Below are 57,268 nucleotides of genomic sequence, written 5' to 3'. Positions count from 1 at the left end.
CAAGCGCCTTCAGCGTCTGAAGGAGCTCGAGCTCATCGACTTCGAGGACGTGGCCGCCTCCGGCCTCACCAAGAAGGAGCTCCTGGTCCTCTCCCGCGAGAAGGCCAAGCTGGAGAAGACCCTCGGTGGTATCCGCGAGATGCAGAAGGTGCCGAGCGCCGTCTGGATCGTCGACACCAAGAAGGAGCACATCGCCGTCGGTGAGGCGCGCAAGCTCCACATCCCGGTCGTCGCGATCCTCGACACCAACTGCGACCCCGACGAGGTCGACTACAAGATTCCGGGCAACGACGACGCGATCCGCTCCGTCACCCTGCTCACCCGCGTGATCGCCGACGCCGTCGCCGAGGGCCTCATCGCCCGTTCCGGTGCCGCGACCGGTGACTCGAAGCCGGGCGAGAAGGCCGCCGGCGAGCCCCTCGCCGAGTGGGAGCGTGACCTGCTCGGGGGCGAGAAGAAGGACGACGCCGAGGTTCAGTCCTCCGCCGAGACCGAGAAGGCCGCCGACGCCGAGCCGGCCGCCGCCGCCGACGAGCAGGCTGCCGAGCAGGCCGAGACCCCCGCCGCCGAGGCCCCCGCCGCCGAGGAGGCCGCCGTCGAGGAGGCCACCCCGGCCGCCGAGGCCCCGGCCACGGACGAGCAGGCCTGACACCCGTCAGTCACGGCTGAATGACGGCGGGGGCCGGTGCACCGGCCCCCGCCGTTCACCCGTAGATCTTTCAGACTTCGAGAGAGAAACAGACTCATGGCGAACTACACCGCCGCTGACGTCAAGAAGCTCCGCGAGCTCACCGGCGCCGGCATGATGGACTGCAAGAAGGCGCTCGACGAGGCCGACGGCAACGTCGACGGTGCCGTCGAGGCGCTCCGCATCAGGGGCCAGAAGGGCGTCGCCAAGCGCGAGGGCCGTTCTGCCGAGAACGGTGCCGTCGTCTCCCTCGTCTCCGAGGACAAGACGTCCGGCGTCCTGCTCGAGCTGAAGTGCGAGACGGACTTCGTCGCCAAGGGCGACAAGTTCCAGGCCGTCGCCAACACGCTCGCCGCCCACGTCGCCGCTAGCTCCCCGGCCGACATCGAGGCGCTCCTCGCCTCCGAGATCGAGCCCGGCAAGACCGTCCAGGCGTACGTGGACGAGGCCAACGCCAACCTCGGCGAGAAGATCGTCCTGGACCGCTTCGCGCAGTTCACCGGCGACTACGTCTCCGTCTACATGCACCGCACCATGCCCGACCTGCCGCCGCAGATCGGTGTCCTGGTCGAGCTGGACAAGGCCGACGCCGAGCTGGCGAAGGGCCTCGCCCAGCACATCGCCGCCTTCGCGCCGAAGTACCTCTCCCGCGAGGACGTCCCGGCCGAGGTCGTCGAAGGCGAGCGCCGCGTCGCCGAGGAGACCACGCGCGCCGAGGGCAAGCCCGAGGCCGCGCTCCCGAAGATCGTCGAGGGTCGTGTCAACGGCTTCTTCAAGGAGGCCACCCTCCTCGGCCAGCCCTACGCGCTGGACAACAAGAAGTCGGTCCAGAAGGTCCTGGACGAGGCCGGTGTCACCCTGAAGCGCTTCACGCGTATCAAGGTCGGCATCTGAGTCCGTCCGCGAACAACGGTGGACCCCGATAGGGTCTGGTGCAGTCGACGGCCGCACTCAGCCGGACGACCGCAGATCTGACGAGGAGGCCATTGCCGCTGAGGGACAACAGACCCACCGGCAATGGCCTTCTTCGTATGTGCACGAGGAGAATCTCCATGAACAAGGGCGCGGACGCCACCCAGGGCGACCACAAACGTGACGACGGCAAGATTTCCGGCCGCTTCATGCTGAAGCTGTCCGGTGAGGCGTTCGCCGGCGGCGGCGGTCTGGGCGTCGACCCGGATGTCGTGCACGCCATCGCGCGTGAGATCGCGGCCGTCGTGCGCGACGGTGCCGAGATCGCGATCGTCATCGGCGGCGGCAACTTCTTCCGTGGCGCCGAGCTCCAGCAGCGCGGCATGGACCGGGCGCGGTCCGACTACATGGGCATGCTCGGTACGGTCATGAACTGCCTGGCCCTGCAGGACTTCCTGGAGAAGGAAGGCATCGACTCACGCGTCCAGACCGCCATCACCATGGGCCAGGTCGCGGAGCCGTACATCCCGCTGCGCGCCGTGCGGCACCTGGAGAAGGGACGCGTCGTGATCTTCGGCGCCGGCATGGGAATGCCGTACTTCTCCACCGACACGACCGCTGCCCAGCGCGCCCTGGAGATCGACGCCGAAGCGCTGCTGATGGGGAAGAACGGCGTGGACGGGGTCTACGACTCCGACCCGAAGGCCAACCCCGACGCGGTGAAGTTCGACGCCTTGGAGTACGGCGAGGTGATCGCCCGGGACCTCAGGGTCGCCGACGCCACCGCCATCACGCTCTGCCGTGACAACCAGCTCCCCATCCTCGTCTTCGAGCTGACCGCGGAGGGCAATATCGCCCGTGCGGTCAAGGGTGAGAAGATCGGCACCCTGGTGAGCGACCGGAGCACCCGGGCCTGACGGCCCGGACGATGGACAACGGCCTGCCGGTCGGACACCGTGCAGGTGAGGACGCGACGCAGGATCCGCAGGACCCGACGATGCCGGGTCCGCTCAAGACACGCAGGAGCACGTGGTGATCGAAGAAATCCTCCTCGAGGCCGAGGAGAAGATGGAGAAGGCCGTCGTGGTCGCGAAAGAGGACTTCGCCGCGATCCGTACCGGCCGCGCGCACCCGGCGATGTTCAACAAGATCGTCGCCGACTACTACGGCGCGCTGACCCCGATCAACCAGCTCGCCTCGTTCTCGGTCCCCGAGCCGCGGATGGCCGTGGTGACCCCGTTCGACAAGTCCGCGCTGCGCAACATCGAGCAGGCGATCCGTGACTCCGACCTCGGCGTCAACCCGAGCAACGACGGCAACATCATCCGTGTGACGTTCCCCGAGCTCACGCAGGACCGCCGCAAGGAGTACATCAAGGTCGCCAAGACCAAGGCCGAGGACTCCAAGATCTCGATCCGCTCCATCCGCCGCAAGGCCAAGGAGTCCCTCGACAAGCTCGTCAAGGACAAGGAGTCCGGCGAGGACGAGGTCCGCCGCGCCGAGAAGGAGCTCGACGACACCACCGCGAAGTACGTCGCGCAGGTGGACGAGCTGCTCAAGCACAAGGAAGCCGAGCTGCTCGAAGTCTGATGAACGACTCTTCCTGGGGCGCCCCGCAGGGAGCCGGCTACCGGGGCGCGCCCGAGATGGGGGGCGCCCCGGCGGGTCCTGCATACGATGTGCACGGCGCCCAGCAGACTCGGCCCATGCCCATCGTGCCGGACGTTCCCGACGCAGGTAGAGACGCTGACGACCGCGATGACCGGAACGGGGACGTCGCGCGCGTCAGCGGCCCCCTGTTCCGTGACGAGAAGCCGCAGGAGCCCATGTCCACCCCGCTGCCGTCCTCCCCGCCGCCCAAGAAGCGTGCGGGGCGTGACCTGCGCGCCGCCATAGGGGTCGGCGTCGGTCTCGGTGTACTCGTCGTCGGCTCGCTGTTCATCGTCAAGGCCGTCTTCGTCGGCGTGGTCGTGCTGGCGGTGGTGGTCGGCCTCTGGGAGCTCACGTCCCGGCTCAAGGAGCGCAAGGGCATCAACGCCCCGCTCGTGCCGCTCGCCGTCGGCGGCGCCGCGATGGTGGTCGCCGGCTATGTGCGGGAGGCGGAGGGCGCCTGGGTCGCGATGGCGCTCACGGCCCTCGCGGTGCTGGTGTGGCGGATGACGGAGCCCCCTGAGGGCTATCTCAAGGACGTCACGGCGGGTGTCTTCGCCGTGTTCTACGTACCGTTCCTGGCGACGTTCGTCGCGATGATGCTCACCGCGGACGACGGCGCCTGGCGTGTGCTGACCTTCCTTCTTCTGACCGTGGTCAGCGACACCGGTGCGTACGCCGTCGGCTGGCGCTTCGGCACGCACAAGCTGGCACCCCGCATCAGCCCCGGGAAGACCCGCGAGGGCCTGTTCGGCGCGGTCGCCTTCGCGATGGTGGCCGGCGCGCTGTGCATGGAGTTCCTGATCGACGGCGGCAGCTGGTGGCAGGGTCTGCTGATGGGCCTGGCCGTCGCCGCGAGCGCCACGCTGGGCGACCTCGGCGAGTCCATGATCAAGCGGGACCTGGGGATCAAGGACATGGGCACGCTGCTGCCGGGCCACGGGGGCATCATGGACCGGCTCGACTCACTGCTGCCGAGCGCCCCGGTCGTATGGCTGCTGCTGGTCCTGTTCGTGGGATCCGGCTGAGCCGGCAGGCGACTCTCCGCGCCGCGTTCCACAGGGGCCCGCCGTCCGCCGGACGGCGGGCCCCTGCGCGCGCCGGACGGGCTGCCGTACTGGCTGGCCTGCATGGGCCTGATCGCGGCCGGGATGCTCGCGCTCGGAATCATCACCGGCTCTCTGACCGTTCCGCTGATCTTCGTCGCCGGCGTGGCCGTGTTCTGCTCCTGGGGCTACTGGATGCGCCGCCGGGCCCTGGAGCACCACCGCCACATGAGCTCCGCCCTGCAGAACCACGGCTGACAGGGGTACGCCGCGGAGGCGGCCCACCGTGCGATCGGTCACGGTCCCCGCGCGGACCGGCCTTCCACGGGCCGTGGGAGGCCCGCCGGCCACGGCCGACGCCGGCCGCCCGCGCCCCCGGCGTCCCGCCCGGTCCTTCGGCGGACCGGGTACCACGGTGTGTCTGCGACACTGGAAGAACCATGCCTAAGCCCGGAGAACTCCAGTTTGTCGCGCCCCGTGGAGCCAAGCGGCCGCCGCGGCACCTCGCCGACCTCACACCCGACGAGCGCAAGGAAGCAGTCGCCGCGACCGGCGAGAAGCCCTTCCGTGCCAAGCAGCTGTCGCAGCACTACTTCACGCGGTACGCGCACGACCCGGCGGAGTGGACCAACATCCCTGCCGCGTCGCGGGACAAGCTCGCCGAGGCGATGTTCCCCGACCTCATGTCGGTGATGCGCCACATCAGCTGCGACGAAGACACCACCCGTAAGACGCTCTGGAAGCTGCACGACGGCACGCTCGTCGAGTCCGTCCTCATGCGGTACCCGGACCGGGTGACGATGTGCATCTCGTCGCAGGCGGGCTGTGGGATGAACTGCCCCTTCTGCGCCACGGGACAGGCGGGACTCGACCGCAACCTGTCGACCGCCGAGATCGTTCACCAGATCGTGGACGGCATGCGTGCCCTGCGCGACGGCGAGGTCCCGGGCGGACCTGCCCGGCTGTCCAACATCGTCTTCATGGGCATGGGCGAGCCGCTGGCCAACTACAAGCGTGTGGTCGGGGCGATCCGTCGGCTGACGGACCCGGAGCCGGACGGCCTGGGGCTCTCGCAGCGCGGGATCACCGTGTCCACGGTGGGTCTGGTGCCGGCGATGCTCCGCTTCGCCGACGAGGGCTTCAAGTGCCGCCTCGCGGTCTCGCTGCACGCTCCGGACGACGAGCTGCGCGACACCCTCGTTCCCGTGAACACCCGCTGGAAGGTCCGTGAGGTCCTAGACGCCGCATGGGAGTACGCGGAGAAGTCCGGCCGCCGTATCTCCATCGAGTACGCGCTCATCCGCGACATCAACGACCAGGCCTGGCGGGGCGACCGGCTGGGCCGGCTCCTCAAGGGCAAGCGGGTGCACGTCAACCTCATCCCGCTGAACCCGACTCCGGGCTCCAAGTGGACCGCCTCGCGGCCCGAGGACGAGAAGGCGTTCGTCGAGGCGATCGCCGCCCACGGTGTGCCTGTCACCGTCCGCGACACCCGCGGCCAGGAGATCGACGGTGCCTGCGGGCAGCTGGCGGCGTCCGAGCGCTGACGCGGTACGGCGGACGGGCGTGGATCCGGCCGGTCCGGCGTGATCCGGCCGGTGTAGCCTGGCGGCGTAAATCAACTTCATATTCCGACAGGGGAGCGCCACAGCGCTGAGAGTGCGGCACCGAGGACAGGTCGGCCGCAGACCCTCTGAACCTCGCCCGGGTCATTCCGGGTAGGAAGTTCGGACCTTACTCAAGCTGTTGCGCCCTGCCCGCTCGACGAGCGGGCAGGGCCGCGTCTCTTCCTGGTCACCCCCAGGAGGAAATCACCATGAACACCACGACGAAGTACGCCGCGACGGCGCTCGCCGCCGCGCTCGGGGTCACCGCGCTCGCGGGCTGCGGCGACTCCGACGGCAAGGCTTCCGATGAAACGGGAGCCGGCTCCAAGACCGTCACCCTCGTCAGCCACGACTCGTTCAACGCCTCGGACGCCGTCCTGAAGGCGTTCACCGAGCAGACCGGCTACAAGGTCAAGGTCCTGAAGAGCGGTGACGCCGGAGCAGCGCTCAACCAGGAGATCCTCACCAAGGGCTCCCCGCGCGGCGACGTGTTCTTCGGCGCCGACAACACACTGCTGTCCCGCGCTCTGGACAACGGCCTCTTCACGCCGTACGAGGCGAAGGGCCTGGACCGGGTCGCGGCCGACACGCAGCTCGACGCCGACAAGCACCGGGTCACGCCCGTCGACACCGGCGACATCTGCGTCAACTACGACAAGAAGTACTTCGCCGACAAGAAACTCGACCCGCCGAAGTCCTTCGACGACCTGTTGAAGCCCGCGTACAAGAACCTCCTCGTCACCGAGAACGCCGCGACCTCGTCGCCCGGCCTCGGCTTCCTCCTGGGCACGGTCGCCAGCCAGGGTGAGAGCGGCTACCAGGACTACTGGAAGAAGCTGAAGAGCAACGGCGTCAAGGTCGTCGACGGCTGGGAGCAGGCCTACAACGAGGAGTTCTCCGGCTCCGCCGGCGGCAGGAAGGCCAACGCCGACCGGCCGCTCGTCGTCTCGTACGCCTCCAGCCCGCCCGTCGAGGTGCTGTACGCCGATCCGAAGCCCGCCGAGGCGCCCACCGGCGTCGCCACCGGCACCTGCTTCCGTCAGATCGAGTTCGCCGGCCTGCTGGACGGCGCGAAGAACGAGGCCGGAGGCAAGGCTCTGCTGGACTTCCTCATCAGCAAGCGGTTCCAGGAGGACATGCCGCTGAACATGTTCGTGAACCCGGTGGTGAAGGACGCGAAGCTCCCGGAGCTCTTCACGAAGTTCGGTGCGACCGTCGACAAGCCCGCGACCGTCGCCCCGGACAAGATCGCCAAGAACCGTGAGCAGTGGGTCCAGTCATGGTCCTCGCTCGTCGTGAAGTAGGCGTCGCGCGGCCCCCGCGCCGGGGGAACGCGGTGCGGCTCGGCCTCATGGCCGCGCCCGTCGCGTTCTTCGCGCTGTTCTTCGCCTACCCGGTCGCCGCGATCGTCGGCCGGGGGCTGAAGGCGGACGGGGACTGGCAATTCGGCCGGGTCGGCACGGTGCTGAGCCGGCCGGACATCCTCGACGTCCTCTGGTTCACCACCTGGCAGGCCCTCGCCTCGACCGCGCTCACCCTGCTGATCGCGCTGCCCGGCGCGTATGTCTTCGCCCGCTTCGACTTCCCCTGCAAGCAGCTGCTGCGGGCGGTCGTGACCGTGCCGTTCGTCCTGCCCACCGTCGTCGTGGGCACGGCGTTCCTGGCGCTGCTGGGACGCGGCGGCTTCCTCGACGAGCTCTGGGGGGTCCGGCTCGACACGACCGTGTGGGCGATCCTGCTCGCCCATGTGTTCTTCAACTACGCGGTCGTCGTACGGACCGTCGGCGGCCTCTGGTCCCAGCTGGACCCCCGTCAGGAGGAGGCCGCCCGGGTGCTCGGGGCCGGCCGCCTCGCCGCCTGGCGGCGCGTGACACTGCCCGCGCTCGCCCCGGCCGTGGCCGCAGCGGCTCTGATGGTCTTCCTCTTCACCTTCACGTCCTTCGGAGTCGTGCAGATCCTCGGCGGTCCGGCCTACTCCACGCTGGAGGTGGAGATCTACCGGCAGACCGCTCAGCTGCTCGATCTGCCGACGGCCGCCGTGCTGACCCTGGTGCAGTTCGCGGCGGTCGGCGGCATCCTCGCCGTCCACGCGTGGACCGTACGGCGCCGGGAGACGGCCCTGAGGCTCGTCGACCCGGCGCAGACCTCCCGGCCGCCCCGAGGAGCCGGACAGCGGGCGCTGCTCGGCGGCGTGCTGCTGACCGTGCTCCTCCTCGTCCTGCTGCCGCTCGGCGTGCTCGTGGAACGTTCCCTGGACACCTCCGGCGGTTACGGCTTCGGCTTCTACCGCGCGCTCCGGTCCGCCGACGCCAACGGCTCCACCTTCCTGGTGCCGCCGCTCGACGCCATCGGGAACTCCCTGCGCTACGCACTGGTGGCGACCCTCATCGCCCTTGTGATCGGAGGGCTCGCGGCCGCGGCGCTGACCAGGCGGGCAGGCCCGTTGGTGCGCGGTTTCGACGCCCTGCTGATGCTGCCGCTCGGAGTGTCCGCGGTCACCGTCGGCTTCGGCTTCCTCATCACGCTCGACAAGCCGCCGCTCGACCTGCGTACGTCCTGGATCCTTGTGCCGCTCGCGCAGGCGCTGGTCGGCGTCCCCTTCATCGTACGGACCATGCTGCCCGTCCTGCGCGCGGTCGACGAGCGGCTCCGGGAAGCAGCCGCGGTGCTCGGCGCGTCGCCACTCCGGGCCTGGCGGGAGGTCGATCTCCCGCTGGTGCGACGGGCGGTGCTGGTGGCCGCCGGGTTCGCCTTCGCCGTGTCGCTCGGTGAGTTCGGGGCGACCGTCTTCATCGCACGTCCCGACACCCCCACTCTGCCCGTCGCCGTCGCCAGGTTGCTGGGGCGTTCCGGAGAGCTCAACTACGGGCAGGCGATGGCCCTCAGCACGATTCTGATGCTCGTCTGCGCGGTGTCGCTGCTCCTGCTCGAACGTATCCGTACCGACCGATCCGGGGAGTTCTAGAGATGCTGGCAGTGGAGTCGGCCACGGTCCGGTTCGGGAAGCGGACCGCGCTGGACGCCGTCGACCTGGAGGTCGCGGACCACGAGATCGTCTGTGTCCTGGGTCCGAGCGGCAGCGGCAAGTCGACGCTGCTGCGGGCCGTGGCCGGGTTGCAGCCTCTGGACGGCGGGCGGGTGTTCCTGAACGGCGAGGACCAGGCGCGGCTTCCGGTGCACCGGCGCGGGCTCGGCCTGATGTTCCAGGACCACCAGCTCTTCCCACACCGGGACGTCGGTGCCAACGTGGCCTTCGGACTGAGGATGCACGGCGTCCCCCGCGCCGAGCGCGACCGCAGGGCCGGTGAACTCCTCGACATGGTCGGCCTGCCCGGGGCCGGCCGACGGGCCGTCGCCGCCCTGTCCGGCGGTGAACAGCAGCGGGTGGCGCTCGCACGGGCCCTGGCGCCCCGTCCGAAGCTGCTGATGCTGGACGAACCACTGGGGCAGCTGGACCGGAGCCTGCGCGAACGGCTCGTCGTCGAACTGCGCACCCTCTTCGGGCAGCTGGGCACCACCGTGCTCGCCGTCACCCACGACCAGGGCGAGGCCTTCGCGCTCGCCGACCGGGTGGTGGTCATGCGGGACGGCCGGATCGCGCAGGCGGGCACCCCGCTGGAGGTCTGGCAGCGCCCCGCGTCGGCCTTCGTCGCCCGTTTCCTCGGCTTCGACAACCTGGTGGACGCCACGGTCACGGGTACGGCCGCAGACACCGCCTGGGGCAAGGTCCCGGTGCCCGAGGACTCGCCCCAGGGCGAGTGCGAGCTGCTCGTGCGGCCGGGCGGCGTCCGGATCGGCGGCCCGAAGGACGGCCTGCGCTGCACGGTGGGCGTACGCACCTTCCGCGGTCACCACGTCACCGTCACCCTGCGCCCCGACGACGGGCCGCGCCTGGAGGCGGAGTGCGGCCTGCGGGACACCCCGGAGGAGGGGGCCGTCGTGGGCGTGACCTTCGACCCGGCGGAGACGGTGGTCCTTCCCCAGGCCGACCTCCCATCAGCCGATCTCCCATCAGCCGACTTCCCATCAGCCGGCCCCCGACCTGCCGGGTGAACGGCCCCGCGGGTCAATGGAGTCACCGCCGGTGGTTCTCCCGGCCCGCGACCACCAGGCCCAGCTCGTACGCCAGGATCACCGCCTGCGCCCTGTCCCGGAGCCCCATCTTCGCGAAGAGCCGGTTGATGTGTGTCTTGACCGTGTGATCAGTGATGGCGAGACGATCCGCGATGCCGGTGTTGGACAGGCCGCGAGCGATCAGGACGAGCACCTCGGCCTCGCGTGCGGTGAGGCCCTCCACGCCGGGGTGCGGCCCCGTGCCGGGCCTCTGCCGCACGAACTCCGCGATCAGCCGTTGGGTGACCTCGGGAGCCAGCAACGCGCGCCCGTCGGCCACCACCCGCACGGCGTGCAGCAGCTCGGGAAACGTCGCGTCCTTGAGGAGGAAGCCGCCTGCCCCCGCGGCGAGGGCGTCGTAGACGTATTCGTCGAGGCCGAACGTCGTCAGCATCAGTGCCTTGGTGGCACCGCCGGACGCCGCGACGATCTCGCGCGCCGCCTCGATGCCGTTCACCCCGGGCATCCTGATGTCCAGCAGCACCAGGTCGGGTATGAGCTCGGCCGCTCTGCGGATGGCCTCGGCCCCGTCCTCCGCCTCGGCGACCACCTCGATGTCGGGCTGGGTGTTGAGCAGTCCGACGAACCCGGTCCGAACGACCGCCTGGTCGTCGGCGACAAGCACTCTGATCACCAAGGGAGTTCCGCCTCCACGAGAAAGCCGCCGGCCGGGCCGCGCCCCGCCGTGAGTCTGCCGCCCAGGAGCGCGGCCCGTTCGCCCATGCCCACGAGTCCGTGGCTGCGGCCGTCCGGCTCGGTCTCGGGCGGCCCGGGGCCGTCATCACTGACACGCACGGACAGGACGCCGGGCCGGTAGCCGATCTCGACCACCACGTGCGCGCCGGGGGCGTGGCGGCGGGCGTTCGTCAGTGCTTCCTGAACGATCCGGTACGCCGACAGCTCCCAGGAGGCAGGGAGCACCGTCCGCTCGCCGAGGACGCGCAGATCGGCCGACCCTCCCACCGCGCGGTGCTGTTCCATGAGCTCCTCCAGCCCCGCGAGCGACGGCTGCGGCGTCCGCAGCGCCTCGGCCCCGGTGCCCGCCCGCAGCACGCCGAGCAGCCGGCGCAGTTCCGCCATGGAGGCACGGGCGGTCCCGGCTATCTGCTGGAAGGCGTCACGGGCGGGTCCTGGGAGCTCCTGCGTCGTGTACGTGGCGCTCTCGGCCTGCACGGCGATCATGGAGACGGAGTGGGCGATCATGTCGTGCAACTCCCGGGCGATGGTCGCTCTTTCCGCCTCCGCCGCCTGGCGTCGTTCCATCGTCAGGAGCCTGGACTGCGCGGCTGCCCGCTCATGGCGGGTCTCCTCCCGGGCCCGTATCGCGTCCCCCATGCTCACCGCGCCCAGAATCACCACGGTCAGCACCAGCGTCTCCGCGTAGAGCCCGAGCGTGAACCGGTCACTGCCCTGGAGCACGGGCAGGCCGGGTGACCCGTCGCGTGTCCAGCGGTCGATGTGCACCAGATTCACGGTGAGCGACGCGAGCGCCCCGCAGATCACCAACAGGGCCGGGTGCTGCACCCGGTGGCGACCCAAGGTGTAACTGCCCATCAGCGTGCCCGCGATCGTCGCGTACGCCATGTTGCCGTCGGTCCCGAAGCTGAGCAGCGCCGCGCCGACCGTCAGGAAGCCGACGGCCGGGTGGGCACGGCGCCACATCAGGGAGAGGGCGCAGACCAGCACTCCGAAGGCCGTGACCGCCGAACTCGGCACGACCGCCAGCTCCACGACCGCGAGCACGGTGAGGGCGCCACCCGTCAGCCGGGGATACGCGGGCGCCGTCGTCCAGCGGCGCAGTCGCCGCCGCACGCGTGCGGTCAGGGTGGGCCCGGTGTCCGGGGTCGTGCTGCTCATGGGGTGAATTCTTCGGCATGGGAGTCCGGGACACATCGGAGCGGGGGTGGATATCCCGGCGCTGTGTCATGCCACGGGTTGATGGAGAGAACCACATCCTGGTGTGACGCCCTGTGAGCAGGGCTTTCCTAGCCTCGGTTCCATGGGCAGACCAGCAGTTCGCAGTGGGCCCGTCCGGGAGCGCACCCGGACGGAAGAGGGCACCGGCCGTGGGAGCGCGGCCGGCGGTCCGGCCTGGCTCCGGCGGTGGGCGGCGGCCGTGGACGGTGCGCGGTGGTGGGCGGTCTGCGCGGTCGCGGCCCTCGCTCTCGCGAGTTTCTCCACCCTCGCTCCGCACCGCGTATGGGGTGTCGCCGCTGCATCGGGATACGCGGTGGCGGCCTTGCTGTCAGCGTGTGGCGGTGCCACGAAGCCCGCGGCGCGTGCGGTGGCGGCGGGCGGAGCCGTGGCGCTGCCCCTGCTGGTCCTCGTCGGCACGGGCCGGGCGCAGCTGGAGGTCGACGTGATCGCACACTCCGCGGTCCTGCTGCTGACCACCGGCAGTCCGTACCTTCCGGATCCCGTCGGGCCGGCGGACTTCAACCCGTATCTGCCGGGCATGTCGGCCTTCGGCATACCTGACGCCCTGTCAGGCAACAGCCCCTTCACCGACCCGCGGCTGTGGACGGGAGCGGCCTTCCTCGGTGCGCTGGCACTCTCCGCGCGCGGGGTGCCGCTCCTGTGGATCGCGACCTGCCCCCTTGTCGCGCTGCCGCTCGCCGTCGGCGGTGTCGACCTGCCCGTCGTCGGTCTGATGTGCCTGGGACTGGCATCGGCCGGGCGCGGGGAGGCGGGCCGCTCGGGGCTCGTCCTCGGCCTCGCGGCCGCCCTCAAATGGACGGCATGGCCCGCGCTGCCAGTGGCCCTGGCGCTCCTGGTGGTCCTTGACCGCCGGAGAGGAAAGGGAGAGCTTCCCGCTGCCGGCGCACGCGCGGCGCTGCGGTGCGGCGCGACGGCCCTGGTGACAGCGACGGCGCTCGTCCTGCCGGCAGCCCTGCGCGAGCCCGGGGCGTTCGTCACCCATGTCATCGCCTTCCCCCTCCGCCTGACCGACACCGTGTCCGCCGCGGCGAGCCCCTTCCCCGGACACCTCCTCGCCGCGCACCTGCCCGGCGGCCGCGTGGCCGCGCTCGTCCTGCTCGCCGTGAGCGCGCTGGCGATGGCCGTGTCCCTGTTCGCGCGCCCGCCGACGAACGCGTCCGCTGCCGCACTGCGACTCGCGCTGGGGCTGCTCATGGCCATCGCGTTCATGCCCGCCAGCCGGTTCGGCTACCTCGTGTATCCGCTGGTCCTCACGGTGTGGGCGGCCCACGGGATGCACACCCGGGTACGAAAGGTCTCCCCATGACCCGCACCCTTGTCATCACCAACGACTTCCCACCGCGCAGGGGCGGGATCGAGACCTTCGTCCATGCGATGACCAGCCGCTTCCCCGCCGGGTCCGTCGTCGTCTACACCTCCGCGGAGCCGGGAGCCGCCGCCCATGACGCGGCCCTGCCGTATCCCGTGGTCCGCGACCCCGCCCGGACTCTGCTGCCGACCTCGCGCGTCGCCGCACGTGCGGTGGCGCTCGCCCGGCACCACCGCTGCGACAGCGTGTGGTTCGGGGCCGCCGCACCACTCGGCCTGATGGCGGACCGGCTGCGCGGCGAAGCGGGTGTGCGCCGGATCGTGGCCACCACGCACGGCCATGAGGTGTGGTGGGCCAGGACACCGGGCACGCGCGCGCTCCTTCGCCGGATAGGGGACCGTACCGACACCGTCACCTACCTCGGCGAGGCCACGCACGCACCGATCGCCGCAGCCCTCGGGCAGGCCGCCGCACGCCGCATGGTGCGTCTGGTGCCGGGCGTCGACAGCGACGCCTTCCGTGCCGCGCCCGGGCACGGCGATGACCCCGGAGGCGTCCGGGCACGGTACGGACTGGGCGAGGGGCCCGTGATCCTCTGCGCAGCCCGGCTCGTCCCCCGAAAGGGCCAGGACATGCTGATCCGCGCGCTGCCCGCGGTGCGCCGCGCCGTGCCCGGCGCCGCCCTCCTGCTGGTGGGCGACGGCCCCTACGAACGCTCCCTGCGACGGCTGGCCGAGGCCACCGGGGCAGGGGACGCGGTCATCCTGGCGGGCGGGCAGCCGCATGCCGCCATGCCCGGATTCTTCGCGGCGGCCGACGTCTTCGCGATGCCCTGCCGCACCAGACGTGCCGGTCTGGAGGTGGAGGGGCTGGGCATCGTCTTCCTGGAGGCGGCAGCGGCCGGACTGCCCGTCCTGGCCGGGGACTCGGGCGGGGCGTCCGACGCCGTACGCGACGGGGACACCGGACGCCTCGTGGACGGCAGGGACGTGTCCGCGATCGCCGCCCTGCTCGCCGGACTCCTGAGGGACGGCGGGAGCGCCCGGGCCATGGGCGGACGGGGACGGGAGTGGGTCCGTACGGAGTGGGGGTGGGAGCGGACGTACGACCGGCTGGCGGCGCTTCTCGGGGCGTGATCCCCTGGACACGGAAAACGTCCGGAAGGGGTGGAGACCATGAACGGGCAGGCCCGCGAGGGCATCGACATCACCCGCGTCGTCGCGGCACCACGGGACCGGGTCTTCGAGGCCTGGACGGAGCCCGAGGACTTCGCCGCCTGGTACGGGGGCGACGCGGACGTGCCGCTCGACCGGGTGTCGATGGATGTCACGCCGGGCGGTGAGTGGAGCCTGGTCATCGTGGTGCCCGGCGCGGAAATGCCCTTCCACGGCGTCTACCAGGAGGTGTCCGCCCCCGAGCGGCTCGTCTTCACGCTGAAGGACAGGAGCGCGCCCGCGGACAGCGACGGGGAGACCGTCACGGTCACCCTCACCGAGAAGAGCCGGAAGTCCACCGAGATGGTCTTCCGGCAACGGGGCGGCAATCTCACGCCCGAGCAGTACGCGGCGGCCGAGGACGGCTGGGAGGCGTTCTTCGACGCCCTCGACGCGCGGCTCGCCGCCCGCTGAACCCGCCCGGCCGGGTCAGCCCGTCAGCCGGGCGAGCGCCCCGGCAGCCTCCTCCACCGTGTCGACGAGCGCGATACGGGACTCCATCGTCCGGCCCGCCGCGAGCGCGCTCAGCAGCGGCCAGGCGGGCAGCTTCTCCGTCCAGTGCGCTCGGTTCACCAGCACCATGGGAGTGGGCGCCGAACGCGACTCGTAGTAGTTCGGCGTCGCGTTGTCGAAGATCTCCTGCACGGTCCCGGCGGCACCCGGCAGGAAGATCACACCGGCGGTCGAGCGGGCCAGCAGCCCGTCCTCGCGCACGGCGTTCGCGAAGTACTTGGCGATGTGGTCCGCCAAGGCGTTCGGCGGCTCGTGGCCGTAGAACCAGGTGGGGATCGCGACCGAGGACCCCCCGTCGGGCCAGCGCTCCCGCACGGCGAAGGCGGCCCTCACCCAAGCGGTGATCGAGGGACTGAACGACGGTTCCGCGGCCAGGAGTTCGCAGGCCTTGACCAGCATCGCGTCGGAGTGCGGAGCCGCGTACGCGCCGAGGTTGGCCGCCTCCATGGCGCCCGGGCCACCGCCCGTCGCCACGGTCAGACCACTGCGGGCCAGCTCCCTGCCCAGCACGGCCGCGCCGTGGTACTCCACGGAGCCGCGGGCCATCGCGTGGCCGCCCATCACGCCTACTACGCGGGCCCCGACGAGGTGTTCGTCCAGGGCGTCGGAGACCGCGTCGTCGTGGAGCGCCCGCAGCATCGAGGCGAAGACGTCGCCGTTCGCCTTGGTCAGCTGGAACCAGTCGTACGCCCGCGCGTCCGGCGTGGATTCGTAACCGCCCTCCGCCAGGCCCTCGTACAGGGCGTCGGGGGTGTACAGCAGCCCGCGGTACGGGTCGAAGGGGAGACCTGGGACCGGCGGGAAGACGAAGGCCCCGTCCGCGCGTATCTTCGCGTCCGGGCGGGGCTCCATCCGGCAGCCGAGGAAGACGGCGCCCCGGGTGTCGGTCGTGAGCAGGGCGTCCTCCCGGTCCGTCAGGTCGACGGCCTGGACGCGGTGGCCGGCGAGGGATCCGGCCGCCACCGCCTGGTCGAATGCGGTGAGCGTCTCGATCTCGACGCCCGGTGCGTACGTGTACTCGTCCGTTTTCTCCACGCCGCCATGCTACGTACCGCCCTGGCGGCGGGGATCACCCCGTCAGGGGCAGTGCCGCCAGCTCCGCGATCGCCCAGGTCAGCGGGGCGAAGACGGCCAGCAGCACCAGCGCCCGCAGGGCGGCGGCCGTGCGGAGCGCGGAGGCCGGGGCGCCGAGCCGCAGCAGGGTCCTGGCCGTACGGGCACGGGCCTGCCTGGCCTCCAGCGCGGTGGTCAGCAGGGTCGCCGTGGTGCAGCCGAGGACGAGTACGGCGCCGAGCGCGGTGAGCGGGCCGAAGGGGCGGGGCCCGCCGGTGTAGAGCACGGACGCCGCGATCACCCCGGACAGCACGGCGCAGACGATTCCCAGCGGGCGGCCGATCCGGCACGCCTCGTCCATCAGGACCCGGCCCGCCAGCAGCCGTACGGCTCCCGGGCGCACCGCCTGGAGCAGCCGTCCGCACAGATGGGTGAGGCCGGGGCCCGCCATGGCCAGGCCGATCGCGGTGAGCGTCCAGCCCACGAGCACGGCCGCCGGGGTGGAGTCGAGCCGGCCCGGCAGCGGGAAGGGGCTGCCCGCCGAGCCCCGGCTCGCGTAGGCCTCGACGGCGAGTCCGGCCGCGGTGAGCGCGACGCCCCAGGGCAGTCCCTTCGGCACCGGGGCCGGCGCGAGGTCGTCCTCGGCCTCCTGCGCCTCGGACGGCGCGACCGGCCTTGAGCGGAGCGCGAGCCCGCCGGCGGCGGACGCCGCCAGGGGCACCAGGGCCAGCAGCGTGAGAGCCGCGGCGAGGGGCAGCGGGGTGCCCGCGCCCAGGAACTCGGCCGCGCCGCCGTCGAACGGCAGGCCCGTCAGATCGCCGCGCAGATGGAGGAAGAAGAGCAGCGCCACCACCGATCCCAGCGTGGTGGAGACCGCCGTCGAGATCGCCGCGAGCGCGGCGAGGCGGGCGGGCCCGAGGCCGGCGGCGAAGAGTCCGGGCCGTGGGCGGGTGCTCGGATCCGTACGCGCGACCGCCACCGCGAACTGCACGGTCGCGGCGAGCGGGACGGCGCACCACAGCAGCCGCAGCACGGAGTTCGACGCGTGCGCCGGGTGCCCGGAGGCGTAACCCAGGGTGCACAGGAGCAGGAAGCCCACCCCCGCCGACGCGGCGGCCAGGAGCAGACGCCGCATCAGGACCAGGGGATGCGAGCCACGGGTCAGACGGAGAGCGAGCACGCCGAGCGGCCTTCCGTATCGGACACGGCGGGCAGGGAGACGTTGGTGACGCGGCGGCCGTCCAGCAGGCCGACCACACGGTCGGCGAGTTGGGCGACCTCCGCGTCGTGGGTGGCGAGCACGACGGTGATCCCGTGGGACCGGGCCGCCGTGGTGAGGGTGCGCAGGAGCTGTGTGCGCTCGGCGTGGTGCAGCGTCGCGGTCGGCTCGTCAGCGAAGATCACGGACGGCGACGCGGCCAGCGCGCGGGCCACGGAGATCCGCTGGCGCTGTGCCTGGAGCAGGGTGTGCGGGCGCGTCTTGGCGAGCGGGCCGATGTCCAGGCGCTCCAGCCACTCGGTGGCGGCCTTCTTCGCCGCCCGGTGCGAGACGCCCCGCAGCAGCAGCGGCAGGGCGGCGTTCTCCCAGGTGCTGAGCTCGGGCACGAGCTGCGGCTCGGCCGCGATCCAGCCGAATCTGTCCCGGCGGAGCTGTTCGCGCAGCCGGGGGCCCATGGTGTGCACGGGCACGCTGTTGAACCAGACCTCGCCCTGCTGGGGCACCAGCTGGCCGGAGAGGCAGTGCAGCAGTGTCGTCTTCCCGCACCCGCGGGGCCCGGTCACGGCGAGGATCTCGCCGTCGCGGACACCGAGGGAGACACCCCCGAGCCCCGGCGATCCGTTGTGGGAGTGGTGCAGGGAACGTGCCCAGATCACGTCGTTGTCGGGCGGGGCCACCATGGCGTACACCTCGGTTCGGATCAGATTTCCCGTTCCCCCGTACGGGGGAACGAAGATGAGGCCGATCGGTCACTCGGCACGCTAGGCAGCCTGAGCGGGGTGTCGGGACAGTACGCGGCCCGGATGCCCCCCTTCTCACTCGAACGGGTGTATCCGGGCCGCGTGGTCCGTATGAGACGACTGCCTGGAGTCCTGCCGGCGGCAGCCGGTGGCGTCGGTCAGAGCTTCGCCCAGGCCTCCGTCAGGACACCGCGCAGAATGCCCTCGATCTCGTCGAAGGTCGACTGGTCGGAGATCAGCGGCGGCGCGAGCTGGACGACCGGGTCGCCACGGTCGTCGGCCCGGCAGTAGAGGCCGTTCTCGTACAGCGCCTTGGAGAGGAAGCCGTACAGGACGCGCTCGGTCTCCTCGTCGTTGAACGTCTCCTTGGTGACCTTGTCCTTCACCAGCTCGATGCCGTAGAAGAAGCCGTTGCCGCGGACGTCGCCGACGATCGGCAGGTCGTGCAGCTTCTGCAGCGTCGTCAGGAACGCGTTCTCGTTGTCCAGGACGTGCTGGTTGAGGCCCTCGCGCTCGAAGATGTCGAGGTTGGCGAGGCCCACCGCGGCGGAGACCGGGTGGCCGCCGAAGGTGTAGCCGTGCAGGAAGGTGTTGCCGCCCTCGTAGAACGGCTCGGCCAGCCGGTCGGAGATGACGCAGGCGCCGATGGGGGAGTAGCCCGAGGTCATGCCCTTGGCGCAGGTGATCATGTCCGGTACGTAGCCGAACTTGTCGCAGGCGAACATCGTGCCGAGGCGGCCGAACGCACAGATGACCTCGTCGGAGACGAGCAGTACGTCGTGCCGGTCGCAGATCTCGCGCACGCGCTGGAAGTAGCCGGGCGGGGGCGGGAAGCAGCCGCCGGCGTTCTGCACGGGCTCGAGGAAGACGGCCGCGACGGTGTCCGCGCCCTCGAAGAGGATCTCCTGCTCGATCTGGTCGGCGGCCCAGCGGCCGAAGGCCTCCGGGTCGTCGCCGAAGAGCGGGGCGCGGTAGATGTTGGTGTTCGGCACCTTGCGCGCGCCGGGGACCAGCGGCTCGAACGGGGCCTTGAGGGCGGGCAGGCCCGTGATCGACAGGGCGCCCTGCGGGGTCCCGTGATAGGCGACGGCACGCGAGATGACCTTGTACTTGGTCGGCTTGCCCTTGAGCTTGAAGTACTGCTTGGCCAGCTTCCAGGCGGTCTCCACAGCCTCGCCGCCGCCGGTGGTGAAGAAGACCTTGTTGAGGTCGCCCGGAGCGTAGTCGGCGAGCCGCTCGGCGAGCTCGACGGCCTTGGGGTGGGCGTAGGACCACACCGGGAAGAAGGCCAGCTCCTGCGCCTGCTTGTACGCCGTCTCGGCGAGCTCGTGACGGCCGTGTCCGGCGTTGACGACGAACAGGCCGGAGAGACCGTCGAGGTAGCGCTTGCCCTTGTCGTCGTAGATGTAGGTGCCCTCGCCACGCACGATGGTGGGTACGGGCGCGTTCTCGTAGTCCGACATGCGGGTGAAGTGCATCCACAGGTGGTCGTACGCGGTCCGGCTGAGGTCCTTGCTCACGGCTATCGGGTTCCCCACATATAGGTCTGCTTCTTGAGCTTGAGGTAGACGAAGCTCTCGGTGGAGCGCACCCCGGGAATGGCCCGGATGCGTTTGTTGATCGTCTCCAGCAGGTGGTCGTCGTCCTCGCAGACGATCTCCACCATGAGGTCGAAGGAGCCCGCGGTCATCACCACGTACTCGCACTCGGCCATGGCCGACAGGGCCTCGGCCACGGGGTCGAGGTCGCCCTCGACGTTGATGCCGACCATCGCCTGGCGCCGCAGTCCCACGGTGAGCGGGTCCGTGACGGCGACGATCTGCATCACGCCCTGATCGAGCAGCTTCTGGACGCGCTGTCGCACGGCGGCTTCGGAAAGGCCGACGGCCTTGCCGATCGCGGCGTACGGCCTGCGTCCGTCCTCCTGGAGCTGCTCGATGATTGCGAGGGAGACGGCATCGACCGCTGGTGCCGATCCGTTCCCGGTCCTGGAGTCTGCGCTGCGACTGGCCACGTCCCCACTCTGCACCGCGCCTCGTCCGTCTGGCAAGCCCGAACCGATGAAATTCGTTGTCTGGAGGTCAAGATCTCACTGAATCCGAAGTTCGCGGCGGTTGGGTATGTCGAAAGCGTCACCCGACGGTCTAGTGTTGGGGTCTCACCCATCGGACAGCTGACAGGAGGGGTGGTTGTGACCACCGAGGTGCGCCGTCTGCGCAACTACATCAACGGAGAGTTCCGGGACGCCGCGGACGGGCGGACCATCGATGTGGTCAACCCGGTGACGGAAGAGGTCTACGCGACCTCGCCGCTGTCCGGACAGGCCGACGTCGATGCCGCCATGGCCGCCGCGGCCGCCGCGTTCCCCGCCTGGCGCGACGTGACGCCCGCCGAGCGCCAGAAGGCACTGCTGAAGATCGCGGACGCCTTCGAGGAGCGGGCCGAGGACCTCATCGCGGCCGAGTCGGAGAACACCGGCAAGCCGCTGGGGCTCACCCGTACCGAAGAGATCCCGCCCGCGGTGGACCAGATCCGCTTCTTCGCGGGCGCCGCCCGGCTGCTCGAAGGCCGGTCGGCCGGCGAGTACATGGAGGGCCTCACCTCCATCGTGCGCCGCGAACCGGTGGGCGTCTGCGCCCAGGTCGCGCCGTGGAACTACCCGCTGATGATGGCCGTGTGGAAGTTCGCCCCGGCACTCGCCGCGGGCAACACCGTCGTCATCAAGCCGTCCGACACCACCCCGGCGTCGACCGTGCTGATCGCCGAGATCATCGGGCAGATCCTGCCCAAGGGCGTCTTCAACGTCATCTGCGGCGACCGTGAGACCGGCCGCGCGATGGTCGAGCACCCGACCCCCGCGATGGCCTCCATCACCGGCTCGGTACGCGCCGGTATGCAGGTCGCGGAGTCCGCCGCCAAGGACGTCAAGCGGGTCCACCTGGAGCTCGGCGGCAAGGCTCCCGTCGTCGTGTTCGAGGACACCGACCTCGCCAAGGCCGTCGCGGGAATCGCCGAGGCCGGGTACTTCAACGCCGGCCAGGACTGCACGGCCGCGACCCGCGTCATGGTCCATGAGTCCATCCACGACGAGTTCGTCACCGCGCTCGCCAAGACGGCGGCCGACACGAAGACCGGCCTGCCGGACGACGAGGACGTGCTGTACGGCCCGCTCAACAACGCCAACCAGCTGGCGCAGGTCAGCGGCTTCATCGAGCGGCTCCCCGCGCACGCCAAGGTGGAGGCGGGCGGTCACCGGGTCGGCGACAAGGGCTACTTCTACGCCCCGACCGTCGTCTCGGGCGTCAAGCAGGACGACGAGATCGTCCAGCACGAGGTCTTCGGGCCCGTCATCACCGTCCAGTCCTTCACGGACGAGGCCCAGGCCGTCGAGTACGCCAACGGCGTCGAATACGCCCTGGCCTCCTCGGTGTGGACCCAGAACCACTCCCGTGCGATGCGGATGTCCAAGAAGCTCGACTTCGGCTGTGTGTGGATCAACACCCACATCCCGCTCGTCGCCGAGATGCCGCACGGCGGGTTCAAGAAGTCCGGCTACGGCAAGGACCTCTCCGCGTACGGCTTCGAGGACTACACCCGGATCAAGCACGTCATGACCTCGCTCGACGACTGACCCGCGTACGGCGGTGACCACGGCCCCGGGCCCGAGCCGGCCCGGGGCTGTTCGCGTGCCCGGGCGGTCCTGTGCCGCCCGCCATGGACAGGGTGTGCGAACAGGGTCGCCCACGCTGGACAGTCGGTCCATTGCCCACCGTGGCGACGGACCGACATGCTGCGCGGGGAGCTCGTCGACCACTACTACGAGCCGGAGGTGGCCGCCGAACTCGCCACCTGGGTCAACTACGTCTGCCCGGTGCCGGCCGCACGCGACATCCTCGCCTCCTCCAAGGACGAGGAGACCGCCGCGCTCGCCGAGGACCCCCTGATCTTCCCCGACGACGCGATGCGCGAACGGCTGGCCATCGCCCGTGACATCACCTCCGAGGAGCGGGCCGGGTTCGCGAAGAGGTGGAACTCCGCCGTGGGGCTCTGAGCGCCCACCGGGCGGGCCGGACCCGGTTTTTGAACGTGTTCATGATGGGCGTACGCTGCGGCCATGAGCGAGCGAGCCCTCTTGCGGCGCATACGCGTGTGGTTGGTCGTCTTCATCGTCTGTCTGGTGCTCAGCGGGCTGACCGCCTTCCCGCTGGTCACCGAACTCCACTGGGCCGAGGACCTGTTGGCGTCGTCCGCCTCCCCTGTCCCCGAGCACTTCCCGGCCCTGATGGAGTGGATCACCCGGGTCAGGACCGGTCTCGACGAGGCGGACGCCAACTATCCCTTCGTGCTGTACGGCACCGACTGGCTGGCCTTCGCCCACCTCGTCATCGCGGTCGCCTTCTACGGGCCCTACCGTGACCCCGTCCGCAACATCTGGGTCATCCAGTTCGGCATGATCGCCTGCGCCGGGATCATCCCGCTCGCCCTGATCTGCGGGCCGATCCGGGACATTCCCTTCTGGTGGACCGTGATCGACATGTCCTTCGGGGTCTTCGGTGTCATCCCTCTGCTCGTCGTCCACCGCATGATCAAACGCCTGGAGGCGGCGGCCGTCACGGTGTGACGCTCAGCCGGCCGGCGGAGCTCCGAACGCGGCCACCGCGACGTTCATCGCCGTGGCGTTCATGCCCTGGCCCTTCGCGTCCGTGGAGTTGACGCTGTACACCAGCGTTCTTGAGAGATCGCGGGTGGCCGCCACCAGGGTGTTGTAGCCCCAGCGGCCACCCGACTTCCCCCACACCTCCCGCCCCCCCAGGGTCATCACGCTCAGCCCCGCGCTGTGCTCGGCGGGTTCACCCGTCAGGTACGTACGCACCGAGGAGCCGGGCAGCGTGAACATCTCCTCCAGCAGCGGCCCGCGCACGATCTTCCCGGCGAACAACGCCCGTGTGAAGCGCTCCAGATCGGCGGTGGTCGAGACGATGTCCCCGGCCGCCCAGGTGTCGGTCACACCCCACACCGTCACGTCCCGCAGCTCCGTACCGCCGCCCGGGGTGTCGAAGACCTGATAGCCGTGATTGTGCGGTCCCCGGACCTCCGGGTCGGTACCGGGGAACGACGTGGAGCGCAGGCCCAGCGGGCGCAGGATGCGCTCAGCCACCTGGTGGGCGTACGAGTCGCCGGTCACCTTCTCCATGAGCAGCCCCAGCACCGTGTAGTTGATGTTGAGGTAGTGCTGGCTGCGGCCGGGCGTGAACTCCGGGGCCTGTGCTGTGGCCGAGGAGACCATTTCGCGCGGTGTGTGCAGATCGAAGCGGTGGGCGTACGCCTCCTCCCGGCTGTTGCCGGGCATCCGCGCGGCCGGTATCCCGCTGGTGTGATTGAGCAGCTGCCGGACGGTGACCTCGCCGTAGGCCGCCGGGATCAGGTCCGGGAGGTAGTGCCTGGCCGTGCGGTCGAGGTCCAGCTTCCGCTCCCCGGCCAGCTGCAGGACCGCGGCGGCGGTGAAGACCTTGGTCACCGACCCGGCCCGGAAGCGCGCCGCCGGGTCGGCCGGACGGTTCGAGACCAGATCGTGCACACCCGAGCTCCCACGCCAGCTGCCGTCGGTGCCACCGACCCGGACGAGCGCGGCGGTGGCGTCGTCGGCGGGCAGCCCGGAGATCGCCGCGCTCAGGGCTTCGGCGTCCGCTTCGGGGACGGTGTGCGTGCGTGCCTCGGCTGTGGGTGGCGGAGGGGTGGTGGGGCTCGCGAGGGCGGCCGGAGCGGCAGGCCCCGCGGGCACGATGCCGACGTCGGCCGCCCAGGCCTCGCGTGCGGGCCACAGCGCCCCCGGTCTCCGTATCCGGGCTCCCCGCATCAGGGCTTCCGGCCCACCGCGCCGAACTGGGCGACCTCGGGGGTCCGGCCCGCGGAGCCCGCCCGCCAGCGGGAGCAGGACACGATGCCCGGCTCCAGGATGTCCAGCCCGTCGAGGAACGAGGCGAACTCGAAGCGGCTGCGAGCGGTGATCGGCGGGGTGGCGTTCTCGTTCCAGAAGCGCATCGCGTCCTCGTTGCCCTCGCCGCCCAGCTCCAGCGTGGGGTGGGTGAGCACCAGATGGCTGCCGGAAGGCAGGGCGTCCATCAGCTTCGTCACGATGGACCGCGCCTCGTCCGTGTCCAGGACGAAGTTGAGGATGCCCAGCATCATCACGGCCACCGGGCGCCCGAGGTCCAGAGTGCGGCCGGCCGCGCGCAGGATCCGCTCCGGATCCCGGGCGTCCGCGTCGATGTACTCGGTGGCGCCCTCGGGCGAGCTGCTGAGCAGGGAGCGCGCGTGCGCCAGGACGATCGGGTCGTTGTCGACATAGACGACGCGGGCGTCGGGCGCGGTGTGCTGGGCGACCTCATGGGTGTTGTCCGCGGTCGGCAGTCCTGTGCCTATGTCCAGGAACTGGCCGATCCCCGCGTCACCGGCCAGATGACGCACGGCCCGGCCCAGGAACGCCCGGTCGGCGCGGGCCACTTCGCCGATGCTCGGATACATGCCGGTGACCCGGTCACCCACCACGCGGTCGACGGGGTAGTGGTCGCCGCCGCCCAGCCAGTAGTTCCACACCCGGGCGTTGTGGGCGATGTCGGCGCGGACACGGGAGGGCGCGCTACGGGGACCGGGCTCGGTCACGTCTGCTCCTGGGCTCAGGGACGGTACGGACCGCCCATGATGCCGGACCGATCAAGGAGCGTCCCCAGAAGGGGAGTTCGCCAACTCGGACCGGAGCGCGTCGATCCGGTTGGTGGTGACCGAGTCGGCTCCGTACGCGATCAGCCGGCGCATGGTACGCCGGGTGTCCGCCGTCCACGCGGAGACCAGCAGCCCGTCGGAGTGGACACGGTCGGCCAGTTCGCGGCTCAGCAGCCCGAAGCGATAGTTCAGCCAGCGCGGCCGCACCGCTTCGAGCAGGACGGCGCGCGGAGGTGCGAGGGTCGTCCAGGTCAGCGCGATCTCGGCGGACGGATCGGCGGCGCGCACGCGCAGCATCGCGTGCGTGTCCGCGCAGTAGTACACGCGCTCCTGCGCCCCGCACTCCCGCACCGCACCGACGATCTCCCGCACGGAGGCGTCGGTCGCGCCGGGAAGGTCGACCATGACCCGCCGGTCACCGGCGGCGGACAGCGCCTCGCTCAGCGTGGGCACCCCGCCGCCGGTCCTCTCCTTCAGCTCCCGGTGGTCCAGGCGGTCGATACGGACGTCGTGGCCCCACAGGCGGTCCAGCGTGGAGTCGTGGAGCAGCACGGGCACCTTGTCCCGGGTGACGCGGACATCGATCTCGACCGCGTCCGCCCCCCGTCGCACGGCGGACCGGATCGAGGGGAGTGTGTTCTCGCGGGCACGGTAAGGATCGCCGCGGTGTGCCACGGCGGTGACAGTGGTGGTCATAGGACCATTCTGACCGGCCGGGTCACCGGCCGGGAGCCTCCAGCCAGTTCGTCGTGTACGTGTCGATCTCGGCGGCCAGCGTCCGCTTGCCGGCCGGGTCCAGATACGAGGCCTCCACGGCGTTCTTCGCCAGACCGGCCACTCCGCGCTCGTCCAGGCCGAGCAGCCGCGCCGCCACCCCGTACTCGTTGTTGAGGTCGGTGCCGAACATGGGCGGGTCGTCGCTGTTGACCGTGACGAGGACGCCCGCCTCGACCATCTCCTTTATCGGGTGGCGGTCCAGGTCCGTGACCGCGCGGGTGGCGATGTTCGACGTGGGGCACACCTCCAGGGCGATGCGGTGCTCGGCGAGATGGGCCAGCAGCTTCGGATCCTGGGTGGAGCTCGTGCCGTGGCCGATGCGCTCGGCGCGCAGCGCGGTGAGCGCGTCCCAGATGGTCCCCGGGCCCGTGGTCTCCCCGGCGTGCGGGACGGAGTGCAGGCCCTCGGCGATCGCGCGGTCGAAGTACGGCTTGAACTGAGGACGGTCCACTCCGACCTCGGGGCCGCCCAGACCGAAGGAGACCAGTCCCTCGGGCCGCAGGTCGACGGCGAGCCGGGTCGTCTCCTCCGCAGCCTCCAGGCCGGCCTCGCCCGGGATGTCGAAGCACCAGCGCAGGACCACGCCGAGCTCGGCCTCGGCCGCCCTGCGGGCGTCCTCGATGGCCTCCATGAAGCCCTGCTCGGGGATCCCCCGGCGGGTCGAACTGAACGGGGTCACGGTCAGCTCCGCGTAACGGATGTTCTGCCGTGCCATGTCCCGGGCGATCTCGAAGGTCAGCAGCCGGACGTCCTCGGGGGTGCGGACCAAGTCCACGACCGAGAGATAGACGTCGATGAAGTGCCCGAAGTCGGTGAAGGTGAAGAAGTCCGACAGTGCCTCCGGGTCCGTGGGGACCTTGGAGTCGGGGTGCTGGGCCGCCAGTTCGGCCACGATGCGGGGCGAGGCCGAACCGACGTGATGGACGTGGAGCTCAGCCTTGGGCAGCCCCGCGATGAAGGGGTGCAGGTCGTTCATCGGATACTCCCCGATCTCTGATGTGGGCCGGGTGTACCGGCTGCATCGATCATCGTAGGCGGGGCCCTGTGGCGGGAACCCGGGCCGTAGCATGGCGGGACCACGATGGGGGAGGCCCATGTCAGACAACACACAGCAGCCCGGGGGCGAGGGCGCGCCGCGCGATCCGTGGGCTCCGCCGGACAGCAGGGTCGAGCTGGGAAAGCAGCCCGCGGACGCCGTCCCGCCCGCAGTGCACAACCAGCCCACGGTCGCGTCCATACCGGGTGTCGACTCGGGCACCGGGCCCATACCCGGCCAGGCCGGATCCTTCGGCCCCCAGCAGCCCCCTGTGCCCGCGCCGCCGGTCGGGCCGAACGGGTCGGGGGAACCGGGCCCGTACGGCTACCCGGCCGCTCCCGCCGCGCCTTCGGCGGCGTACGGCTACCCGGCCGCTCCCGCCGCGCCTTCGGCGGCGTACGGCTACCCGGCCGCTCCCGCCGCGCCCTCGGCGGCGTACGGCTACCCGGGATACCCCGGTTACGGTGGCCAGCAGCCCTGGGGCCCGGCACCCGCGAACGGGCTGGGTGTCGCGGCGATGGTCCTCGGCATCATCGCGGTGGTCGGCTTCTGCATGTGGGGGCTGGGCATCATCCTGGGCATCCTGGCCCTGATCTTCGGCATCATCGGCCGGGGCCGGGCCAAGCGGGGCGAGGCGAACAACGGGGGTATGGCCCTCGCCGGGATCATCCTGGGATCGGTCTCGATCGCGATCAGCGCCGTCTTCCTCGGCTTCCTGATCTGGGCCGTCGCCAACGATGAGTCGGACAGCAGCTACGACTACGACGATCCCTACGCCACATCACTGGTCGTCGGCACCGCCGGCTGACCGACGGTGAACGGCTGTCCGTGGCCGGGCCGGGGGAGCGTGCCCCGGGCCCGGCCACGCGCCGTGTCACCCCGCGCGCAGCGGTGTACGTGCCTCCGTGTCACCCCGCGCGTAGCCGCTCACGTGCCTCCATGAGCGCGAAGCCCAGCAGGTTCAGCCCTCGCCACGACGCGGGGTCGGCGGTGCGTGGATCGTCCTTGGCGAGGCCGATGCCCCATATCCGGTCCATCGGACTGGCCTCGACGAGCACACGCTCCCCGGTTCTCAGCAGATACGTCCGCAGCTCCGGGTCCTGACCGAACTTGTGCACGCTGCCCTCGACGACCAGGGTGAACCGCTCCTGTGCCCATACGTCGTCGTCGAAGCCCCTGACCAGCCTGCCCACCTTCTTCGCCGCCGCGGGACTGCTCGCCGCCACCGCTCGGGCCTCTGCCTCGACGTCCCCGAAGAGCCGCGCCTTGCCGGCCATCATCCAGTGCTCCGCCGAGGCGTAGGTGACCGAATCGACCGTGAACGGCGACGGCCACCACTGACTGAGACAGCTCTCCCCGAGTCTGCCGTCCGAGCGGGGCCGATGCCCCCAGAACGGCAGGTACTTCACGTTCTTCCCGCGGGCCGCCCGTGCCACGAGGCCGTCCATGTGTTCCTGTCCCATGGCAGCCGAGTCTGGCATCCGCCACTGACACCCGGTACAGGGATTTCCGTACGCGCGAGACACATCGTCGACAGATTCCGTCGCGTAACCAAAAGGAAACAACGGAATCACTTGTTGGTGGAGGTCCCCTCTGTCAGGATCGGCACTCAATTCGAGAAGAAGCTACGCAGCCCTTGGTCACAGGGGCGGCGGAGGAGAGCGTCATGGGCAACGGTTTCCAGGTGCAGGACCGCTTCGCCGGAGGTGCGCAGTACATCGGCGGACGGCTGCGTCCCGGCACGTCGGGGCGCCATCAGGACGTGGTGGACCCCGCGACGGGCAGAACGGTCCACCGCTACGAACTCGCGGGCACCGACGACGTCGACGCGGCCGTGGCCGCCGCCCGGGAGGCGTTCCCCGGCTGGTCCGGGCGGACCCCGGCCGAACGCTCCGAGGCGCTGCACCGCTTCGCCGCCGTACTCGCCGGGCAGGCCGATGACCTCGCGTACGCCGAGTCGCTGCAGTGCGGCAAGCCGGTCAAGCTCTCCACGGAGTTCGACGTTCCCGGCACGGTCGACAACGCCTCGTTCTTCGCCGGGGCGGCCCGCCACCTCGAAGGGAAGTCGGCGGGGGAGTACAGCGGCGACCACACCTCCTACGTACGCCGTGAGGCCCTCGGCGTCATCGGCTCGATCGCGCCCTGGAACTATCCGCTCCAGATGGCCGCCTGGAAGATCCTTCCGGCTGTCGCCGCGGGCAACACCATCGTGCTGAAGCCCGCCGAGATCACGCCTCTGACCTCGCTGATGTTCGCGCAGGCGGCCACGGAGGCCGGCATCCCCGACGGCGTGATCAACATCGTCTCCGGCGCCGGACGGGACGCGGGGGAGCACCTCGTGAGCCACCCCGACGTCGTGATGACCTCCTTCACCGGATCCACCGCCGTCGGCAAGCGGGTCGCCGCGCTCGCCACCTCCACCGTCAAGCGCCTGCACCTGGAACTCGGCGGCAAGGCGCCCTTCCTCGTGTTCGACGACGCCGACCTCGACGCCGCGGTCCAGGGAGCGGTCGCCGCGTCACTCATCAACACCGGCCAGGACTGCACCGCCGCCACCCGCGCCTATGTCCAGCGCCCCCTCCACGACGCGTTCGTGAGCGGTGTCGCCGCCCTGATGGAGAGCGTGCGGCTCGGTGACCCCTTCGACCCGGCCACCGACCTGGGCCCGCTGGTCAGCCGTCAGCACCGCGACCGCGTCGCCGGATTCGTCGACCGTGCCCGCGCCTACGCCACCGTCGTCACCGGCGGCGAGGCCCCCGGAGGCGCACTCGCCGACGGCGCCTACTACCGGCCGACCCTGATCACCGGGGCCGCCCAGGACAGCGAGATCGTCACCTCGGAGATCTTCGGCCCGGTCCTGGTGGTGCTGCCCTTCGACACCGACGACGAGGGAATCCGCCTCGCCAACGACACCCCGTACGGACTGGCCGCCTCCGCCTGGAGCACCGGCCTGTACCGGGCCAACCGCGCCACCCGTGAGCTCAGGGCGGGCTGCGTGTGGATCAACGACCACATCCCGATCATCAGCGAGATGCCGCACGGCGGATACCGGGCCAGCGGCTTCGGCAAGGACATGTCGTCGTACTCCTTCGATGAGTACACGCAGGTCAAGCACGTCATGTACGACAACACCGCGGTGGCCGTGAAGGACTGGCACCGCACCGTGTTCGGGGACCGATAGCAGCGGCCGCCGGCCGGCGGCCCCACTCACCCGGAAGGGCACACGCGTATGGAGCAGTACGAGCCCGAGCGCCTCTCCGCGCCACAGCTGGCCGCCATGAGGCGCAGCCTCACCGACGGCAGGGGCGCCCTCACCCGCCGTTCGCTTCTCCGGGCGTCGGGCACGGGAGCCCTCGCGCTCGGCGGCCTCGGCGCGCTGAGCGCGTGCGGCATCCCGCCCGCCGCACGGGCGGGGGACGCCGCCGCCTCCGACGACCACTCGGCCGCGGAGAAGCAGGTCAACTTCTCCAACTGGACCGAGTACATGGACGTCAGTGGGGACGAGAAGAGCCGTCCGACCCTGGACGCCTTCACCGAACGCACCGGCATCAAGGTCAAGTACACCGAGGACATCAACGACAACGTCGAGTTCTTCGGGAAGATCAAGCCGCAGCTCGCGGCGGGTCAGGACACCGGCCGCGATCTGATCATCGTGACGGACTGGCTGGCCGCACGCATCATCCGGCTCGGCTGGGCGCAGAAGCTCGACCACGCGAACCTCCCGCACGCCTTCGCGAACCTGTCCGCCCAGTTCCGCAGGCCCGACTGGGACCCGGGACGCGCCTACTCCTATCCATGGACCGGCATCCCGACCGTCATCGCCTACAACGAGAAGGCGACCGGCGGCCGAAGGGTCGACTCCGTCACCCAGCTGCTCGACGACCCCGAGCTCAAGGGCAAGGTCTCCTTCCTCTCCGAGATGCGCGACTCGGTCGGCATGACGCTCCTCGACATGGGGAAGGACCCCGGGTCGTTCACCGACGCGGACTTCGACGCGGCCGTCGGCCGGATGCAGAAGGGCGTGGACACCAAACAGATACGCCGCTTCACCGGCAACGACTACACCGCGGACCTCAGCAAGGGCGACATCGCGGCCTGTGTGGCCTGGGCGGGCGACATCATCCAGCTCCAGGCGGACAACCCGGCCATCAAGTTCACGATCCCCGCCGCCGGTTACATCACGTCGAGCGACAACATGCTGGTCCCCGCCCAGGCCCGGCACAAGACGAACGCCGAGAAGCTCATGGACTACTACTACGAGCTCCCGGTCGCGGCCCAGCTCGCCGCCTACATCAACTACGTCTGCCCGGTGGACGGGGTCGCCGGTGAACTGTCGAAGATCGACGAGTCGATGGCGTCCAACACGCTGATCCTCCCCGACAAGGCGATGGCCGCGAAGTCGCGGGCCTTCCGCTCCCTCAGCCCCGAGGAAGAGACGGCGTACGAGGAGAAGTTCGCCGAGCTCATCGGCGCCTGACCCGGCCCGCCCCTCCCCGATCTCCTCCGACACCACTGGGACCGCGACCCATGACACAGCAGCAGACAGAGGGCGGCGACGTCCGCCTCACCGGGATCAGCAAGACCTACGGCTCCTTCACCGCAGTGCACCCCCTCGACCTGACCGTCCCGCAGGGCTCCTTCTTCGCGCTGCTCGGCGCGTCCGGCTGCGGCAAGACCACCACCCTGCGCGTGATCGCGGGCCTGGAGGAGGCGACCACCGGCACGGTCGCGCTCGGCGGCCGCGACATCACGGGGCTGCCCCCCTACAGGCGGCCCGTCAACACCGTCTTCCAGAGCTACGCGCTCTTCCCGCACCTCGACGTCAGCGAGAACGTCGCCTTCGGACTGCGACGCCGCGGCATCAAGCCGGTGAAGAAGCAGGTCGGCGAGATGCTGGACCTCGTCCAGCTCGGCGACTTCGCCCGGCGTAAACCGCACCAGCTCTCCGGCGGCCAGCAGCAGCGCGTCGCCCTCGCCCGCGCGCTCATCAACCACCCCCAGGTACTGCTCCTCGACGAGCCCCTCGGCGCCCTCGACCTCAAGCTGCGCCGCCAGATGCAGCTCGAACTCAAGCGGATCCAGACCGAGGTCGGTATCACGTTCATCCATGTCACCCACGACCAGGAGGAGGCCATGACCATGGCCGACACGGTCGCGGTGATGAACGGCGGCCGGGTCGAACAGCTCGGAGCCCCCGCCGACCTGTACGAGAACCCCCGGACCACCTTCGTGGCGAACTTCCTCGGCACCTCCAACCTCATCGAGGGGAAGATCCTCTCCACGGGCACGGGCACGGGCACGGGCACGGGCACGGACGTCGTCGTCTCGGCCGGTGGCGGGAAGCTCAGGCTGCCCGCCGGGCGGTGCTCGTCCCCCGCGGAGAGCGGGGGGAAGCTGCTCGTCGGCGTACGCCCCGAGAAGATCTCCCTCACCCACTCCGCCGACGCGGCCGGGATACCCGACGGCAGGAACCGGGTCACCGGCCGCATCACCGACTCCAGCTTCATCGGCGTCTCCACGCAGTACGTCGTCGAGAGCCCGGCCGGCACGGCGCTCCAGGTCTACGAGCAGAACATCGAGCGCGACAGCCGGCTGGCCCCCGGCGCCGACGTCGTCCTGCACTGGAACCCCGAGCACACCTTCGGCCTCGACGCCGCCCAGTCCATCAGCGCCGGCGCGGAAGGCCTGGAGGAAGTGGCGTGAGCGTCACCGAGGCGCCGCCGGCGCACCCCGCGAAAACCGAGGTCCGCAAGCCGTCCACCCGGAGGCGGCTCGTCCCCTACTGGCTGCTGCTCCCCGGCATCGTGTGGCTGCTCGTCTTCTTCGCGCTGCCGATGGTCTACCAGGCGTCGACCTCCGTGCAGACCGGATCCCTGGAGAAGGGCTTCGAGGTCACCTGGCACTTCCGGACGTACTGGGACGCCTTCGCGTACTACTACCCGCAGTTCGTCAGGTCCCTGCTGTACGCGGGCACCGCCACGGTCCTGTGCCTGCTGCTCGGCTACCCGCTCGCCTACCTGATCGCGTTCAAGGCGGGCCGCTGGCGCAACCTGGTGCTCGTGCTGGTCGTCGCCCCGTTCTTCACCAGCTTCCTGATCCGGACGCTGGCGTGGAAGACGATCCTCGCGGACGGCGGCGCGGTCGTCGACGTGCTGAACACCCTGCATGTCCTGGACGTCACCGCCTGGCTCGGCTGGACCGAGAACAACCGGGTCCTGGCCACCCCCATGGCCGTCGTCTGCGGTCTGACGTACAACTTCCTGCCGTTCATGATCCTCCCGCTCTACACCTCGCTGGAACGGATCGACGGCCGGCTGCACGAGGCCGCGGGCGATCTGTACGCCACCCCCGCCACCACCTTCCGCAAGGTGACCCTGCCGCTGTCCATGCCCGGGGTCGTCTCCGGGACCCTGCTGACGTTCATTCCGGCCAGCGGCGACTACGTCAACGCGGAACTCCTCGGCTCCACCGACACCAAGATGGTCGGCAGCGTCATCCAGACCCAGTTCCTCAGAGTCCTGGACTACCCGACTGCGGCCGCGCTCTCGTTCATCCTCATGGCGGTCGTCCTGCTCGTGGTCACCGTCTACATCCGCCGCTCCGGGACGGAGGACCTGGTCTGATGCCCGTACTCCGTGTGCTCCGCCGGAACCTGGTCGTGATCGCGGGTCTGCTGACCCTCGCCTACATGATCCTGCCGAACGTCGTCGTGATGGTCTTCTCCTTCAACCGGCCGAAGGGGCGCTTCAACTACGCCTGGCAGGAGTTCTCCCTGGACGCCTGGAAGGACCCCTGCGGCGTCGCCGACCTCTGCGGTTCGCTGTCGCTCTCCCTGCGCATCGCCGTCTGGGCGACCGTCGGCGCCACCGTGCTCGGCACGATGATCGCCTTCGCGCTGGTCCGCTACCGCTTCCGTGCCCGCGGCGCGGTCAACTCCCTGATCTTCCTGCCGATGGCGATGCCCGAGGTCGTCATGGCGGCCTCACTGCTCACGCTCTTCCTCAACATGGGCGCCGAGCTCGGCTTCTGGACCGTGCTGATCGCCCACATCATGTTCTGTCTCAGCTTCGTGGTGACGGCCGTCAAGGCACGCGTGATGTCGATGGACCCGAGGCTGGAGGAGGCCGCCCGCGATCTGTACGCGGGCCCCGTGCAGACGTTCGTCCGGGTGACGCTCCCGATCGCCGCTCCGGGGATCGCCGCGGGGGCACTGCTCGCCTTCGCGCTCTCCTTCGACGACTTCATCATCACCAATTTCAACGCGGGCTCCACGGTGACGTTCCCCATGTTCGTCTGGGGATCGGCTCAGCGTGGAACACCTGTGCAGATCAACGTCATCGGCACGGCGATGTTCGTCATCGCCGTGGCCGTCGTTCTCGCCGGACAGCTCATCGCGAACCGGCGGAAGAGCAACGCCGGAAAGTAGCACCCGAAGGAGTTGGAAACCATGGCGCCGGATGCCATGCGTACTGCCGCACACTCACTCTCCGACGCACGCCCCCTTTCCTACTGGCTGGACGACCCGGGAAAGCCCGCAGCCCTGCCCGCGCTGGCCGGCGACGAGCGGTGCGACCTCCTGGTCGTCGGCGGCGGCTACAGCGGACTGTGGACCGCGCTGGTCGCCAAGGAACGGGACCCCGGGCGCGATGTCGTCCTCATCGAGGGCCACGAGGTGGGCTGGGCCGCCTCGGGCCGCAACGGCGGCTTCTGCGCGGCCTCACTGACCCATGGCCTGGCCAACGGACTGGAGCGCTGGCCGGACGAGATCGGGAAGCTGGAGGAGCTGGGCGCGCGGAACCTCGACTCCATCGAGGCGTCCGTCGCCCGCTACTCCATCGACTGCGAGTTCGAGCGCACCGGTGAGATCGATGTGGCGACACAGCCCCACCAGCTCGCCGAGCTACGGGAGTGGCACCGACGGACCGAGGACCTCGGCCTCGGCGGACTCGAGTTCCTGGACCGGGACCAGGTGCGTGCGGAAGTCGACTCACCGACATTCCTGGGCGGACTGCTGGACCGGCGCGGCGTCGCCATGCTGCATCCGGCGAAGCTCGCCTGGGGACTCAAGGAGGCATGCCTCGGCCTGGGCGTACGGATCTACGAGCACACCCGCGGCCTGGAAATCGCCCGGTCGGGCGCCGGAACGGCCGTGCGCGCTCCGTACGGCAGGGTGTTCGCCCGCGACGTCGCCCTCGGCACGAACATCTTCCCGTCGCTGGTGAGGCGGGTGCGCCCGTACACGGTCCCGGTGTACGACTACGCGCTGATGACCGAGCCCCTGAGTGCGGATCAGCTCGCCTCGGTCGGCTGGCACAACCGTCAGGGACTGGGCGACAGCGCCAACCAGTTCCACTATTTCCGTCTCTCCGCCGACAACCGGATCCTGTGGGGCGGATACGACGCCGTCTATCCGTACGGCGGCCGGCTGAACGCCTCGCTGGACCAGCGGCCGGAGACCTTCCTCAAGCTCGCCGGGCAGTTCTTCGAGTGCTTTCCCCAGTTGTCCGGTCTGCGTTTCAGTCATGCGTGGGGCGGCGCGATCGACACATGCTCCCGGTTCTCCGCGTTCTTCGGCACAGCACATCGCGGCCGGGTCGCGTACGCCGCCGGATACACCGGGCTGGGCGTCGGGGCCACGCGCTTCGGCGCCGAGGTCATGCTCGACCTGCTGTCGGGCCGGGAAACCGAGCGGACCGCGCTCGACATGGTCCGCTCCAAGCCGATGCCCTTCCCGCCCGAGCCGTTCGCCTGGACCGGGATCGCACTCACCAAGAGGTCCCTCGCCCGGGCGGACAGCCATGGCGGGCGCCGCGATCTGTGGCTGCGGGCCATGGACCGGCTGGGGCTCGGCTTCGACAGCTGAGCCAGGGTGACCCAGGTCACTACCGATCGGTAGCCGAACCCGCGTCATGATCCGGGTCCTGCCCTCTCTCTCCCTTGAACGCACCGGCAGAACCCTGCCGGCGCCACAGGGAGAGGGAGGCAGTCCATGGCCGGCACGCGGGCGGAAGCCGCGGTCGTATGGCTCGCGTCGGTGGCACCGGATCCGGGCGCCTGCCGGAGGGAATGGGCGCGCGATCCCCGGGGGATGGTGTTCCTGCCCGCCGGGAAGCGCTGGGACGTGCTGATCGTTCCGGGGGAGCTGGGCTATCCGACGCTCGATGTGCTCACCCGGCTCCTCGACAGGCCCGGGCCCGTCCTCGCGGACTTCGGCGAGTCCCGGATGGGCTTCTTCGTGCCCCCGGGCACGGCGGCCCGCTGGGTCGGGACGGGTATTCGCGGGGTCGGCGGGGGGACCTGGATCGTCGTCCCCCGCCCGGGCAGCGCCGTGGGCGGGGTGCGATGGCTGATCCCGCCGGACGGCTCCGGCACGCTCACCGACGCCGCCGTCCTGGAGCTCGCCCTGCACGAGGCCGTGGCTTCCCGGGCGGCGCGTGACGACGGGTGAGGCGGCACCAGAGGTCTTGACAACCTGATTGGTCTGGACCATGTTGTGCGCGGAGCACTCAATTCCCCCCTGCGCGGAGGCTGTTGTGGAACGCACCGGATCCAGACCATCCGTCCGTCTCTCCGGACTTCTGGCCGTCTTCTCGGCCGCCCTGCTCGCCGCCGGTGCCCTGGTCGCCACGGCACCGGCCGCCGTGGGCGCCACTGCCGCCGCCCACGCCACGGCCGCCCACGCCACGGCCGCCCACGCCACGGCCGCGGACGCCGGGGAAGGTGCGGACGCCGGCCTCCCGGACCACGCCCTCGTCGGCTACCTCCACTCCAGCTTCGCCAACGGCTCCGGATACACGCGGATGGCCGACGTCCCCGACTCGTGGGACGTCATCAACCTCGCCTTCGGCGAGCCCACCTCCGTCACCTCCGGTGACATCCGCTTCTCGCTCTGCCCCGGTGGGGGAGAATGCCCGAACGTGGAGAGCGAGGCGGAGTTCAAGGCGGCCATCAAGGCCAAGCAGGCCGCGGGCAAGAAGGTCCTGATCTCCATCGGCGGCCAGAACGGGCAGGTCCAGCTCGCCTCCACCGCCGCCCGCGACACCTTCGTCTCCTCGGTGTCCAAGATCATCGACACCTACGGTCTCGACGGCCTGGACATCGACTTCGAGGGCCACTCGCTCTCGCTGAACACAGGCGACACCGACTTCCGCAGCCCCACGACCCCGGTGATCGTGAACCTGATCTCCGCCGTGAAGTCCCTCAAGGCCAAGTACGGCGACGGCTTCGTCCTCACCATGGCCCCCGAGACCTTCTTCGTGCAGCTCGGCTACCAGTACTACGGATCCGGCCCCTGGGGCGGCCAGGACCCGCGCGCCGGGGCCTACCTGCCCGTCATCCACGCCCTGCGTGACGACCTCACCCTGCTGCACGTCCAGGACTACAACTCGGGCTCGATCATGGGCCTGGACGACCAGTACCACTCCATGGGCGGCGCCGACTTCCACATCGCCATGACCGACATGCTGCTCACCGGCTTCCCCGTCGCGGGTGACCGGACCAAGGTCTTCCCGGCGCTGCGCCCCGAACAGGTCGCCTTCGGCCTCCCGGCCTCCACCCAGGCGGGCAACGGCCACACCTCACCCGCCGAGGTCACCAGGGCGCTGAACTGCCTGACCAAGAAGACCGACTGCGGGTCCTACGAGACGCACGGCACCTGGCCGGGGCTGCGCGGGCTGATGACCTGGTCCATCAACTGGGACCGCTTCAACAACTGGGAGTTCTCCAAGAACTTCGACGCCTACTTCGGCGACTGACCACTCCTGCTGCCCGCCCACAGGGCGAGCAGCAGTACCCCGCCGACGCACCAGCCGGCCACCACGTCCAGCGGCCAGTGGTAGCCGCGCAGCACCAGACCGACGCTCGTCGCCGCCGTGAGCAGGACGGCGGCGGCGGGCGTCACCCATGACCGCTTCAGGTACGGGGCCAGCAGCAGGGCCGCGGCCCCGTACGCCACCATCGCCGTGGTCGTGTGCCCCGAGGGGTAATAGCCGGTCGCCTCCGTCAGCGGGCCCTGACGGTCCGTCCACAGCTTGAGCGGGACGACGAGAGCCGGAACGGCGGCCATGGTCAGGGCGGCGTACAGCGCCGCGCGCCTGGCGCGGCGGAACCAGGCGGCGAGGACCGCGCACGCCAGCACGGGAAGGGCGACCTGCATGTTGCCGAGGTCGGCGAAGAGGTCCGCGAGCGGGGCGGGGCCGCGCCCGGCCAGCTCCAGGCCGAGCCGCTCGTCGGGACCGAGCAGCGGACCGTCGGCCAGCACCTGCCAGGTGATCACGAGGAAGAGGGCCAGCAGCACACAGGCCGCCGGAACGAGAAGAACCGGCCACCCGGGAACAGGGGGGATTGTTCCGAGGTGGCCGGTCGGATCGGTTTGCCGCGCGCCCCGGGGGGTGTGGGGCGAGCGGCCATCCGATCGGTGAGGAGTCCCGGAGCTCGAGGCTCCAGCGGTGTGCGCGATGGCACGGCCGGTACGGAGCTGGGGGAGCTCCGGCCCGGCATCACCCGCAGTCCCCTGCGGGCGGGGTGTTTCTCTCATCTGGGAAAACCGTACGTCAGAGGAAGGAGGCACCGGAAGTGGCAACGGTATCCCGCCATCGCCCCCGCACACCTTCTTCACACGCTCTCACCCGGGCACCGGTCGCCGCCGCGGGGGACGACACCCGGGCGCCCGGGCGACACGCACGCGTCAGAGCCGAGCGAACGCCTGCTCGATGATGTCCAGGCCCTCGTTCAGCAGGTCCTCGCCGATGACGAGCGGCGGCAGGAAGCGCAGGACGTTGCCGTAGGTGCCACAGGTCAGCACCAGCAGCCCCTCGGTGTGACAGGCCTTCGCCAGTGCCCCCGCGGCGGCCGCGTCCGGCTCCTTCGTGCCGGACTTCACCAGTTCGATCGCGATCATGGCGCCGCGGCCGCGGATGTCGCCGATGATGTCGCCGTTCGGGAGCTTCGACGCCATCTCGGCGAGGCGGCCCTTCATGACCTCCTCGATGCGCTTGGCCTTCCCGTTCAGGTCCAGCTCACGCATCGTCTCGATGGCGCCGAGCGCACCCGCGCACGCCACCGGGTTTCCGCCGTACGTCCCACCGAGGCCGCCGGCGTGGGCGGCGTCCATGATCTCGGCGCGGCCGGTCACCGCGGAGAGCGGGAGGCCGCCCGCGATGCCCTTCGCCGTGGTGATCAGGTCGGGCACGATGCCCTCGTCCTCACAGGCGAACCACTGGCCGGTGCGGCAGAAGCCGGACTGGATCTCGTCCGCGACGAAGACGATGCCGTTCTCCTTCGCGAACCGCGCGATCGCCGGGAGGAAGCCCTTGGCCGGCTCGATGAAACCGCCCTCGCCGAGGACCGGCTCGATGATGATCGCGGCGACGTTGTCCGCGCCGATCTGCTTGGTGATCTCGTCGATGGCCTGCGCGGACGCCTCGGCGCCGGCGTTCTCGGCACCGGTCGGCCAGCGGTAGCCGTATGCCACCGGCACGCGGTAGACCTCGGGCGCGAACGGACCGAAGCCCTGCTTGTACGGCATGTTCTTCGCCGTCAGCGCCATCGTGAGGTTCGTCCGGCCGTGGTAGCCGTGGTCGAAGACGACGACCGCGGTGCGCCTGGTCCAGGCCCGGGCGATCTTGACGGCGTTCTCGACGGCCTCGGCGCCCGAGTTGAACAGCGCCGACTTCTTGGCGTGGTCGCCCGGCGTCAGCTCGGCGAGCTGCTCACAGACCTCGACGTACCCCTCGTACGGCGTGACCATGAAACAGGTGTGGGTGAAGTCGGCGAGCTGCGCCGAGGCGCGGCGTACGACCGCTTCCGCGGAGGCGCCCACCGAGGTCACGGCGATCCCGGAACCGAAGTCGATCAGCCGGTTGCCGTCCACGTCCTCGATGATTCCGCCGCCCGCCCGGGCGGTGAAGACGGGCAGCGTGGAACCCACACCTGCGGCGACCGCCGCGATACGGCGGGCCTGCAGCTCGGCCGACTTCGGGCCGGGGATGGCGGTGACGAGGCGGCGCTCCTGCGGGATGTCGGACATGCGGGGCTCCTGGGGGTGTTTCGGACGCTTCTGTTTCTGCAGGCTAGGGGCGGGTGCGGGCAGCGGTCATGCTCCGATCGGGAGTGGTGGGAGCGTGTCCTTGTCCGCGACGGACAGGTGACCCGGCCGGGTCACCTGTCGACGCCCCCGCCGGGTCATAGGGCCGCATGGCTGAACTCCCCGTGTCCGGGCACTACATTGGCCGGTGCAGAGGCAGGACCTGGCTGGTCAGGGGGCAGCGGTTCATGGACACCGAAGGCACGTACGACGCACGGGGCACGGGCGCGGGCCGGGTGCCACGCCCGGCCGGTCCACCACCCGCGGTGCCACCGCCTCCCGCGTATGCCCCGCACCCCCGGCGCCCGCCCACGGCGGAGACCGGTGTCGAGGAATGGCTGCGCACCCCGCGCCCCGCGCGGGAACCGGGCGTATGGCGCTACGGCCACACCCCGCGCCCGCCGGAGAAGCCCGAGGGGGTGTCCGACCGCTCGCTGCTGGTCGGGGTGCTCATCTCCGTACTCAGCGGGTTGCTCCTGTGGTCCCTCTGGCGCAACGGGTACATCCCCTACCGGCTCGTCCCGCTGAAGCTGTTCACCCCGGGCGACTGGTGGTACGCCGGGACCTTCGGCGGGCCCCGGACGATCCAGGGCGCCGACGCCCTCACGGTCTACGAAGCCGTCCTCTTCGGGCTGCTGGTCTACGGCTGCGCGCGTCTGGGCAACTGGTCCGAGATCTTCCGGCGCCACGTCGCGGGCCGGGGACAGCCTTTCCTCGGACTGGCCACAGCCGCCGGAGCGGCCCTCGCCGAGCTCCTCGTGTGGAAGGACGCCGTGCCGCTCGTCCGGCCGGTGCTGATCCTCGTCGCCTCGGTCGCGGGCGGCGAGATCTACCAGAGCCAGACCGTCGTCAACGTGGTCTACACGCTGATCGCCGCCGGGGTGCTCGTGCCGTTCGCCCGCCTCGGCCACTGGCGCCGGCTGCTCGCCGACCGGTTCGGGAAGGGCGCCGCCGCTCCCACGGCCCCGGCAGCCGCCCCGGACGCCCCCGGCCCCGAGCAGTGGCCCGAGCTCCGCGCGGCCGGGCGCACGGACGCCGCCGACGCCCTCACCGCCGAGGTGCGCACCGGCCGGATGAACGACGTCGACGTCGCGCGCCTGCGCCACGCCTGGACCGTCGGCCGGGGGCGCCCGGAGCGCCTCGCCGCGCTCACCGAGGCCGTCCTGCGCACCGGCGGCGCCGCCGCGCTCCATCCCTCGGGTGCCCGGGACCTGCCGCACCGCACCGCCCGGCACGATCTGCTGACCGGCCAGGTCCGGCTCGGCAGCTGCGCCGACGACCCGCACAACCCGTACGCCCGGCGCGGCTCGGGACTCGCCCTGGAACCCGCTCTGCTGGGCACCTCGCTGCTTGCGGTCGGCCCGCCGGGAGCGGGCAAGTCCGCCCGGATGGTGCGGCCGGTCGTCGAATCGCTCGCCCTGCAGGCACTCGCCGGCCGGGCCGCGGTCCTCGCGGTCGGGGGCGCCGGAGGGGACCTGGGTCCGGACGACGCGTTCGACGTCGTGGTGCGGATCGGTGACCCGGCCTCCGTGCACGACTTCGACCTGTACGGCGGTACGACCGACCCCGACGAGGCCGCGAGCGTGCTCGCGGAGGGGCTCGTCGGCGATGTGACCCACCTGGACAGCAGGCGCGCCGCCACCGTGCTCGCCCAGCTGGTCGGCCCCTACCGCACCGTCCACGGGCACTTCCCCGGGGTGCCCGCGCTCCGGGAGCTCCTGGACGGAGACCTCGCCGCGATCGACGCGCTGCGGGAGGCCCTCGCGGCGGGCGGCCACCAGGCGATGCTGCGCGAGCTGGAGGCCCGTACCCGGCAGAGGGGCGGAGCCGGCGACCCCGGCCCGGTGCTCGCCGACCGGATCGCGCTCCTCGACCGCCCCGCGTTCACGTCGTTCTTCGCCACCGGCGAGGGGGCCCGGCCCTTCTCGCTGCGGTCCCTCGAACATCTGCCGCTCCGGGTCAGGATCGACCTTCCGGAGCGGGCACACGCCGAGGCGTCTCGGCTGCTCACCCGGCTCGTCCTCGCCCAGTTCACTGCGATCGCCGCCGCCCGCACCGACCGGTCGCTCTTCGTCTGCCTCGTCCTGGACGACGCCACCAACACCGTCACCGCGGAGACCGTCCGGGGTGTCCGGCGGCTGCGATCGGTCAACGCCGGAGCGGTCCTGACGCTGCGCACCGTCGACGACGTCCCCGAGGGGCTGCACACCGCGCTGCTCGGCGCGGTCGGCTGCTGCATGGCCTTCAGCGGGGTCACCACCTGGGACGGCAAGCGCTTCGCGGAGGTGTGGGGCAAGGAGTGGGTGGAGACCCGCGAGGTCGCCCAGCACGCCGTCTTCGCGGACCAGCCGTTCACCCGCGCCCTGCACGGGCTGCGCAAGCTCGTCACCGGCAAGGCCGTGACCAGGGACGCCGTGACCGTGCGGCGGGTCGAGCGGGAGCGCTGGTCAGCCTCGGAACTGGCGTACGAGCTGCCCGCGGGGCACGCGGTCCTGTCGCTGACGACGGTGGAGGGCGCACACGCGCCGCCGCTCCTGGTCGAGCTCGGGGGCTGACCTGCAGGGCGGGCGACCGCGAGGTTACGGGGACCCTGCCGCCCTGGCAGAATCGACCCCGGCCGTCTGTACGGGACGGCGCGTTCGAGCCGTTCACGCGGAGCGGCGCCATCGACTCCCGGAGGTCCGGCGGTCCCATGCCTCCCACCCTCGCCTCGCTCGTCCAGCACCCGGCGCTGAAACTCACCGTCCGGGCCGGCGCCGACCGGCTCGCCACGCCTGTGCGCTGGGCACACGCCAGCGAGCTGGCCGACCCGGTCCCGTACATGGACGGCGGCGAACTGCTCCTCGTCACCGCGACCAACCTCGACGCCCGGGACCCGGGGACGATGCGCCGGTACGTACAGCGGCTGGCCGGCGCGGGGATCGCGGGGATCGGCTTCGCGGTGGGTGTCACGTACGACGAGATCCCGCCGGCGCTCGTGGACGCCGCCGAGGACGCCGGGCTGCCGCTCCTGGAGGTTCCCCGGCGCACCCCGTTCCTCGCCATCAGCAAGGCGGTCTCCGCCGCGATCGCCGCGGACCAGTACCGCTCGGTCACCGCCGGCTTCGACGCCCAGCGCGAACTGACCCGGGCCGCGGTCACCGGGGACGGCCCCGCAGAACTCCTCACCCGCCTCGCCGCGCACATCGACGGATGGGCCGCGCTGTACGACTCCTCGGGCGCCGTCATCGCGGCCGCGCCCGACTGGGCCGCCCGCCGCGCCGCCCGGCTCACTCCCGAGGTCGAGCGGCTGAGGGACCGCCCCGCCCCGGCCAGCGCGGTCGTCGGCGACAGCGAGAGCGGCGACCGCGTGGAGCTCCAGTTCCTGGGTGCCGGCCGCCGGAACCGCGGCGCGCTGGCTGTCGGTACGGGGGCGGCGCTCGGCACGGCCGAGCGCTACGCGGTGCACTCCGCGGTCGCCCTGCTGACCCTGACCACGGCCCGCTCCCGAGCGCTCCAGGGAGCGGAGCAGCGCCTGGGCGCCGCGATCCTGCGCATGCTGCTGGCGGGGGAGTCCGACCACGCCCGGGCCGTCGCCGGGGATCTGTACGGCGGGCTGCTCGACGCCCCCTTCCGGCTCCTCATCGCGGAGTCGCCCGTACCCGCCGGGACGGAGCTCCTCGCCGAGACGATGGAGGCCGCCGCCTCCCGGTCCGGCGAGGCACTCCTGATGGTGCCCGAGGGCGAACGCCTCGTGGTGCTGGCCGTGGACGGCGGCGCGGCCGTCGGGGCCGGCGCGGCCCACGCCCGGGCCGCTGACGACCCGCCGGTGCGCGAACCGGTCGCCGACGACACCGATGTGGTCGTCGGCATGTCCGCGCCGTCCGGCCCGATCGCCGTCTCCGCCGCGTACAAGCAGGCCGAACAGGCCCTCTCGGTCGCCCGCCGCCGCGGCAGGACCATGGTCGAGCACGAGGAGCTCGCGGCCGGCTCCGTGCTGCCGCTCCTCGCCGACGACGCCGTACGGGCCTTCGCCGACGGGATGCTGCGGCCGCTGCAGGAACACGACGCGAAGGGCCGCGGCGATCTGGTCGCCTCCCTGCGCGCCTGGCTCTCCCGGCACGGCCAGTGGGACGCCGCCGCCGCCGACCTCGGCGTCCACCGCCACACCCTGCGCTACCGGATGCGCCGGGTGGAGGAGATCCTGGGCCGCTCGCTCGACGACGCGGACGTCCGGATGGAGCTGTGGCTGGCCCTCAAGACGACGGCCGCCTCCTCGGGGACGCAGTAACTCCGTCCGGCTACGACAAACCGGCGTACCGGCCCTCGGCTCCACTCCACGACGGACAAGCCTCATACGTGCCGGGTCGCCCTACGGTGGGGCCGACGGGTGCCCGCGAGGCGCCCGGCGATCGTCGTTCACCACCCCCGAAGGGCCGGAACCGCCATGACTTCCACCCACGCCTTCTGGCTGGCCGGCCGCCAGGCCACCGGCGAGGACAGCTTCGACGTCACCAACCCCTGGGACGGCCGTCTCGTCGGCACGGTCGCCGTGCCGACCGACGCCCAGGTCGAGGAGGCCGTCGCCGCCGCGCATGCCGTGCGCGAGGAGTTCGCCGCGACCCCGGCGCACGTACGGGCCGCCGCCCTCGACCACGTCGTACGCCGTCTCACCGAGCGCACCGAGGAGATCGCCCAGCTGATCTCCGCCGAGAACGGCAAGCCGGTCAAGTGGGCCCGCGGTGAGGTCGGCCGTGCCGTCTCCGTCTTCCGGTTCGCCGCCGAGGAGGCCCGCCGCTTCAACGGCGGCGACGCCCAGCGGCTGGACACGGACGCCGGCGGGACGGGCCGTCTGGGACTGACCCGGCGCTTCCCGCGCGGCGCCGTCCTCGGTATCGCGCCCTTCAACTTCCCGCTCAACCTGAGCGCCCACAAGGTCGCGCCGGCCATCGCAGTCGGTGCCCCGATCATCCTGAAGCCGGCGCCGGCCACCCCGATCTCGTCACTGATCCTGGGCGAGCTGCTGGCCGAGACCGACCTGCCGGCCGGGTCCTGGTCCGTGCTGACCGTGCCCAACGACAAGATGCCCGCCCTGGTCCAGGACGAGCGGCTCCCCGTGATCTCCTTCACCGGATCAGGACCGGTCGGCTACGCGATCATGGAGTCGGTGCCGCGCAAGCACTGCACCCTGGAACTCGGCGGCAACGGCGCGGCCGTCGTCCTCGGCGACTACTCCTCCGAGGAGGACCTGGACTGGGCCGCGACCCGCATCGCGACCTTCTCCAACTACCAGGGCGGCCAGTCCTGCATCTCGGTGCAGCGCGTCATCGCCGACGCCACCGTCTACGACCGGCTCGTCCCGAAGATCGTCGCGGCGGTCGAGGCCCTGGTGACCGGCGACCCCTCCGACGCGGCCACCGACGTCGGCCCACTGGTCAGCGAGGACGCCGCCCGCCGGGTCGAGTCCTGGGTCGACGAGGCGGTGACCGCGGGCGCCACGCTGCTGACCGGCGGCAAGCGCGACGGCGCCACGTACGCCCCGACGGTCCTCACCGACCTTCCGGACACCACGAAGATCGCCTGCGAGGAGGTCTTCGGCCCGGTCCTGTACGTCCGGAGGACCGAAGGCGAGGCCGAGGCCTTCGCCGCCGTCAACGCCTCGAAGTACGGACTGCAGGCCGGCGTCTTCACCCACGACCTGCAGACCGCCTTCCGTGCGCACCGCGCCCTGGAGGTGGGCGGCGTGATCATCGGCGACGTGCCCTCCTACCGCGCCGACCAGATGCCGTACGGCGGCGCCAAGCAGTCCGGAGTGGGCCGCGAAGGCGTGCGCTACGCCATGGAGGACTACACCTACGAGCGGGTGCTGGTGCTCACCGGCCTGGCCCTGTAGCCCGGACTGCCGCGACGGACCGGCCGGAGCCCACTGTGCGGGGGCTCCGGCCGTTTCTGCGTGCCTCCGGGGGCCCGCCGCACGGTGGTGGGGGTCGCGTGGATCGGGTAGATACGGACGAGTGGTACCTATCGGCACGCGTACGGCCCGACCCATATCCCGACTCGCGGCGAGGTGAGCTCCTCATGTCCGCCCCATCCGACATCCCCCAGGCCCCGAAAGTCACCGAGCGCGAAGCGCGGCAGGTGGCCGAGGCCGCCCGTGAACAGGACTGGCGCAAGCCGAGCTTCGCCAAGGAACTCTTCCTCGGACGCTTCCGGCTGGACCTGATCCACCCCCACCCCCTGCCGGCCCCGGACGACGTACGGCGCGGCGAGGCGTTCCTCGCCCGGCTGCGCGGCTTCTGCGAGACCCACGTCGACGGCGCCCTGATCGAGCGGGAGGCCAGGATCCCCGACGAGGTCATCAACGGCCTCAAGGAACTCGGCGCCCTCGGCATGAAGATCGAGACCAAGTACGGCGGTCTCGGACTGACCCAGGTCTACTACAACAAGGCGCTCGCGCTGGCTGGTTCGGCGAGCCCCGCGATCGGCGCGCTGCTCTCCGCCCACCAGTCGATCGGCGTACCGCAGCCGCTGAAGATGTTCGGCACGCAGGAGCAGAAGGACGCCTTCCTGCCCCGCCTCGCGCGGACCGACATCTCGGCCTTCCTCCTCACCGAACCCGACGTCGGCTCCGACCCGGCACGGCTCGCGACCACGGCCGTGCCCGACGGCGACGAGTACGTCCTGGACGGTGTGAAGCTCTGGACGACCAACGGTGTCGTCGCCGACCTGCTCGTCGTCATGGCCCGGGTTCCCGAGTCCGGGGGCCACAAGGGCGGCATCACCGCCTTCGTCGTCGAGGCGGGCTCCCCGGGCATCACCGTGGAGCACCGCAACGCGTTCATGGGCCTGCGAGGCATCGAGAACGGCGTCACCCGCTTCCACCAGGTCCGGGTCCCCGCGGCGAACCGGATCGGCCCCGAGGGCGCAGGCCTCAAGATCGCCCTCACCACGCTCAACACCGGCCGCCTCTCGCTGCCCGCCATGTGCGTCGGCGTCGGGAAGTGGTCCCTGAAGATCGCCCGTGAGTGGTCGGCGGTCCGCGAGCAGTGGGGCAGGCCCGTCGCCCGGCACGAGGCGGTGGGCGCGAAGATCTCCTTCATCGCCGCCACCACCTTCGCCCTCGAAGCGGTCGTGGACCTCTCCTCGCAGATGGCCGACGAGAGCCGCAACGACATCCGCATCGAGGCCGCGCTCGCCAAGCTGTACGGCTCCGAGATGGGCTGGCTGATCTCCGACGAGCTCGTCCAGATCCGTGGCGGACGCGGGTTCGAGACCGCCGCCTCGCTCGCGGCCCGCGGCGAACGCGCCGTCCCCGCCGAGCAGATGCTCCGCGACATGCGGATCAACAGGATCTTCGAGGGCTCCACGGAGATCATGCACCTGCTGATCGCCCGCGAGGCCGTCGACGCCCACCTCAAGGTCGCCGGCGACATCATCGACCCCGACAAGCCGCTCTCGGACAAGGCGAAGGCGGGCGCCAACGCCGCGGGGTTCTACGCCCGCTGGCTCCCCAAGCTGGTCAGCGGACCCGGTCAGCTGCCCAACGCCTACGGTGACTTCCGGGTTCCCGGGCACCCCGACCTCTCCGCACACCTGCGGTACGTCGAGCGCTCGTCCCGGAAGCTGGCCCGCTCCACCTTCTACGCGATGTCCCGCTGGCAGGGCCGCATGGAGACCAAGCAGGGCTTCCTCGGCCGGATCGTCGACATCGGCGCGGAACTCTTCGCGATGAGCGCCGCCTGCGTCCGCGCCGAGCACCTGCGGGCCGACGACGACCACGGCCGCGAGGCGTACCAGCTCGCCGACGTGTTCTGCCGGCAGGCCCGTCTCCGGGTGGAGGAGCTCTTCAACCGGCTGTGGTCCAACACCGACGACATCGACAAGCGTGTCGTCGACGGAGTCCTCTCCGGCACCTACACCTGGCTGGAGGAGGGGGTCATCGACCCCAGCGGAGACGGCCCCTGGATCGCCGACGCCACCCCCGGCCCGGCCACCGGGGAGAACGTCCACCGTCCCATCCGCTGAACCCGGGCCCCCGCGGGGCGCGTCCACTGCCTGGACGTGCCCCGCAGGCACGTCCGCCACAGGGCAAAATGGACGCCCGTGACCGTCATCGACATCCCCGGCTCCAAGTCCGTCACCGCCCGCGCCCTGTTCCTGGCCGCCGCCGCGGACGGAACCACCACCCTCCTGCGCCCCCTGCACTCGGACGACACCGAGGGGTTCACCGAGGGACTGACCCGTCTCGGGTACGGGGTCACCCGCGAGCCGGACCGATGGCACATCGAGGGACGCCCGTCGGGACCCGTGGCGGACGCCGACGTCCACTGCCGTGACGGCGCCACCACCGCGCGCTTCCTGCCGACACTCGCCGCGGCCGCGGCCTCGGGAACGTACCGCTTCGACGCCTCCGCGCAGATGCGCCGCCGCCCCCTCGCGCCCCTCACCCAGGCACTCCGCACCCTCGGCGTCGACCTGCGTCACGAGGACGCGGAGGGCCACCACCCGCTCACCATCGAGGCAGCGGGAGTCAAGGGCGGCGAACTGACCCTCGACGCGGGGGAGTCGTCCCAGTACCTCACCGCCCTGCTCATGCTCGGCCCGCTCACCGCCGAAGGTCTCCGGATCGACGTCACGGAGCTCGTCTCGGCGCCGTACATCGAGATCACCCTCGCGATGATGCGCAGCTTCGGTGTCGAGGTCGTCCGTGAGGGGAACACGTTCACCGTGCCTCCCGGCGGCTACCGCGCCACCACGTACGCCGTCGAGCCCGACGCGTCCACGGCCTCGTACTTCTTCGCCGCGGCGGCCCTCACCGGCCGCGAGGTCACCGTCCCCGGCCTCGGAACCGGCGCGCTCCAGGGCGACCTGCGCTTCACCGAGGTGCTGCGCCGCATGGGCGCCGAGGTCAGCACCACCGCCGGGGCCACGACCGTACGGTCCTCCGGGCGGCTCTCCGGTCTGACGGTCAACATGCGTGACATCTCGGACACGATGCCGACCCTCGCCGCGATCGCGCCGTTCGCCACCTCGCCGGTGCGGATCGAGGACGTCGCCAACACCCGGGTGAAGGAGTGCGACCGGCTGGAGGCCTGCGCGGAGAACCTGCGGACCATGGGAATCACCGTGCACACCGGACCCGACTGGATCGAGATCCACCCCGGCACCCCGCGCCCCGCCGAGATCGTCACCCACGGCGACCACCGCATCGTGATGTCGTTCGCCGTCGCCGGACTGCGCACCCCCGGCATGACCTACGACGACCCCGGCTGCGTACGGAAGACGTTCCCCGGCTTCCACGAGGAGTTCGCGGAGTTCGTCGCGAGGACCGCGCGCCCGTAAAGAGCAGGCGCCCCTGCGCGGGGCGCACTACGGTCGCCCGCATGATGCCCCGGAACGATGTCCTGTCCGTCCTCGCCCTGCTGCGCGAAGCCGGCACCGACGTGGTGATCGCCGGAGGATGGGGCGTCGACGCCCTGCTCGGCGAGGAGACCCGCGAGCACCGCGATCTCGACCTCCTGCACCGCCGTGAGCAGGAGGCCGCCGTGGTGGCCGCCCTGGAGTCCGCCGGATACGCCGAGACGCTGGACTGGCGCCCCGCCCGGTTCGTCCTCAGCCATCCGTCCGGGCTCGAAATCGACCTGCACCCGCTGGAGTTCGCCGCCGACGGGTCCGCCCTCCAGTCCTCGCTCGACCCCGGGGAGCCCTTCCGCTACCCGGCCGCCTGCTTCGTCACGGGCACCATCGGGACGACCACCGTGCGCTGTCTCTCCGTCGAGCAGCAGGCGCTGTTCCACCAGGGCTACGAACCCGCCGAGCGCGATGTGGCGTACATGCGGCGGCTGGGGGAGAAGTTCGGCATCGACACGTCGCTCTGACCTCCCGATGCCGCACAATCGAGCCTCGGCCGCGATCGGTACACGGATCCCGGCGCGTCAACGGGAGACAGGGGCAGGGATGTTCGGGGTGTACGGGGCGGGCGGCCGGCGGGATGCGCGGTGGTGACCCTCATGGGTCTCGCCGGATGCGGTGGCGGGAACGACGACAACGGCAAGGGCGAGGCCGGGAAGGGCCCAGCCCCCTCACCGTCCTGCGCTCCGGCTCCACCACGCTCGCCTTCCGCGGCGAGATCCTGGGCACCCAGGACATCGGAGGGATTCCGGCGGACGTCATGGCCGCCCAGTAAAAGAAATTCCGTGCCGCGCGGGCCTGAGGCGCGCGCCGACAGGGGCGTGCTGTCACGGCACACAGCGGATGCGGCAACAATGGGGGCCATGAGCGACAGCCCCGCACCCCTCGCCGATCCGCATCTCGTCTTCGACGCGGCGGAAGGCCGCCGGGATCTGGTGATCCTCGGCTCCACCGGGTCCATCGGCACACAGGCCATCGACCTGGTCCTGCGCAACCCCCGCCGCTTCCGCGTCACCGCGCTCTCCGCCGCGGGCGGCAGGGTCCAGCTCCTCGCCGAGCAGGCGCGGCAGCTGCGCGTTCAGACGGTCGCGGTGGCCGACGGGGAAAAGGCGCCCGCGCTCCGCGAGGCGCTGGGCGAGGCCTACGGGGCGGGGGAACCGCTCCCCGAGATCCTGGCCGGCCCCGACGCCGCAACGGAGCTCGCGGCGAGCGACTGCCACACCGTGCTGAACGGCATCACCGGGTCGATCGGCCTCGCCCCCACGCTCGCCGCGCTGAAGGCGGGCCGCACGCTCGCCCTGGCCAACAAGGAGTCGCTGATCGTCGGCGGCCCGCTGGTGAAGGCGCTCGCGGCCCCCGGCCAGATCATCCCGGTCGACTCCGAGCACGCCGCGCTCTTCCAGGCGCTCGCCGCGGGGAAGCGCGCCGACGTCCGCAAGCTCGTGGTGACCGCGTCCGGCGGCCCGTTCCGCGGGCGTACGCGCGACGAGCTGGCCGGCGTCACGCGGGAGCAGGCCCTGGCGCACCCGACCTGGGCCATGGGCCCGGTCATCACGGTCAACTCCGCGACCCTGGTCAACAAGGGGCTGGAAGTCATCGAGGCACATCTGCTCTACGACATCCCGTTCGACCGGATCGAGGTCGTGGTCCACCCCCAGTCGTACGTTCACTCGATGGTGGAGTTCAGCGACGGCTCGACCCTCGCGCAGGCGACCCCGCCCGACATGCGGGGTCCCATCGCCATCGGTCTCGGCTGGCCCGAGCGGGTCCCGGACGCGGCCCCCGCCTTCGACTGGACGAAGGCCTCCAGCTGGGAGTTCTTCCCGCTCGACACCGAGGCGTTCCCGTCCGTCGGGCTCGCCCGGCACGTCGGCACCCTGGGAGGCACGGCGCCCGCGGTGTTCAACGCGGCCAACGAGGAGTGCGTGGACGCATTCCTGGCGGGACGGCTGCCCTTCAACGGCATCATGGATACGGTCACGGCGGTGGTGGCCGAACACGGCACCCCCGGTTCGGGAACTTCGCTGACGGTCGCGGACGTCCTCGATGCGGAGACCTGGGCCCGGTCCAGGGCCCGCGAACTCTCGGTGGCAGCGACAGCGGAGGCGCACGCATGAACTTGACGACGATCCTGATGACGATCCTCGGTATCGCCGTCTTCGCGGTGGGCCTGCTGTTCTCGATCGCCTGGCACGAGCTGGGTCACCTGTCGACGGCCAAACTCTTCGGCATCAGGGTGCCGCAGTACATGGTCGGCTTCGGGCCGACCGTCTGGTCGCGCAAGAAGGGCGACACCGAGTACGGCATCAAGGCCATCCCCGCGGGCGGCTACATCCGCATGATCGGCATGTTCCCGCCGGGGCCCGACGGCCGGATCGAGGCCCGCTCCACCTCGCCCTGGCGCGGCATGATCGAGGACGCCAGGTCCGCCGCCTTCGAAGAGCTCGAGCCGGGCGACGAGAAGCGGCTCTTCTACACGCGCAAGCCGTGGAAGCGCGTGATCGTGATGTTCGCCGGGCCCTTCATGAACCTGGTCCTGGCCGTCGCGATCTTCATGGGCGTGGCCATGACCTTCGGCTTCCAGACCCAGACCACCGAGGTCGCCGGTGTCCAGAAGTGCACGATCGCGCAGAGTGAGAAGCGCGACACGTGCGAGGCGTCCGACCCCGTCTCCCCGGCCAAGGCCGCCGGCCTGCAGGAGGGCGACACGATCGTCGCCTTCAACGGCAAGAAGATCGACGACTGGGCCACGCTCTCGGACGACATCCGGAAGACCATCGGTCCCGCCACCATCACCGTGCGGCGAGACGGCCAGGAACAGACCCTGAACGCCGTGCTGAAGAAGAACGCCGTCGCCCAGAAGGACGGTGACGGCGAGGTCGTACCAGGCAAGTTCGTCGACGCCGGTTACCTCGGCTTCGCCGCCAAGACCGAGATCCTGCCGCTCTCCTTCGGCGACTCGGTCGTCCGCATGGGCGACATGATCGAGAACGGCGTCGACTCGATCATCGCCCTGCCCTCCAAGATCCCCGACCTGTGGAACGCGGCGTTCAGCGACGGCGAGCGTGCCGACGACTCACCGGTCGGCGTCGTCGGTGCGGCCAGGATCGGGGGTGAGGTGATGAACCTCGACATCCCGGCCCAGAACCAGATCGCGATGATGCTGTTCCTGCTGGCAGGCTTCAACCTCTCGCTGTTCCTGTTCAACATGCTGCCCCTGCTCCCACTGGACGGCGGCCACATCGCCGGTGCCCTCTGGGAAGCCCTGCGCCGCAATGTGGCCAAGGTCTTCAAGCGGCCCGACCCCGGCCCGTTCGACGTGGCGAAGCTCATGCCCGTCGCCTACGTGGTCGCCGGGATCTTCATCTGCTTCACGCTGCTGGTGCTGGTCGCCGACATCGTGAACCCCGTGAAGATCACCTGATGTCCCACCTGTCCCATGGGTGGCGGCCGGTCACACAGGTGGTGTCCGGCCGCCCACCATCGGGCGGTTTGACGGCACGGGTGCGCTCCGTTCGCCTCCGGTGCCGTAACCTCGGAGCCTGGAGCCCGCCGTTCTCGGGACCTCGATCCACACTGATCCACACCTTGGGGATGCTCAGCGCATGACTGCGATTTCTCTCGGAATGCCGGACGTTCCGACCAAGCTCGCCGACCGACGGGTCAGCCGCCAGATCCAGGTCGGCACGGTCGCGGTCGGCGGGGACGCACCCGTGTCGGTGCAGTCCATGACGACCACGCGCACGTCGGACATCGGTGCGACGCTCCAGCAGATCGCGGAGCTGACGGCGTCGGGCTGCCAGATCGTGCGGGTGGCGTGTCCCACACAGGACGACGCGGACGCGCTGGCGACGATCGCGAGGAAGTCGCAGATCCCGGTGATCGCGGACATCCACTTCCAGCCGAAGTACGTGTTCGCGGCGATCGACGCGGGCTGCGCGGCGGTCCGGGTGAACCCGGGCAACATCAAGCAGTTCGACGACAAGGTCAAGGAGATCGCGAAGGCGGCGGGGGATGCGGGGACCCCGATCCGTATCGGTGTCAACGCCGGTTCGCTGGACGCGCGGCTCCTGAAGAAGTACGGCAAGGCGACGCCCGAGGCGCTCGTGGAGTCGGCGCTGTGGGAGGCGTCGCTGTTCGAGGAGCACGGCTTCCGGGACATCAAGATCTCGGTGAAGCACAACGACCCGGTCGTGATGGTGAACGCCTACCGTCAGCTGGCCGCGCAGTCGGACTATCCGCTGCACCTGGGTGTGACCGAGGCCGGCCCGGCGTTCCAGGGCACGATCAAGTCCGCGGTGGCGTTCGGCGCGCTGCTCTCGGAGGGGATCGGGGACACGATCCGGGTCTCGCTGTCGGCTCCGCCGGCCGAGGAGGTCAAGGTCGGCCTCCAGATCCTGGAGGCGCTGAATCTGAAGCAGCGGCGTCTGGAGATCGTGTCGTGCCCGTCGTGCGGGCGTGCGCAGGTGGATGTGTACAAGCTCGCGGACCAGGTCAGTGCGGGTCTGGAGGGCATGGAGGTCCCGCTGCGGGTCGCGGTGATGGGCTGTGTCGTGAACGGTCCGGGTGAGGCGCGTGAGGCCGACCTGGGTGTGGCGTCCGGCAACGGCAAGGGCCAGATCTTCGTGAAGGGCGAGGTCATCAAGACCGTCCCGGAGTCGAAGATCGTGGAGACCCTCATCGAGGAAGCCATGAAGATCGCGGAGCAGATGGAGAAGGACGGTATCGCCTCGGGCGAACCCCAGGTCTCCATCGCCGGCTGACCCCTCTCCGTCCCGCTGTGCCCCGCAGGCCGTGTCCTGCGGGGCACAGCCGCGTTTCCCGCCCCTCGGCCTTCCCCGTCCGGGGCGGCACCCCCCAGCCTTGTTGGGTACAGTGCGGACATCAGTAGACCGTTTGGTGAGGCCCCAGTGTTGACGCAGACCACTACCCGGGTCCTCGACCCCGGCGAGCTCCCAGCCGCACTCGCCATCCTTGAGAGCGCCCCCGTCGAGAACGCGTTCGTCACCTCCCGCGTCCAGGTCGCCGGGCTCGATCCCTGGCGTCTCGGCGGCGAGATGTGGGGCTGGTACGCCGACGGCCGACTGCGCTCGCTCTGCTACTCCGGCGCCAACCTCGTGCCCATCTGCGCCACCCCCGAGGCCGTCAGGGCCTTCGCCGACCGTGCCCGGCGGGCCGGCCGCCGGTGTTCCTCGATCGTCGGCCCCGCCGGCCCCACGGCCCAGCTGTGGCGCCTCCTCGAACCGAGCTGGGGCCCCGCCCGTGAGGTCCGGCCCAACCAGCCGCTCATGGTGACCGACCGCCCCTCGGCCGAGGTGACACCCGACCCGCTCGTGCGCAGGGTCCACAAGGAGGAGATGGACATCCTCATGCCGGCCTGCGTGGCCATGTTCACCGAGGAGGTCGGCATCTCCCCGCTCGCCGGCGACGGCGGGCTCCTCTACCAGGCGCGGGTCGCCGAACTGGTCACCACCCGCCGCTCCTTCGCCCGCATAGAGGACGGCAAGGTCCTCTTCAAGGCCGAGATCGGCGCGGCGACCCCCCGCGCCTGCCAGATCCAGGGCGTCTGGGTCGCCCCCGAAGCCCGCGGCAGGGGACTCTCCGAGACGGGCATGGCGGCCGTCCTGCGCTACGCGCTCAGCGATGTGGCCCCCGTGGTCAGCCTGTACGTGAACGACTACAACACCGCCGCACGCAGGGCCTACAGCCGTGTCGGCTTCCGCGAGACGGGCGCCTTCATGAGCGTGCTGTTCTGACCGGACGGCACGGCCAGTAGGGTTCCCGCATGGCAGCAGCAATCCCCACGTCCCCCCAGGGCTCCGGGACCCCCGACACCGTGGTCGGACCGCTCGACCTCGCCGACCGCGTCGACGAGGCACTGGCCGTACAGGCCCTCGCCTTCGGCCTCACCCAGGACGAGATCGACGTACGCCGCCACATCGTGCTGCGGCACCTCGACCACCCGCAGGCGCGCGCCCTCGGCGCCACCGCCGCCGACGGACGGCTCGTCGGGTTCGTCTACGGGCTGCCGAACAACCGGACGCACTGGTGGTCCACCGTCGTCGAACCGTATCTGCGCGTCACCGGATCCGAGGGCTGGCTCGACGACTCGTTCGTGATCACCGAACTCCACGTCCACCCCGAGTTCCAGCAGCGCGGCATCGGACGCAGCCTGATCACCACCATCACGGACGCGGTCGACCTGCCCCGGTCCATCCTGTCCGCGATCGACACCGAGAGCCCCGCCCGCGGCCTCTACCGCGCCCTGGGCTACCAGGACCTGGCCCGCCAGGTGCTCTTCCCCAGCGCGCCCAAGCCGTACGCGGTGATGGGCGCACCCCTTCCGCTGCTCCGCGGCTGAGGAATGGATTTCCGCCCGCGCGGGGCCCCCGGCTAACCTCGGGCTCACCACCCTTCCGAGCAGGAGTTCATCATGGCCCAGGTCCAGCGCATGTCCCGATTGATGATCAAGACACTGCGCGACGACCCGGCGGACGCCGAGACGCTCAACCACAAGCTCCTCGTCCGAGCCGGTTACGTTCGCCGCACCTCGGCCGGCATCTGGTCCTGGCTGCCGCTCGGCAAGAAGGTCCTGGAGAACGTGATCCGCGTCGTCCGCGAGGAGATGGACGCCATCGGCGGCCAGGAGGTCCTGCTCCCCGCGCTCCTGCCCAAGGAGGCGTACGAGGCGAGCGGCCGGTACGACGAGTACGGCGACCTGCTGTTCAGGCTCCAGGACCGCAAGGGTGCCGACTACCTCCTCGGCCCCACCCACGAGGAGATCTTCACCCAGGTCGTCAAGGACATGTGCTCGTCCTACAAGGACCTGCCCGTGATCCTCTATCAGATCCAGACGAAGTACCGCGACGAGGCCCGTCCCCGCGCCGGTGTGCTGCGTGGCCGTGAGTTCCAGATGAAGGACTCGTACTCCTTCGACACCACCGACGAGGGCCTGGCCGAGGCATACCAGCTGCACCGCGCCGCGTACATCCGGATCTTCGAGCGCCTCGGCCTCGACCACCGCATCGTCTCCGCCGTCTCCGGTGCCATGGGCGGCTCCGCCTCCGAGGAGTTCCTCGCCCCCGCGCCCGCCGGTGAGGACACCTTCGTCGACTGTCCGAACTGCGACTACGCCGCCAACACCGAGGCCGTGACCTTCAAGGCCACCGCAGCCGATCCCTCGGCGACCGGACCGGTCGAGGAGCTGGACACCCCCGACACCCCGACCATCGAGACCCTCGCCGCCCACCTCGGCGTCCAGGCCTCCGCCACCCTGAAGAACCTCCTGGTCAAGGTCGACGGCGAGATCGTGGCCGTGGGTGTGCCCGGCGACCGCGAGGTCGACCTCGGCAAGCTCGGTGAGCACCTCACCCCCGCCGTCGTCGAGCTCGTCACCGCCGAGGACTTCGTGGGCCGCCCCGACCTGGTACGCGGCTACGTCGGCCCGCAGGGCCTGGAGAAGATCCGCTACATCGCCGACCCCCGCGTCGCCGCCGGGACCGCCTGGATCACGGGCGCCAACAAGGAGGGCAAGCACGCGAGGAACGTCGTCGCGGGCCGCGACTTCGAGGTCGACGACCACCTCGACGTCGTCGTCGTCGAGGCGGGCGACCCCTGCCCCAACTGCGGCACCGGCCTCCAGGTGGACCGCGCCATCGAGATCGGCCACATCTTCCAGCTCGGCCGCAAGTACGCCGACATCTTCTCCCTCGACGTCCTCGGCCGGCAGGGCAAGCCGGTCCGCGTCACGATGGGCTCGTACGGCATCGGCGTCTCCCGCGCGGTGGCCGCGCTCGCCGAGCAGACCGCCGACGACAAGGGCCTGTGCTGGCCCCGCGAGATCGCCCCGGCCGATGTGCACGTCGTCGCGGCCGGCAAGGCGCTCCAGACCGAGCTGGCCCTCGACGTCTCCGAGAAGCTGAACGCCGCCGGCCTGCGCGTCCTGGTCGACGACCGTCCCGGCGTCTCGCCCGGCGTGAAGTTCACCGACTCCGAGCTCATCGGCGTCCCGAAGATCCTTGTCGCCGGCCGCCGTTCGGCCGAGGGTGTCCTGGAGCTGAAGGACCGCCGCACGGGCGAGCGCGAGGAGCTCACCGTCGACGAGGCGATCGCCCGCCTGACCGACCAGGGCTGATCCGCCGGACAGCGGAGGGGGCCCCCCCCCCGGGGGGGGGGCCCCCCCGGGGGGGGGCGGGCGCCCCACCGTCACCGCCCGCGGGCCACACCCCCCGGGCAGGGGCCGCCGGCAGCCCCCCC

The 57,268-nt window shown here is 70.9% G+C and carries 50 protein-coding genes, 2 pseudogenes and 1 riboswitch (1 of these 53 only partly in view); of the genes and pseudogenes, 38 read left to right on the top strand and 14 right to left on the bottom strand.

Annotation, left to right across the window (positions count from 1 at the left end; genetic code table 11):
* The 10 genes from rpsB to ACIREO_RS00475 all read left to right on the top strand — a co-directional run.
* On the top strand, positions 1–649 hold the 3' portion of the coding sequence (gene rpsB / locus ACIREO_RS00520; RefSeq protein ID WP_404102985.1) for a 30S ribosomal protein S2. The gene continues 323 nt to the left of window position 1, outside the view; 649 of the gene's 972 nt are visible here — the last part of the coding sequence; the start codon falls outside the window, past its left edge; it ends in the stop codon at positions 647–649.
* A gap of 96 nt (positions 650–745) precedes the next feature.
* On the top strand, positions 746–1,582 hold the full coding sequence (tsf, locus tag ACIREO_RS00515; protein WP_404102982.1) for a translation elongation factor Ts: 837 nt from the start codon (positions 746–748) through the stop codon (positions 1,580–1,582).
* Positions 1,583–1,740: 158 nt separating this feature from the next.
* Positions 1,741–2,517: a UMP kinase gene (pyrH, locus tag ACIREO_RS00510; protein ID WP_404102979.1), complete on the top strand. Its 777-nt coding sequence runs from the start codon at positions 1,741–1,743 to the stop codon at positions 2,515–2,517.
* A 115-nt stretch (positions 2,518–2,632) separates the two neighbouring features.
* Complete coding sequence (frr, locus tag ACIREO_RS00505; RefSeq protein ID WP_203182718.1) at positions 2,633–3,190, top strand: ribosome recycling factor; 558 nt, start codon at positions 2,633–2,635, stop codon at positions 3,188–3,190.
* The gene (locus ACIREO_RS00500; protein ID WP_404102976.1) at positions 3,190–4,278 is read left to right on the top strand and encodes a phosphatidate cytidylyltransferase; all 1,089 of its coding nucleotides are present in this window, start codon (positions 3,190–3,192) and stop codon (positions 4,276–4,278) included. Before frr ends, ACIREO_RS00500 begins: the two co-directional genes overlap by 1 nt.
* A gap of 102 nt (positions 4,279–4,380) precedes the next feature.
* Positions 4,381–4,554: a hypothetical protein gene (locus ACIREO_RS00495; RefSeq protein ID WP_404102973.1), complete on the top strand. Its 174-nt coding sequence runs from the start codon at positions 4,381–4,383 to the stop codon at positions 4,552–4,554.
* A gap of 182 nt (positions 4,555–4,736) precedes the next feature.
* Entirely contained in the window at positions 4,737–5,843 is a 1,107-nt protein-coding gene (rlmN, locus tag ACIREO_RS00490; RefSeq protein WP_404102970.1) for a 23S rRNA (adenine(2503)-C(2))-methyltransferase RlmN, read from the top strand.
* A 79-nt stretch (positions 5,844–5,922) separates the two neighbouring features.
* A riboswitch (TPP riboswitch) is annotated at positions 5,923–6,039 on the top strand.
* Between the two features lie 73 nt (positions 6,040–6,112).
* Positions 6,113–7,207, top strand: coding sequence for a thiamine ABC transporter substrate binding subunit (locus tag ACIREO_RS00485; protein WP_404102967.1), 1,095 nt, complete (start codon positions 6,113–6,115; stop codon positions 7,205–7,207).
* Between the two features lie 47 nt (positions 7,208–7,254).
* Positions 7,255–8,868: an ABC transporter permease gene (locus ACIREO_RS00480; protein ID WP_404104431.1), complete on the top strand. Its 1,614-nt coding sequence runs from the start codon at positions 7,255–7,257 to the stop codon at positions 8,866–8,868.
* 2 nt (positions 8,869–8,870) lie between these two features.
* A complete protein-coding gene (locus ACIREO_RS00475) occupies positions 8,871–9,956 on the top strand; it encodes an ABC transporter ATP-binding protein (protein ID WP_404102964.1) in 1,086 nt (361 codons plus the stop codon).
* A gap of 22 nt (positions 9,957–9,978) precedes the next feature.
* On the opposite strand, the gene ACIREO_RS00470 is transcribed toward ACIREO_RS00475, so the two are convergent.
* Both ACIREO_RS00470 and ACIREO_RS00465 read right to left on the bottom strand, forming a co-directional pair.
* Positions 9,979–10,653: a response regulator gene (locus tag ACIREO_RS00470; RefSeq protein ID WP_404102961.1), complete on the bottom strand. Its 675-nt coding sequence runs from the start codon at positions 10,651–10,653 to the stop codon at positions 9,979–9,981.
* Positions 10,647–11,873: a sensor histidine kinase gene (locus ACIREO_RS00465; protein WP_404102958.1), complete on the bottom strand. Its 1,227-nt coding sequence runs from the start codon at positions 11,871–11,873 to the stop codon at positions 10,647–10,649. The genes ACIREO_RS00470 and ACIREO_RS00465 overlap by 7 nt, the downstream gene beginning before the upstream one ends.
* Positions 11,874–12,015: 142 nt before the next feature.
* On the opposite strand from ACIREO_RS00465, the gene ACIREO_RS00460 reads away from it, so the two are divergent.
* From ACIREO_RS00460 to ACIREO_RS00450, 3 genes are read left to right on the top strand one after another with little or no spacing between them, the layout of a single operon-like run.
* Positions 12,016–13,260, top strand: coding sequence for a hypothetical protein (locus tag ACIREO_RS00460; protein WP_404102956.1), 1,245 nt, complete (start codon positions 12,016–12,018; stop codon positions 13,258–13,260).
* On the top strand, positions 13,257–14,399 hold the full coding sequence (locus ACIREO_RS00455; RefSeq protein WP_404102953.1) for a glycosyltransferase family 4 protein: 1,143 nt from the start codon (positions 13,257–13,259) through the stop codon (positions 14,397–14,399). The genes ACIREO_RS00460 and ACIREO_RS00455 overlap by 4 nt, the downstream gene beginning before the upstream one ends.
* Positions 14,400–14,438: 39 nt before the next feature.
* On the top strand, positions 14,439–14,891 hold the full coding sequence (locus ACIREO_RS00450; protein WP_404102950.1) for an SRPBCC domain-containing protein: 453 nt from the start codon (positions 14,439–14,441) through the stop codon (positions 14,889–14,891).
* Between the two features lie 15 nt (positions 14,892–14,906).
* Here the strand turns inward: ACIREO_RS00450 and ACIREO_RS00445 are convergent, their stop codons facing one another.
* The 5 genes from ACIREO_RS00445 to ACIREO_RS00425 form a co-directional block, all read right to left on the bottom strand.
* Positions 14,907–16,025, bottom strand: coding sequence for an LOG family protein (locus tag ACIREO_RS00445; protein ID WP_404102947.1), 1,119 nt, complete (start codon positions 16,023–16,025; stop codon positions 14,907–14,909).
* A 34-nt stretch (positions 16,026–16,059) separates the two neighbouring features.
* Positions 16,060–17,223 carry a hypothetical protein gene (locus ACIREO_RS00440; RefSeq protein ID WP_404102944.1) on the bottom strand — a complete coding sequence of 388 codons (1,164 nt, stop codon included), beginning with the start codon at positions 17,221–17,223 and terminating at the stop codon, positions 16,060–16,062.
* Positions 17,205–17,942, bottom strand: coding sequence for an ABC transporter ATP-binding protein (locus ACIREO_RS00435; RefSeq protein WP_404102941.1), 738 nt, complete (start codon positions 17,940–17,942; stop codon positions 17,205–17,207). The genes ACIREO_RS00440 and ACIREO_RS00435 overlap by 19 nt, the downstream gene beginning before the upstream one ends.
* A 218-nt stretch (positions 17,943–18,160) precedes the next feature.
* The gene (locus ACIREO_RS00430; protein ID WP_404102938.1) at positions 18,161–19,540 is read right to left on the bottom strand and encodes an aspartate aminotransferase family protein; all 1,380 of its coding nucleotides are present in this window, start codon (positions 19,538–19,540) and stop codon (positions 18,161–18,163) included.
* Positions 19,525–20,016, bottom strand: a complete 492-nt coding sequence (locus tag ACIREO_RS00425) for an Lrp/AsnC family transcriptional regulator (RefSeq protein WP_187355837.1) — start codon at positions 20,014–20,016, stop codon at positions 19,525–19,527. Before ACIREO_RS00425 ends, ACIREO_RS00430 begins: the two co-directional genes overlap by 16 nt.
* A gap of 177 nt (positions 20,017–20,193) precedes the next feature.
* On the opposite strand from ACIREO_RS00425, the gene ACIREO_RS00420 reads away from it, so the two are divergent.
* The 3 genes and pseudogenes from ACIREO_RS00420 (at position 20,194) to ACIREO_RS00410 (ending at position 22,623) form a co-directional block, all read left to right on the top strand.
* The gene (locus ACIREO_RS00420) at positions 20,194–21,633 is read left to right on the top strand and encodes a gamma-aminobutyraldehyde dehydrogenase (RefSeq protein ID WP_404102935.1); all 1,440 of its coding nucleotides are present in this window, start codon (positions 20,194–20,196) and stop codon (positions 21,631–21,633) included.
* A 171-nt stretch (positions 21,634–21,804) separates the two neighbouring features.
* Positions 21,805–22,053 (top strand): annotated as a pseudogene (locus tag ACIREO_RS00415) (spermidine/putrescine ABC transporter substrate-binding protein); the annotation flags it as partial.
* 63 nt (positions 22,054–22,116) lie between these two features.
* Positions 22,117–22,623: a hypothetical protein gene (locus tag ACIREO_RS00410; protein ID WP_404102932.1), complete on the top strand. Its 507-nt coding sequence runs from the start codon at positions 22,117–22,119 to the stop codon at positions 22,621–22,623.
* Between the two features lie 3 nt (positions 22,624–22,626).
* Here the strand turns inward: ACIREO_RS00410 and ACIREO_RS00405 are convergent, their stop codons facing one another.
* From ACIREO_RS00405 to ACIREO_RS00390, 4 genes are read right to left on the bottom strand one after another with little or no spacing between them, the layout of a single operon-like run.
* Positions 22,627–23,859 (bottom strand): serine hydrolase domain-containing protein, encoded by a 1,233-nt coding sequence (locus tag ACIREO_RS00405; protein ID WP_404102930.1) that lies wholly within the window; start codon positions 23,857–23,859, stop codon positions 22,627–22,629.
* Complete coding sequence (locus ACIREO_RS00400; protein WP_404102928.1) at positions 23,859–24,665, bottom strand: SAM-dependent methyltransferase; 807 nt, start codon at positions 24,663–24,665, stop codon at positions 23,859–23,861. Before ACIREO_RS00400 ends, ACIREO_RS00405 begins: the two co-directional genes overlap by 1 nt.
* Positions 24,666–24,716: 51 nt before the next feature.
* Complete coding sequence (locus ACIREO_RS00395; RefSeq protein ID WP_404102925.1) at positions 24,717–25,421, bottom strand: glycerophosphodiester phosphodiesterase; 705 nt, start codon at positions 25,419–25,421, stop codon at positions 24,717–24,719.
* A 22-nt stretch (positions 25,422–25,443) separates the two neighbouring features.
* The gene (locus ACIREO_RS00390) at positions 25,444–26,478 is read right to left on the bottom strand and encodes an adenosine deaminase (protein ID WP_404102923.1); all 1,035 of its coding nucleotides are present in this window, start codon (positions 26,476–26,478) and stop codon (positions 25,444–25,446) included.
* Between the two features lie 118 nt (positions 26,479–26,596).
* Between ACIREO_RS00390 and ACIREO_RS00385 the strand changes: the two genes are divergently transcribed.
* Complete coding sequence (locus ACIREO_RS00385; RefSeq protein WP_404102920.1) at positions 26,597–27,346, top strand: DUF4190 domain-containing protein; 750 nt, start codon at positions 26,597–26,599, stop codon at positions 27,344–27,346.
* Positions 27,347–27,446: 100 nt separating this feature from the next.
* Here the strand turns inward: ACIREO_RS00385 and ACIREO_RS00380 are convergent, their stop codons facing one another.
* On the bottom strand, positions 27,447–27,986 hold the full coding sequence (locus ACIREO_RS00380) for an NADAR family protein (RefSeq protein ID WP_404104429.1): 540 nt from the start codon (positions 27,984–27,986) through the stop codon (positions 27,447–27,449).
* Between the two features lie 218 nt (positions 27,987–28,204).
* On the opposite strand from ACIREO_RS00380, the gene ACIREO_RS00375 reads away from it, so the two are divergent.
* From ACIREO_RS00375 to ACIREO_RS00340, 8 genes and pseudogenes are all read left to right on the top strand, one after another.
* A complete protein-coding gene (locus ACIREO_RS00375) occupies positions 28,205–29,719 on the top strand; it encodes a gamma-aminobutyraldehyde dehydrogenase (RefSeq protein WP_404102917.1) in 1,515 nt (504 codons plus the stop codon).
* Between the two features lie 48 nt (positions 29,720–29,767).
* Positions 29,768–31,015: a spermidine/putrescine ABC transporter substrate-binding protein gene (locus tag ACIREO_RS00370; protein WP_404102915.1), complete on the top strand. Its 1,248-nt coding sequence runs from the start codon at positions 29,768–29,770 to the stop codon at positions 31,013–31,015.
* Between the two features lie 50 nt (positions 31,016–31,065).
* Positions 31,066–32,241, top strand: coding sequence for an ABC transporter ATP-binding protein (locus tag ACIREO_RS00365; RefSeq protein WP_404102912.1), 1,176 nt, complete (start codon positions 31,066–31,068; stop codon positions 32,239–32,241).
* Positions 32,238–33,161, top strand: a complete 924-nt coding sequence (locus ACIREO_RS00360; RefSeq protein WP_404102910.1) for an ABC transporter permease — start codon at positions 32,238–32,240, stop codon at positions 33,159–33,161. Before ACIREO_RS00365 ends, ACIREO_RS00360 begins: the two co-directional genes overlap by 4 nt.
* Positions 33,161–33,964: an ABC transporter permease gene (locus tag ACIREO_RS00355; RefSeq protein ID WP_404102907.1), complete on the top strand. Its 804-nt coding sequence runs from the start codon at positions 33,161–33,163 to the stop codon at positions 33,962–33,964. The genes ACIREO_RS00360 and ACIREO_RS00355 overlap by 1 nt, the downstream gene beginning before the upstream one ends.
* 21 nt (positions 33,965–33,985) lie before the next feature.
* The gene (locus tag ACIREO_RS00350; RefSeq protein WP_404102904.1) at positions 33,986–35,401 is read left to right on the top strand and encodes an NAD(P)/FAD-dependent oxidoreductase; all 1,416 of its coding nucleotides are present in this window, start codon (positions 33,986–33,988) and stop codon (positions 35,399–35,401) included.
* A 126-nt stretch (positions 35,402–35,527) separates the two neighbouring features.
* A complete protein-coding gene (locus ACIREO_RS00345) occupies positions 35,528–35,986 on the top strand; it encodes a hypothetical protein (RefSeq protein ID WP_404102902.1) in 459 nt (152 codons plus the stop codon).
* Between the two features lie 286 nt (positions 35,987–36,272).
* A pseudogene (locus ACIREO_RS00340) lies at positions 36,273–37,292 on the top strand (chitinase); the annotation flags it as partial.
* Here the strand turns inward: ACIREO_RS00340 and ACIREO_RS00335 are convergent.
* Complete coding sequence (locus tag ACIREO_RS00335) at positions 37,277–37,834, bottom strand: phosphatase PAP2 family protein (RefSeq protein WP_404102899.1); 558 nt, start codon at positions 37,832–37,834, stop codon at positions 37,277–37,279. The pseudogene ACIREO_RS00340 and the gene ACIREO_RS00335 sit on opposite strands and share 16 nt — an antisense overlap.
* Positions 37,835–38,224: 390 nt before the next feature.
* Positions 38,225–39,565, bottom strand: coding sequence for a 4-aminobutyrate--2-oxoglutarate transaminase (gabT, locus tag ACIREO_RS00330; RefSeq protein ID WP_404102896.1), 1,341 nt, complete (start codon positions 39,563–39,565; stop codon positions 38,225–38,227).
* 245 nt (positions 39,566–39,810) lie between these two features.
* On the opposite strand from gabT, the gene ACIREO_RS00325 reads away from it, so the two are divergent.
* From ACIREO_RS00325 to ACIREO_RS00265, 13 genes are all read left to right on the top strand, one after another.
* The gene (locus ACIREO_RS00325; protein ID WP_404102894.1) at positions 39,811–42,177 is read left to right on the top strand and encodes an ATP/GTP-binding protein; all 2,367 of its coding nucleotides are present in this window, start codon (positions 39,811–39,813) and stop codon (positions 42,175–42,177) included.
* A 137-nt stretch (positions 42,178–42,314) separates the two neighbouring features.
* Positions 42,315–43,892: a PucR family transcriptional regulator gene (locus ACIREO_RS00320; protein ID WP_404102891.1), complete on the top strand. Its 1,578-nt coding sequence runs from the start codon at positions 42,315–42,317 to the stop codon at positions 43,890–43,892.
* 156 nt (positions 43,893–44,048) lie between these two features.
* Entirely contained in the window at positions 44,049–45,494 is a 1,446-nt protein-coding gene (locus ACIREO_RS00315; protein ID WP_404102888.1) for an aldehyde dehydrogenase family protein, read from the top strand.
* A 185-nt stretch (positions 45,495–45,679) separates the two neighbouring features.
* A complete protein-coding gene (locus ACIREO_RS00310; RefSeq protein WP_404102885.1) occupies positions 45,680–47,626 on the top strand; it encodes an acyl-CoA dehydrogenase family protein in 1,947 nt (648 codons plus the stop codon).
* Between the two features lie 78 nt (positions 47,627–47,704).
* On the top strand, positions 47,705–48,943 hold the full coding sequence (gene aroA, locus ACIREO_RS00305) for a 3-phosphoshikimate 1-carboxyvinyltransferase (protein WP_404102882.1): 1,239 nt from the start codon (positions 47,705–47,707) through the stop codon (positions 48,941–48,943).
* Positions 48,944–48,984: 41 nt separating this feature from the next.
* Complete coding sequence (locus ACIREO_RS00300) at positions 48,985–49,479, top strand: nucleotidyltransferase domain-containing protein (RefSeq protein WP_404102879.1); 495 nt, start codon at positions 48,985–48,987, stop codon at positions 49,477–49,479.
* Between the two features lie 146 nt (positions 49,480–49,625).
* Positions 49,626–49,787, top strand: coding sequence for a hypothetical protein (locus ACIREO_RS00295; RefSeq protein WP_404102876.1), 162 nt, complete (start codon positions 49,626–49,628; stop codon positions 49,785–49,787).
* Between the two features lie 88 nt (positions 49,788–49,875).
* A complete protein-coding gene (dxr, locus tag ACIREO_RS00290; protein WP_404102874.1) occupies positions 49,876–51,129 on the top strand; it encodes a 1-deoxy-D-xylulose-5-phosphate reductoisomerase in 1,254 nt (417 codons plus the stop codon).
* Positions 51,126–52,436, top strand: coding sequence for a M50 family metallopeptidase (locus ACIREO_RS00285; RefSeq protein ID WP_404102871.1), 1,311 nt, complete (start codon positions 51,126–51,128; stop codon positions 52,434–52,436). Before dxr ends, ACIREO_RS00285 begins: the two co-directional genes overlap by 4 nt.
* Before the next feature lie 181 nt (positions 52,437–52,617).
* Positions 52,618–53,775 carry a flavodoxin-dependent (E)-4-hydroxy-3-methylbut-2-enyl-diphosphate synthase gene (ispG, locus tag ACIREO_RS00280; protein ID WP_404102869.1) on the top strand — a complete coding sequence of 386 codons (1,158 nt, stop codon included), beginning with the start codon at positions 52,618–52,620 and terminating at the stop codon, positions 53,773–53,775.
* A gap of 147 nt (positions 53,776–53,922) precedes the next feature.
* The gene (locus ACIREO_RS00275) at positions 53,923–54,768 is read left to right on the top strand and encodes a GNAT family N-acetyltransferase (RefSeq protein WP_404102866.1); all 846 of its coding nucleotides are present in this window, start codon (positions 53,923–53,925) and stop codon (positions 54,766–54,768) included.
* A 29-nt stretch (positions 54,769–54,797) separates the two neighbouring features.
* A complete protein-coding gene (locus ACIREO_RS00270) occupies positions 54,798–55,373 on the top strand; it encodes a GNAT family N-acetyltransferase (protein ID WP_404102863.1) in 576 nt (191 codons plus the stop codon).
* A 72-nt stretch (positions 55,374–55,445) separates the two neighbouring features.
* Entirely contained in the window at positions 55,446–57,146 is a 1,701-nt protein-coding gene (locus ACIREO_RS00265) for a proline--tRNA ligase (protein ID WP_404102860.1), read from the top strand.
* The last annotated feature ends 122 nt before the right edge of the window (positions 57,147–57,268 follow it).

This window comes from Streptomyces sp. NPDC102441 (assembly GCF_044765585.1).
In the GTDB taxonomy this organism is placed as follows: Bacteria; Actinomycetota; Actinomycetes; order Streptomycetales; family Streptomycetaceae; genus Streptomyces.
Note: the sequence above shows the minus strand (reverse complement) of the source record. Positions and strands in the feature narration are given on the sequence as shown.

Excerpts from the sequence above, each read along its gene's own strand:
- ACIREO_RS00370 (WP_404102915.1), top strand. The coding sequence starts at position 29,768 with ATGGAGCAGTACGAGCCCGAGCGCCTCTCCGCGCCACAGCTGGCCGCC.
- ACIREO_RS00390 (WP_404102923.1), bottom strand. The coding sequence starts at position 26,478 with ATGAACGACCTGCACCCCTTCATCGCGGGGCTGCCCAAGGCTGAGCTC.
- ACIREO_RS00485 (WP_404102967.1), top strand. The coding sequence starts at position 6,113 with ATGAACACCACGACGAAGTACGCCGCGACGGCGCTCGCCGCCGCGCTC.
- ACIREO_RS00380 (WP_404104429.1), bottom strand. The coding sequence starts at position 27,986 with ATGGACGGCCTCGTGGCACGGGCGGCCCGCGGGAAGAACGTGAAGTAC.
- ACIREO_RS00385 (WP_404102920.1), top strand. The coding sequence starts at position 26,597 with ATGTCAGACAACACACAGCAGCCCGGGGGCGAGGGCGCGCCGCGCGAT.
- ACIREO_RS00350 (WP_404102904.1), top strand. The coding sequence starts at position 33,986 with ATGGCGCCGGATGCCATGCGTACTGCCGCACACTCACTCTCCGACGCA.
- ACIREO_RS00395 (WP_404102925.1), bottom strand. The coding sequence starts at position 25,421 with ATGACCACCACTGTCACCGCCGTGGCACACCGCGGCGATCCTTACCGT.
- ACIREO_RS00405 (WP_404102930.1), bottom strand. The coding sequence starts at position 23,859 with ATGCGGGGAGCCCGGATACGGAGACCGGGGGCGCTGTGGCCCGCACGC.
- ACIREO_RS00455 (WP_404102953.1), top strand. The coding sequence starts at position 13,257 with ATGACCCGCACCCTTGTCATCACCAACGACTTCCCACCGCGCAGGGGC.
- ACIREO_RS00325 (WP_404102894.1), top strand. The coding sequence starts at position 39,811 with ATGGACACCGAAGGCACGTACGACGCACGGGGCACGGGCGCGGGCCGG.
- ACIREO_RS00265 (WP_404102860.1), top strand. The coding sequence starts at position 55,446 with ATGGCCCAGGTCCAGCGCATGTCCCGATTGATGATCAAGACACTGCGC.
- ACIREO_RS00410 (WP_404102932.1), top strand. The coding sequence starts at position 22,117 with ATGAGCGAGCGAGCCCTCTTGCGGCGCATACGCGTGTGGTTGGTCGTC.
- ACIREO_RS00345 (WP_404102902.1), top strand. The coding sequence starts at position 35,528 with ATGGCCGGCACGCGGGCGGAAGCCGCGGTCGTATGGCTCGCGTCGGTG.
- pyrH (WP_404102979.1), top strand. The coding sequence starts at position 1,741 with ATGAACAAGGGCGCGGACGCCACCCAGGGCGACCACAAACGTGACGAC.
- ACIREO_RS00465 (WP_404102958.1), bottom strand. The coding sequence starts at position 11,873 with ATGAGCAGCACGACCCCGGACACCGGGCCCACCCTGACCGCACGCGTG.
- ACIREO_RS00365 (WP_404102912.1), top strand. The coding sequence starts at position 31,066 with ATGACACAGCAGCAGACAGAGGGCGGCGACGTCCGCCTCACCGGGATC.
- ACIREO_RS00435 (WP_404102941.1), bottom strand. The coding sequence starts at position 17,942 with ATGGTGGCCCCGCCCGACAACGACGTGATCTGGGCACGTTCCCTGCAC.
- ACIREO_RS00500 (WP_404102976.1), top strand. The coding sequence starts at position 3,190 with ATGAACGACTCTTCCTGGGGCGCCCCGCAGGGAGCCGGCTACCGGGGC.
- ACIREO_RS00285 (WP_404102871.1), top strand. The coding sequence starts at position 51,126 with ATGAACTTGACGACGATCCTGATGACGATCCTCGGTATCGCCGTCTTC.
- dxr (WP_404102874.1), top strand. The coding sequence starts at position 49,876 with ATGAGCGACAGCCCCGCACCCCTCGCCGATCCGCATCTCGTCTTCGAC.
- ACIREO_RS00495 (WP_404102973.1), top strand. The coding sequence starts at position 4,381 with ATGGGCCTGATCGCGGCCGGGATGCTCGCGCTCGGAATCATCACCGGC.
- rlmN (WP_404102970.1), top strand. The coding sequence starts at position 4,737 with ATGCCTAAGCCCGGAGAACTCCAGTTTGTCGCGCCCCGTGGAGCCAAG.
- ACIREO_RS00295 (WP_404102876.1), top strand. The coding sequence starts at position 49,626 with ATGCGGTGGCGGGAACGACGACAACGGCAAGGGCGAGGCCGGGAAGGG.
- ACIREO_RS00300 (WP_404102879.1), top strand. The coding sequence starts at position 48,985 with ATGATGCCCCGGAACGATGTCCTGTCCGTCCTCGCCCTGCTGCGCGAA.
- ACIREO_RS00375 (WP_404102917.1), top strand. The coding sequence starts at position 28,205 with ATGGGCAACGGTTTCCAGGTGCAGGACCGCTTCGCCGGAGGTGCGCAG.
- ACIREO_RS00270 (WP_404102863.1), top strand. The coding sequence starts at position 54,798 with ATGGCAGCAGCAATCCCCACGTCCCCCCAGGGCTCCGGGACCCCCGAC.
- ACIREO_RS00355 (WP_404102907.1), top strand. The coding sequence starts at position 33,161 with ATGCCCGTACTCCGTGTGCTCCGCCGGAACCTGGTCGTGATCGCGGGT.
- ACIREO_RS00315 (WP_404102888.1), top strand. The coding sequence starts at position 44,049 with ATGACTTCCACCCACGCCTTCTGGCTGGCCGGCCGCCAGGCCACCGGC.
- ACIREO_RS00310 (WP_404102885.1), top strand. The coding sequence starts at position 45,680 with ATGTCCGCCCCATCCGACATCCCCCAGGCCCCGAAAGTCACCGAGCGC.
- gabT (WP_404102896.1), bottom strand. The coding sequence starts at position 39,565 with ATGTCCGACATCCCGCAGGAGCGCCGCCTCGTCACCGCCATCCCCGGC.
- ACIREO_RS00480 (WP_404104431.1), top strand. The coding sequence starts at position 7,255 with ATGGCCGCGCCCGTCGCGTTCTTCGCGCTGTTCTTCGCCTACCCGGTC.
- tsf (WP_404102982.1), top strand. The coding sequence starts at position 746 with ATGGCGAACTACACCGCCGCTGACGTCAAGAAGCTCCGCGAGCTCACC.
- ACIREO_RS00460 (WP_404102956.1), top strand. The coding sequence starts at position 12,016 with ATGGGCAGACCAGCAGTTCGCAGTGGGCCCGTCCGGGAGCGCACCCGG.
- ACIREO_RS00320 (WP_404102891.1), top strand. The coding sequence starts at position 42,315 with ATGCCTCCCACCCTCGCCTCGCTCGTCCAGCACCCGGCGCTGAAACTC.
- ispG (WP_404102869.1), top strand. The coding sequence starts at position 52,618 with ATGACTGCGATTTCTCTCGGAATGCCGGACGTTCCGACCAAGCTCGCC.
- ACIREO_RS00475 (WP_404102964.1), top strand. The coding sequence starts at position 8,871 with ATGCTGGCAGTGGAGTCGGCCACGGTCCGGTTCGGGAAGCGGACCGCG.
- ACIREO_RS00450 (WP_404102950.1), top strand. The coding sequence starts at position 14,439 with ATGAACGGGCAGGCCCGCGAGGGCATCGACATCACCCGCGTCGTCGCG.